Origin of the sequence: Herbaspirillum camelliae, assembly GCF_001929405.1 — a bacterium.
GTDB lineage: Bacteria > Pseudomonadota > Gammaproteobacteria > Burkholderiales > Burkholderiaceae_D > Herbaspirillum > Herbaspirillum seropedicae.
This window is the reverse complement of the sequence record NZ_KV880769.1, coordinates 5137628-5194441: the sequence shown is the minus strand read 5'-3', so window position 1 is coordinate 5194441 and position 56814 is coordinate 5137628. Positions and strand designations below refer to the sequence as shown.

The window sequence follows — 56814 nt, the reverse complement described above, 5'->3', positions numbered from 1 at the left end:
GTGCCGCTGTTCTTCCAGAAATCGACGACCGAGCCCATCGCTGGCCTGAAGCCCTATTCGGCCCTGCGCCTGGCTGGCCGCGACGTGTACATCCGCGAGGGCTGCTACAACTGCCACTCGCAGATGATCCGCCCGCTGCGCGCCGAGACCGAGCGCTATGGCCACTATTCCGTGGCCGGCGAGTCGGTCTATGACCACCCCTTCCAGTGGGGCTCCAAGCGCACCGGTCCTGACCTGGCCCGGGTGGGTACCCGCTACAGCGACGAATGGCATCGCGCCCACCTGCACAATCCGCGCGACGTGGTGCCCGAGTCCAACATGCCGGCCTACCCGTGGCTGGAGCAAGCCAAGCTGGACAACTACGACATCGTCTCGCGCATGAAGGCCTTGAAGCGCATCGGCGACCCGTACACCGAAGAAGACATCAAGAATGCCCCGGCCGAGCTGGTCGGCAAGACCGAGCAGGATGCGCTGATCGCCTACCTGCAAGGCCTGGGCGTGCTGATCAAGGCGGAGAGATAAGACCATGATTGAAATGATTACCGATCCACGCAGCCTGATCACGCTGATCAGCTTCATCACCTTTGCCGGCATCCTGTGGTGGACCTACATCGGCCACAAGCCCGCTGACTTCAAGCAAGCCGAGATGATTCCCTTCGCCGATGGCGACATCGGCCAGCCGGCCCAGGAAGGCGTTGACAAGGAGGTGCGCCATGGCTGATTTCACCAATGGTTTCTGGAATATCTGGATCATCGTGCTGACCGTGCTGGGTATCGCCGGCTGCACGCTGCTGCTGTGGCAGCAATCGAACTGGAAGGTCAAGAAGGGCGAGGAAAAGGCCGCTGGTTCCACCACCGGCCACGTCTGGGACGAAGACCTGAGCGAACTGAACAACCCACTGCCGCGCTGGTGGATGTGGCTGTTCTACCTGACCATCTTCTTCTCGATCGGCTACCTGGTGGCCTATCCGGGCCTGGGCAACCTGCCCGGCACCCTGGGCTGGCGCTCCACCGGCGAGCACGATGCCGACGTGAAGGCTGCTGAAGCCAAGTATGGTCCGCTGTTCAACCACTATCTCAAGCAAGACCTGAAGGTGGTGGCTGGTGATTCCCAGGCCCACGCCATCGGCGAACGCCTGTTCCTGACCTACTGCGCCCAGTGCCATGGTTCGGATGCCCGCGGCAACAAGGGCTTCCCCAACCTGACCGACAACGACTGGCTGCATGGCGGTACCCCTGAAATCATCAAGGAAACCATCATGAAGGGCCGCCACGGCGTCATGCCGCCGATGGCCGCAGCCGTGGGCACCGACAAGGATGTCGACAACGTCGCCAACTACGTGCTGAGCCTGTCCAATTCGACTCATGACCCGATCAAGGCGGAACTGGGCAAGTCCAAGTTCGCTGCCTGCATGGCCTGCCACGGGCCGGGCGGAGTGGGTAACCAGGCCCTGGGTGCGCCCAACCTGTCGGACAAGATCTGGCTGTATGGCGGCAGCATCGACACCATCAAGGAAACCATCAACAAGGGCCGCGACAACACCATGCCGGCGTTTGGCGAGTTCCTCGGTGAACCCAAGGTGCATGTGCTGGCCGCCTATGTGTGGAGTCTTTCCAACAAGCCCAGCAACGCCGCAGCCAAGTAAGACCTCATGCCGCGCATGAGGTGCTAGTTCCGCCGCCGGGGCCGACGCTGACACAGATCGGCGCGGTCCCGGCGCAGTAGGTAACGCGCTCCCTCGACAAGATCAGGAGCGCACAGAGAGTGAAGGCAGATCAGGCAAGACCATGGAAAAAGCCGTGATGAAACCCAGGCAGGACAAGGAAGGGGACCCGCCACCCGAAACCGGTGACAGCAAGACAGGCAAGGACGAATATGCCGTCATCCGCATGTATGCGGCGCGCGAGCAGATCTACCCGCGCGAGATCCAGGGACGTTTCGCCAGCCTGCGCTGGCTTTGTGTCTTTCTGACGCAGCTGGTGTTCTACGGACTGCCGTGGATCAACTGGAATGAGCGTCAGGCCGTGCTGTTCGACCTGGCTTCCCGCAAATTCTATCTGTTCGGCCTGGTGCTCTGGCCGCAGGACTTCATCTGGCTGGCGGCGCTGCTGATCATCTGCGCCTTCAGCCTGTTCTTGTTTACGGCCGTGGCTGGCCGCGTCTGGTGCGGCTATTCCTGTCCGCAGACGGTCTATACCGAAATCTTCATGTGGATAGAGCGCCGCATCGAAGGCAACCGCAGCGCCCGCATGCGCCTGGACCGCCAACCCTGGTCGTTCGACAAGCTCTGGCGCAAGTCGGCCAAGCACCTGGCCTGGGGGGCGCTGGCCTTGTGGACCGGCATCAGCTTCGTCGGCTATTTCTCGCCCATCCGCGACCTGCTGCCCGAGATCAGCGGCTTTGCGCTGGGTCCGTGGGAGAGCTTCTGGATTCTCTTCTACGGCTTTGCCACCTATGGCAATGCGGGCTGGATGCGCGAGCAGGTCTGCAAGTACATGTGTCCGTACGCCCGCTTCCAGAGCGCCATGTTCGACCGCGATTCGCTCATCATCACCTATGACGTGGCCCGTGGCGAACCCCGCATGCCCGCCGCCAAGGCGGCCAAGCTGGACACCGGCGCCCGCGCTGGCGATTGCATCGACTGCACGATGTGCGTGCAGGTCTGCCCCACCGGTATCGATATCCGTCAGGGCCTGCAATACATGTGCATCGGTTGCGCCGCCTGTGTGGACGCCTGCGACAGCGTGATGGACAAGATCAAGCGGCCGCGTGGCCTGATCCGCTACTCCACCGAGAATGCGGTCGAGCAGGGCTTCTCCACGGCGGAGATCCGGCGTCGTCTGGTGCGCCCCCGCATCCTGATCTACGGCGCCATCCTGGGGACGGTGATTGCCCTGTTCGCCGGTTCGCTGTGGGTGCGCACTCCGCTGAAGCTGGACGTGATCCGTGACCGTGGTTCGATGGGGCGCGAAGTCGAAGAGGGCATCATCGAAAACGTCTATCGCCTGCAGATCATCAACACCGATGAACGCGGCCACCGTTACCTCATTCGCGCCAAGGGCCTGGCCGGACTGAGTGTGGATCCGGCGGCTCCCATCGAGGTCGCGGCTACGCAGACGGTCTCGGTGCCGGTGCGCGTGCGCGCGCCGCACGGTGCGGGCGAAGTCGGCTCCAACAAGATCCGCATTGAACTGGAGGCTGAAGACCAGCCTGCGCTCAATGTCAGCGAAAAAGCGGTGTTCCTGGTGCCCCGGCGCTGATCGGACCCGATCTCACCTAAAGAGGAAATCATGCAGACCATGTCTCCCAAGTTCGCCAGCACTGCCAACGCCGTTCCCTGGTATCGTCATCGCTGGCCCTGGCTCTTAATGGCCGGTCCGGCCGTGGTGGTGGTGGCGGGCGTCTTCACCGCCTGGCTGGCCATCTCGCGCGCCGACGCGCTGGTGGCCGACGACTACTACAAGCAGGGCAAGGCCATCAACAAGGACTTGCGCCGCGATCACGAGGCCCAGCGGCTGGGCGCGGCCATCGGCATCGCCTATGACCCGGCGGCCGGCGTGCTGCGTGGTCGCCTGCAACTGCGCCAGCCGGCCCCGCAGGCGCAGGCCCAGCTTGCCGATCAGGCAAGCCGGACACTGATCCTGAACCTGGTGCACCCGACCCAGCCGTCCAAGGACCGTACGCTGCAGGTGCAGCCGGCTGCCGATGGCAGTTTCTCGGTCCCGCTGGTGGAAATGGAACAGGCCCGCTGGCGTCTGGTGGCCGAAGACGGCAGCCATGTGTGGCGCCTGCACGGCACCTGGGCGTGGCCGCAACAGCGCAGCATGGAAATGAACGCCGAGGCCTACGCACCGGCTGAATAATGCGCTAAGCTGAAGCAACTAGCCGACGCAAAGATCGGCAGTCTACGGAAGAAATAACTGAAGGAGACAGCCATGCGCAAACAGCAACGCAACATCGCCATCGTGATCTGGGTGGCTTTCCTGATGGCCATCGCGGCCGAGGGAGTATTCTTTTCCATCTTCAACCCGGACGACCTGGCCATGGCGGCCGGGCATGAGTGGGAGGCGCTGGGCGCCTACACGGTCGGGTTCTTCTGTTTCTGGGTGAGTTTTGCGGTCTGCGGCCTGCTGGCCGTCAGGCTGACGCAGACCTTGCCCAAGGAACGTCTGCGTCACTTCGCTTAGCGGCCAATAGCTGTTGACTGCTGGCCCGCTGATCCGCTGGCCGATGAGGCCGGCCCTCAGGTGGTGCTGCGGGTCGGCGTCGCGGCGCAGGCTTCCGCGCCTGCAGCCAGGCGTTTCAATGCGGCCAGGTCGACCACTTCTACATCACGTTGCTCCACGGCCAGCAAGCCCTGCTTGCGGAACTTGGAGATCAGCCGGCTGATGCTTTCAATGGTCAGGCCGAGGTAATTGCCCACGTCCTGACGCGTCATGCGCAGCTGGAAGCGCGTGGAGGAATAGCCGCGTGCGGCGTAGCGTGAAGACAGGTTCACCAGGAAGGCGGCAAAACGTTGTTCTGCGCGCATGTTCCCCAGCAGCATGATGACGTTCTGTTCGCTGGTGATCTCGTGGCTCATGATGCGATGGAAGTGGCGCAGCAGATGGGGAATCTGGCCGAACAACTGTTCCAGGCGGGCGAAGGGGATCTCGCAGACTTCGCTGTCCTGCAGGGCCACGGCGTCGCACTGGTGCTGCTCGGTGCTGATCGCATCCATGCCCAGCAGTTCGCCAGGCATCTGGAAGCCGGTGATCTGGCGGTCGCCGTCCAGGTTTTCCTGATAGGTCTTGAAGTGGCCTACGCGCACCGCATAGAGCGCCGTGAAGCGGTCGCCGATGCGATAGAGGAAATCGTCGCGGGCGACCTTGCGGCGACCGATGATCTTGTCCAGGCGCTTCATGTCGGACTCATCCAGACCCATGGGCAGGCACAGCTGGTGCATGCCGCAGGCAGTGCAGCTGCGCAGCGCCGAGCTGGCGGCAGCCTCACGGGCCGCGGTCAGCGACGAGCAGTGGGTCAGGGGGGTAGCGGCGTTAGCCGGCGTGGTGATCGGAGTGGAGTGGCAAGACTGGTTCATACGATGTTCCCGGCGGACATGTGGCAATCGAATGACTCGATTTTAAGTGCGCGGAACAATATAGGAAGCACAGTATTCCCGAATCAGACGGTATTTCTTGTCGCAGATCAAACATGTCGGAACTAAATGGCTGGCAACGACAATGAAGGCAGGGGGAACGCCAATTTGATGCGGGAAATCCCACACAAATTCGATGCAAGCGGGCAAAAGACGCGCGGTAATGAGGTAGGGGAAGCGGCCTTGATGGGGGAAAGTGGGCGGTATCGCGGGGTTACCGGGGACCCGCGATTGCCCTTCCATGCGACCGTCTTGTTATTGAAACTTCCGTGGCGGTAAAACTTCAGTGCTGAGGACGCTCGTCCTCAGCGGAGTCATGCTTCGGCCATGTTCTTGTTCATTTCCGGCAGCGGCAGGGGCTGGCTGGTGGGACGGCCACGGTAGTCAGTCCAGCACAGTCGCTTGAAGTCGTACAGCTTGCAGCGACGGGCGGTATCGAAATACCAGCGCCAGGAAAAACGCTGGATGACGATGCGACCGGGCAGCATGGTTTCCAGCTTCTTCTGCGCCTGCTTCAGGCGATACAGCGGCACGCTCATGTCAACGTGATGCGCGGTATGTTCCATGATGTGATGCAGCAGCGCACCCCAGAAACGGCCAAAGGTCAGGTGCACGGTGGTGGAGACGAAGGGCTGGGCAGCGGCCCAGGTGACCTTGTCGTCGTACCAGGCGACCGAGGTATGGGTGTGGTGGACATACACCACGAAGCCGATCATGGCCTTCCAGAACAGCAGGGGAATGACAAAGCCGGTCACCAGCAGGGTCCAGAACGATTGCCCGGTGGACTGCGCGGCCCAGGCCAGGCCGCCGACCCAGACAGCGGCCACGGCCGTCACCAGTGCGCCATCCCACATGAATTCGGCGCGGCGGGTGGGCATCTGCTTCTTCGAGGGGAAATACATGCGCTTCCACCACATGTCGATCATGTAGTACAGACCGGGACCGAAGCCGCTGCGATAGATGCGCTCCAGGCGCTGACGCCAGCGCGGCAGGGCGTTGAACTCTTCGAGCGAACGCGGTTGCCAGACGAAGTCGAAACCCTTCAGGTTGGTATAGCCGTGGTGCACCACGTTGTGACCGACGGCCCACAGGCTGTAAGGGGTCAGCGAAGGCATGAACAGCAGGCGGCCCAGCCAGGTGTTGAGCTTGCGGTTGGGTGTGAAGGCCTGGTGGCAGGCGTCGTGGCCGAGAATGAACAGGCGGCCGATGATGAAGCCATTGACCACGCCCAGCGCGATCTTGGCCAAGAGCCAGGGCGCCCAGACAATGGCGGCCAGGCTGGCGCCGAACAGCGCGAAATCGATGGCCGAGAGCAGCAGCGCGATGGCGGTGCTGCGCTTGCTCAGGGGGATCACCCAGGATCGGATCACCTTGCGGTGGGGCATCGGTGCACCCGGGGTGACCGGCAGGTTGTGGGATTGCGAAGTCGTCGACATCGTGGTTACCTCTTCGTACAGTGAAACGGTGGACAGGGGAGCATGCCGCATGAGACTGCTCCTGCTAACGCTGCAAATGGCGGATGGCGTTTGCAAGGATGGCCGGCTGTCGGCGTGTCGCCGATGGCGGACGTTAGCGTGCTTCCCAAAAAACAACGCGACCGGTCATCATGGATGACGGATCGCGCCGTTTGGGTGCGGCAAGAATACCTTAGAAACGGTAACCCACGCCAACGCCGATGAGCCACGGATCGATCTTCACGCTGGAGATCTTGGTGCCGGCGGCAGTCTTCACGTCGCTGGAGATCTGCACTTTCTTGATGTCGAAGTTGATCAGCCAGTTCTTGTTGATCTTGTAGTCCGCACCGATCTGCAGGGCGCCGCCGAAGCTGCTGTTGTCCAGTTGCAGACCGCCCGAGATGTTCACGCTGGAGATGCGGGTGTAGTTGATACCGGCGCCGACGTAGGGGCTGAAGGCCGAGTCAGGCATGAAGTGGTATTGCACCAGCAGGCTGGGCGGCAGGTGCTTGAAGGTACCGATCTTGGAACCGTTCAGGCGCACGTCCTGTTCTTGCGGATAGGTCAGCACCAGTTCAGCGGCGATGTTCTTGGTGAAGAAGTAGCTGATGTCGACTTCGGGAATGGTCTTCGAGTTGATCGTGATCAGATCCGAAGCGCCCTGGCCGTTGATAGGGTCGGACTTGTTTTCCGGGCTCAGGTTGACGGCGCGCACGCGCACCAGCCACGGGCTCTGGGCCTCCTGGGCGAAGACCGGGGCAGCGAAGGAGGAAGCGAAAGCCGCAGCGGCGGCAGCGATAGTGACGATTTTTTTCACGGTTTTTACCTGTCGAGTGAGGATGTGCGAAAGGTACGCGTGAACGGGCTGTCCGGCTTTGATGCCGATCAAGCGCGGCCATGGCTGCACCCTGATGAGGCAAAAGCTGAACGGCCCGGAGCTGCGATGGCAGGTCCGGGCCGTTGTGCTGCAGGGGCTGGCAGTTGTGCTGCGCAGTCGCGCTGGCCTTATTCCTTGTAGCGCGCTTCCCGTGCCAGCTTGGTCAGGTTCTCCGGATCTTCAAACGCCTTGTAGTAGGCGTTGAGCGCCGGTGCGCCGCCGAGGTGCGCATACAACACGCGCTGGCCCTTGAAGTGTCCCTTCTTGGCCATGTCGATCAGGCCGTCGATGGATTTTCCTTCATAGACCGGATCGGTCAGCATGGCTTCCATCTCGGCTGCGGTGCGGATGGCGGCGATGGTCTGCTCGCTGGGCAGGCCATAGGCCGGGCCGCTGTAGTCGGGGATGATCTCGATGTCGGCATCGCGCACGATGACGCGCTTGCCACCCTTGGCGGCGATCAGTTCGCTGGTGTCATTGGCGATCTTGGTGACGGCGCGGCGGGTCATGGCTTCGTCGTCGGCGGTGTCGATGCCGATGACGCGGCGACGTTTTTCCTGGGCGGCAAAGCCCACCACCATGCCGGCCTGGGTGGAACCGGTGCAGGTGGCCACGACGATGTTGTCGAAGAAGACGCCCAACTGCTCTTCCTGCATCGCCACTTCATCGGCGAAGTTGGCATAGCCCAGGCCGCCCAGCGGGTGGTCGGAAGCGCCAGCCGGGATCGCATAGGGCTTGCCGCCCTTGGCGCGCACTTCTTCCAGGGCGCGGGCCCAGGTGTCTTTTTCGGTGGTGGAATAACCATAGCCGCCCATGATGGGGTTGCCGCCCATGATGCGGGTCAGCAGGATGTTGCCGACCTTGTCGTAGACCGGGTCATCCCATTCCAGCCAGGTTTCCTGCACGGTATAGGACTTCATGCCCACGGCCGCGGCCGCGGCGCAGACCTGGCGCGTGTGGTTGGACTGGATGTTGCCGATCGAGACCAGGGTGTCGCAGCCCTTGGCCAGGGCGTCGGCCACCAGCCATTCCAGCTTGCGGATCTTGTTGCCGCCAAAGGCCAGGCCCGAGGACACGTCATCACGCTTGGCCCAGACTTCCACGCCCAGCATGGCGGAGAGACGTTCCAGCTTGTGGATGGGGGAGGGGAAGAAGCCCAGCGTCTTGCGCGGGAAGAGTTTATCGAGTGCCAGCATGGGTTGCTCCGGTTCAGGTGGATTCAGGTCAGGGTTGAAGTCCGATTCACATCGAATCGACGGGATCAACTTTACGCCTGAGCGACAAAATGGTGCTTCCGAATTTATGGCATTATCGGGTTCATAAAGTTGATGAAAAATGATTCGTCGAAATATTGATTCGATAAAATAATTTAAAACGGAATAATCATCATGTCACTAGATCGCATGGACAAGCGCATCCTCAAGGCGCTGCAGAAGGATGGCCGCATCGGCAATGCCGAGCTGGCCAAGAAGCTGGGCATGAGCGCCACGGCCTGCTGGAACCACACCAAGCGCCTCATGGAAGAGGGCTATGTGAAGGAAGTGCGCGCCATCCTTGATCCCGAAAAACTGGGGCTGCCGGTGCTGGTGACGGTGGGCGTGGTGCTGGACCGCTCCACGCCGGAGAGCTTTGCCGAATTCGAAAAAGCCGTGCGCGACATTGCCGCCGTCCAGGAGTGTCTGCTGCTGGCGGGGGAATTCGATTACTGGATCAAGCTGCGCGTGAAGGACCTGCAGGCCTTCAACCGGTTGCACGCCAATACGCTGCTGCGCCTGCCGGGCGTGCGCCAGTTGCGTTCCTTCTTCGTCCTCAATGAAGTGAAGAACAATCCGGAGCTGGTGGTGGAATAGAAATGAAATGAAGGAGATGCAGATGAGCAGGATGAGGAGAAAATGAAGAATCCTCAGCGACGCTCTATACTTTCCTCTTTGTCCGTCTCTTCAAGGATTTGCTGATGACCTCCACCGCTACCACGACTGCCGCCACAACGCTGCGTACCTTCTATCCTCCCATCGAGCCCTACGACCATGGCTTGCTGGACGTGGGCGAGGGCCATCGCGTCTACTGGGAAGTGTGCGGCAATCCCAAGGGCAAGCCGGTGGTGTTCCTGCATGGTGGTCCGGGAGGGGGCTGCGGTCCTTCGCATCGCCGCCTGTTCAATCCCGAGAAATACCGCATCGTGCTGTTTGACCAGCGTGGTTGCGGCCGCTCGCAGCCGCACGCGAATCTGGAAGCCAACACCACCTGGGACCTGGTGGCCGATATCGAACGCCTGCGCGAGATGCTGGGCATCGAACGCTGGCAGGTCTTCGGCGGTTCCTGGGGCAGCACGCTGGCGCTGGCCTATGCGCAGACGCATCCGCAGCGCGTCACCGAGCTGATCCTGCGCGGCATCTTCCTGTTGCGCCAGGCTGAGCTGGATTGGTACTACCAGGAAGGCGCATCCTGGATGGCGCCGGATCGCTGGGATGAATTCGTCGCCCCCATTCCCGTGGCCGAGCGCGGCAACCTGGTGCATGCCTATCGCCAGCGGCTGACCGGCGATGACGAGGCCGCCAAGCTGCAGGCCGCGCGCGCCTGGAGCCGCTGGGAAGCCAGCACCATCACATTGGTGGCCGATGAGCGGCTGATCGATTCCTTCAACGATGCACAATTCGCGCTGGCCTTTGCCCGCATCGAGAACCACTACTTCTTCCACAAAGGCTTCATGGAGGAGGGGCAATTGCTGGCCAACGCCTCGCGGCTGGAAGGCATTCCCGGCGTGATCGTGCAAGGCCGCTACGATCTGGCCACACCGGCCAAGTCGGCCTGGGATCTGCATCAGGCATGGCCGGGGTCGCAACTGCACCTCATCGACAGTGCGGGGCATGCCTACAACGAGCCGGGGATTCTGAACCAGTTGATTGCGGCAACGGATCGCTTTGCCGATCAATGACGGGCTTGCACTGATTGTGTCCTGACGCTCCCCTGGCGGGAGCGTTTTTTTCTGCCGTTTCAGCCTTTCTTGCGATCGCCTTTGGCCGGCGCCTCGTCCGTTGTAGCAAGCGTCGCAGACGGGGTCGAGGAGTACACCTCCTCCAGTTCCGCCAGCCTATGGTTGAGCTTGCCCAGGACGGTGGTGAGGGTGGCGATCTCTTCTGCGTTCAACGCTGCGAACAGTCCACCGATGAAGGTCTTCTTTACCGGCTCGGATGCCCGCAGCACTTCTCTGCCCGCCGCTGTCAAAGCGATGTACTTGACCCGGCGGTCGCTGGAGTCGCTACTGCGCTGGACCAGTCCATCACGTTCAAGCGCATCAACCGCTTCGGTGATGGTGCGCGGCGCAAAGCCGAAGGCCGTCGCCAGGTCGGCAGCGCGCACGGGGCTGTTGCGCTCGATGTGGCCAAGCATCTTGTTGCGCGCCAGCGAGGCGCCTTCGGCGGCCATGAGCTTGTCCAGCGTACGGTGCGAGCGCACGTAGAAGTCGCGCAACGCTTCTGCGGCAGTGCTGCCGTATTCGTTTGTAAAGTCTGTAGACATAATTTTTCCGGATACCATATCATATGGTACCTCATTAATTTCCCCGTTAGCTCGGGCGACGCCATGTACCAACCCGGTGTCGCCGCCGTATCGATCCAGTTTGACTCCGTTTGAAGCCCCCCGCGCCCCGATATTAGGATAAAAAAGATGACCGACGCCACACCCAGCAATGCAGAAGCCAATCCGCCGCCGGATTCCTCCCCCGCCGGCAACGACAAGAATGCCGCCCCTAAGAAACGCATGAGCCCGCGCGCCCGCTTCATCCTGCGCGCGCTGGGCTTGCTGGTGCTGGTCATCGTGGCGGCCTGGGTGCTGTACTACCAGTTCCGCGGCAAGTATCTGGAAAGCACCAACGATGCCTTCGTCCAGGCAGACAGCGTGACGGTTTCCTCCAAGGTCACCGGCTATGTCGACCAGGTGCTGGTGGCCGACAACCAGATCGTCAAGGCGGGCCAGCCGCTGGTACGCATCGATGCCCGCGATTATTCGGCGCAGGCCGCCCAGGCCAAGGCCCAGATCGACGCCGCCGCCGCCAGCGAAGAAGCCGCCAACGCCCAACTGGCCGAACAGCAGGCTGCCATTGCCCAGGCCAAGGCGCAACTGGCCGCTGCCGACGAGGATGCCCGCTTTGCCACGGCCGAGGTGGAGCGCTACGCGCCCCTGGCCGCCTCCGGCGCCGAGACCCGCGAACGCCTGACCACCCTGCGCAACCAGCAGGCCCAGGCGCGCAGCACGGTGGCCGCCCGCCGCGCCGCGCTTGACGCCGCCCAGCTGCGGGTGCGCTCGCTGCAGGCCCAGGTGCGCCAGGCGCAGGCCCAGGGTGAGACGGCCAAGGCCCAGTACGACGCTGCCAGCGTCAACCTCGGCTATACCGAGATCCGCGCCAGCGTCGATGGCCGCATCGGCGACAAGCAGGTGCGCGTCGGCCAGTTCGTCTCCCCCGGTACGCGCATGATGACCGTGGTGCCGACCCGCTTCTACGTCTCGGCCAACTTCAAGGAAACCCAGATCGGTATCATGCGCATCGGCCAGCCTGCCATCATCAAGGTCGATGCCTTGCCGGGCGTGGAATTTCACGGCCATGTGGAAAGTCTCTCGCCGGGTACCGGCGCGCAGTTCTCGCTGCTGCCGCCGCAGAACGCCACCGGCAACTTCACCAAGATCGTCCAGCGCGTGCCGGTGCGCGTGGCCATCGACGCCACCCCCGAGGAAACCCGCGCTTTCGTCGCCGGCTTGTCGGTGACGGTGGAGGTCAACACCATCGCCGCCAAGGACGAGTTGCGCGACCTGCGCGAGCGCAGCAGTGAGACCAACGCCACCCGCAAGGAGCCGCAGTGAGCAGCGCTCCCGCCAAGCCCTTGGCCGCTGCCGGGGCCAACGGCGAGAAAGCCGACGCCGCCGCCTGGCTGGCGGTAGCAGCCGGCACGCTGGGCGCATTGATGGCCACGCTGGACATCTCCATCGTCAATTCTTCGCTACCCACCATCCAGGGCGAGATCGGCGCCTCCGGCACCGAAGGCACCTGGATCGCCACCGCCTACCTGTTGGCCGAGATCGTCATCATCCCCATGTCGGCCTGGCTGGAGCGGCTGCTGGGCCTGCGCGTGCTGCTGCTGACCGCCGCCAGCCTGTTCACCTTGTTCTCGGTGCTGTGCGGCCTGTCGACCACGCTGCCGATGATGATCGTGGGCCGGGTCGGGCAGGGCTTTACCGGCGGTGCGCTGATCCCCACTGCCATGACCATCATCGCCACCCGCCTGCCGCGCTCCCAGCAGCCGGTCGGCAACGCCATGTTCGGCGCGACCGCCATTCTTGGCCCGGTGCTGGGGCCGGTGATGGGCGGCTGGCTGACCGAGAACGTCAGCTGGCATTACGCCTTCTTCATCAACCTGCCAGTGGGCGCGGCCCTTATCACCTTGCTGCTGGTGGCCATTCCCTATGAGCGGCCCAAGTTCGAGCAACTGGCCGAGGCCGACTGGTTCGGCATCGCCGGCCTGGCGCTGGGGCTGGGTGGACTGACGGTGGTGCTGGAAGAGGGCGAGCGCGAGCAGTGGTTCTCTTCGCCCGACATCCGCTGGCTGGCCGCCACGTCCGTGCTGGGATTCATCCTGCTGGCCATCGGCCAGGTGCGGGCGCGTCATCCGGTGATCCAGCTGCGCCTGTTGCGTGACCGCCAGTTCGGCTCGGTGGTGATGATGGCCATGATCGTCGGTGTGGCGCTGTATGGCACGGCCTACGTGATCCCGCAGTTCCTCTCCGGCATCGCCGGCTACAACTCGCTGCAATCGGGCTGGATCGTGCTGCTTTCCGGCGTGCCGATGATCTTGATGATGCCCTTCACGCCCTTGCTGATGCGGCTGGTGGACATCCGCATTGCCGTTGGTACCGGCTTCCTGCTGCTGGCCACCTCGGCCTTCCTCGAGACCGACCTGAGCCCGCTGTCCTATGGCGGCTCCTTCGTGGCCTCGCAGCTGATGCGCGGGGTGGGGACGGTGCTGGCCATGCTGTTCCTGAACCAGGCGGCGATCCGTTCGGTGCCGCCCTCGCAGGCGGGCGACGCCTCCGGCCTCTACAGCGCCGCGCGCAATCTCGGCGGCTCGCTGGCGCTGGCCGCCATCGCCGTGATCCAGGACCAGCGCCTGTGGCTGCACAGCCGCCGCCTGGAAGAAAGCCTCAACGCCAATTCCGACCTAGTGCAGTCCAGCATCGCCGCGCAAGGCCATCTGCTGGGCGGCCAGGATGTGGCCATCCAGCTCATGGGCGCGACCATCCAGTCGCAGGCGCTGACCATGACCTATGCCGACCTGTTCTGGATGCTGGGCGTGGCCATTCTCTGCGTGACTCCGCTGGTGCTGTTCCTGCGCCCCTTGCCGACCAATGCCGCACCGGTGGCTTCTCATTGATGATCAACATGGACAAGACCTCTTCTTCCTTCCCGGCCGCGCGCCTGATCGCCCTGGCGGCGGCCGCGCTGCTGGCTGGCTGCGCCCTCGGCCCCGACTACGCCGGCCCACCCGAGGCTGCGCCGCAAGCCGCGCACAGCGGCCAGTTCCTCCGTGGCGGCGACAGCGCCAATACCGCCGCGCCGATCAACCAATGGTGGCAAGGCCTGGGCGATGCCGAGCTGACCAGCCTCATCGAGCGCGCCTTGCAGGCCAATCCCAATCTGGGCATCGCCCGCGCCCGCCTGCAGCAATCGCGCGCCGGGCTGGCGCTGGAGCAGGCCAACGCCGCGCCCAGCGTGGGCGCCTCGGCGCTGGCCGGGCACGCGCGCCTGCCACCAGCCAACCTCGGTGCGCTGACTGGCGGCTCCAGCTCCGGCAATGGCTCGCCGACCAGCGTCAATCTCTACAGCGTGGGCTTTGACGCCAGCTGGGAGATCGATCTCTTCGGCGCCCGTCGCCGCGCCGTGCAGGCCGCCACGGCCACCGCCGATGCGGCGCAAGCCTCGCTAGCCGACGTGCAGGTGAGCCTGGCCGCTGAAGTCGCCAACGCCTACATCAGCCTGCGTGATCGCCAGCAGCGCCTGGCGCTGGGCCTGCAAGCGGTACAGGCGCAGGAGCAGATGCTGCAACTGACCGGCCAGCGCGTCGAACGCGGCACGGCGTCTTCGCTGGACCAGTTGCGCGTCCAGAACCAGCTCGACGCCAGCCGCGCCGACCTGGTGCCTTTGCAGGCCGAGCGCGATGCCTACCTCAACCAGCTAGCCACGCTGCTGGGGCAGGAGCCCGGCACGCTGGATGGCGAACTGGCTGCGACCGCCCCGGTACCGCTGCCGCCGCCGCAGGTCGCCGTCGGTGATCCGGTATCGTTGCTGCGCCGCCGTCCCGATGTGCGCGCCGCCGAACGCACGCTGGCCGCCGATACCGCCAAGATCGGGCAGGCCGAGGCCGCGCGCTATCCCAGCCTGAAGCTCTTTGGTGTGATTGGTTTGGGCGGGACGCATCCTTCGGACCTGACGCGCCTGGATGATTTTGCTGCGCTGGGCGCGCCCATGCTGAGCTGGAATTTCCTCGACTTCGGTCGCGCCAAGGCGCGTGTCACGCAAGCCGAACGGGTACGCGACGAGGCCGAGATGAAGTATCGCCAGTCCGTGCTGGAAGCCCTGCGCGACGCCGAGGATGCACTTTCGCGCTTCCGCTATGGCCGCGTGAGCGTGGCCACCATCGCCCGCACCAAGGTGTCCGCCGACCGCGCGCTGGCGCTGGCGCGGCAACGCTACCAGGCGGGTACCGGCACGCTGATCGAAGTGCTCGACACCACGCGCCAGCAGATCACCGCGCAGCAGAACCTGTTGCAGGCCGAGGCCAATCTGACCCGCAGCTTCGTGGGCATCCAGAAGGCGCTGGGACTGGGGTGGTCTGACGAGCAGGGCTGAGTCCGCCTTTGATGACTCTTACGCCGGCAGCGCCTTGGTGCGCTGCCGGCGTTTTTCATGCGCCTTCAGACAATTGAATTCGTCTCGTGGCTTTACCGCCATTCCGGCTTTTTCCTGTCGTCATTTCCTCCTTTCTTATTCTCATCACGACGTGACGTGGTGTAGAGAGCAGCACGTTACTGCGTGCAAATAGCACCAAAAGACAATGTACACAAAGGAGGGGGGCCTCCACACTGCGCGCTACAAAAAGTCGGTATCAACCGGCTCCTAGGGCAGCGAAATCAGGTACGTGGGACGGGAAGCATTCCCGATCTCCCGGTCCATTTCACACGCTCACCTAGGACGGGAATATGAAGACAAACAAGAAGTCGCCACTGAAAGCCGCGCCCCTGACGCCGGTCGTCTTCAAGAAACAAGCCTTATACGCCGCCGTATTGCTGACCCTGGGCCCGGCCCTGGTCACACCGGCCAGCGCCCAGAGCTACGTGAACTACGATGGCACCAGCACCGGCGATTCCACCGCCGCCCTGGGCACTTGGACGGGCAATACCGAGTTCAAGACCGACTGGGGCCTGGGCGCCATGAATGCCCAGTATGCCTACGTGGCGGGTTACACCGGCCAGGGAATCAAGCTGGGCTCGGTCGACTCGGGACTGCTGCTGACCCACAATGAATTCGCCAGCCGCAACGTCAAGGCGCTGGCCGTGACCGGCACCTATGCCAACGATGGATCTCAATACCAGAATGGCAGCCAGGCCTGGAAAGCCGGCGACGCCTTCAGCACCACCGGCGCCCTGAGCCCCCTCAACGACAAGCACGGCAGCCACGTTTCCGGCAGCATCGCGGCGGCCAAGAATGGCGATGGCATCATGGGGGTGGCGTTCGACAGCGACTACTACATCACCAACACCAACGGCACCGACAGTTCAGTCTATGGCGTGAACGTGGACTACAACTATTTCAAGGCGGCCTACGGCAACCTCGCCAGCGCGGGCGTGCGCGCCATCAACAGCAGCTGGGGCAGCCCGGATTCGCGCGACGACTACGGCAGCATCAGTGGTGTGGCGGCGGCCTACCAGCGCCTGCAGGGTGGCGGCAAGAAGACCTGGATGGACGCCGCCGCCGATGTGGCGCAAGCCTCCAATACACTGCTGGTGTGGGCTGCCGGCAATACCGGCAAGGTCAACGTCAACTTGCGTTCGGCGCTGCCATATTTCAGGCCGGAGCTGGAGCAGAACTGGATTGCGGTGGCCGCCGTCAATACCAACTCGATGCTGCCCAGCTTTTCCAACCAGTGCGGACTGGCCAAGTACTGGTGCCTGGCGGCGCCGGGCTCAGCCATCACCAGCCTGAACATCACCTCCGACACCGCCCTGGTCAACGCCTCCGGCACCTCGATGGCGGCTCCGCACGTCACCGGCGCGCTGGGCGTGCTGATGCAGCGCTATCCCGACCTGGATAACCAGGCCATCCGTACCATCTTGCTGAGCACCGCCAAGCACCTGGGAACGGGGCCGGACGATGTGCCCAACACCATGTTCGGCTGGGGTTTGCCGGATCTGAACAAGGCGCTCTACGGGCCCGGCCAGTTGCTGGGTGTGTTCAAGGCCAACATTGCCGCAGGCAGCGCCGACACCTGGAGCAATGACATCTCCGAGGCCGCCCTGATCCAGCGCAAGAGCGAAGACAAGGCGCAGTTGGCCGCCTGGCAGGCCTTGTCCGTAACCGCGTTGCAGGCTGCCGTCGACAGCGCTAGCGCGCAGGTCAAGGCGCAGGTCGACAACGGTTACGATGCGGCCCTGGCGCTGGTACAGACGCGCGCCCGGCTCAACGCCACCTACCAGGCCAGCAAGAAGAAGGCTGACAACACCGCCTTCCAGAACGCCGACAAGGCCGTGACCGCCAATGCCCTGGCGGCGGCCATTCTCAAGCAGTCCGGCAGCGGCGCCTTGCTGAGCAAGGACCAGCTCTTGTCCTATATGCTCACGGTCGATCCCGATATGGCTGCGGCCAACCTGGCCCTGGGCAACTACAACGGCCAGGCGGCCTATCTCGCTGCCGTTCAGAATAAGACCGATGCCGACTACGTCGGCAGCCTGGTCAAGACCGGAGATGGCAGCCTGACCCTGTCGGGCAACAACAGCTATACGGGCGGGACCCGGCTGGAGGGCGGCACCCTGGGCGTGGGGTCGGCCACTGCGCTTGGCACAGGGACCCTGGCCATGAGCGATGGCGCCACCTTGCGCGCCGCTGCGGACAACCTGGCCTTGAACAATGCGGTGAGCATCAGCGGCGCGGGCAGGATCGATACGCAGGCTTTCAATCTCACCCTCAACAACGGCATTGCCGATGGCAGCGTCCAGGGCAACCTGGTCAAGCAGGGCGAGGGTACATTACGGGTGCTCGGCACGGTGAGCTACAGCGGCAACACCACCATCGCAGCAGGTACCTTGAGCCTGCCGACCTATGTTCAGACGGTGGGCCAGATCTTGACGGTAGGAGTCGCCAGCACCACCCAGTACGGCAAACTGGCCGTGACCGGTGCGGCCAGCTTCGCCCCGGGCGCCGCGCTGGCCGTGGATGTGACCAAGGCTGCGACGCTGGGCAGCGGGCAGAAGCTGGTCGGCGTCATCACGGCCGGCAGCCTCAGCGCACCGCGCCTGGCCGTGTCCGACAATTCGGTGCTGTTCGATTTTCAGCCCGTGGTGGCGAGCAATGCCGTGGATCTGGATATCGTCAGCGCGGTCAGCATCAACAATGTGGTCCTCAATACGTTGGCGCCGGCTCCAGCGCCATCGAGTACGCCTGCGACCAGCACACCGACAGCCGGCGCACCAGCCTCCGGTATGCCAGTATCCAGTACAGCCGCTCCAAGCGCACCAGCACCAGCACCACCAGCGGCACCGGCGGCACCAGCACCACCGGCGGCACCAGCAGCACCAGCAGCACCAGCAATGGCGCCCGCAGTCAGAATGCCCGCCGTCGTCGCCGCCGCCACAGCGGCCGCTGCAGTGGCGCCGATACTGGACCGTCAGATCCAGCGACCGTCCAGCGCCGACATGGCCCAGGTCGTCACTGCGCTGGGCCGGTTGCCCGACGCGGCCAGCGTGCTGCGCGCGGCCAGCCAGACCCTGCCCAGGAACGTCAGCGACAACGCCATCCGTGGCGTCATGGCCTCGCTCAATCGCGTCATCGCCACCCGCGTCGACCTCGGCAACGTCGCTGGCAGTGGTCCGGGTGCAGGCAGCGGCCTGGGCTATGGCGAGGCCGGCGGTGATCGCCAGGTCTGGCTCATGCCCTTCGAATCGCGCACCAACCAGGGGGACCGCGATGGCGACTCCGGTTTCAGCGCCAGCACCTGGGGCATGGCCACGGGGGCCGAGATGGCCTTGGACAGCGGACGCGTCGGCCTTTCCTACGCCTACGCCAGCACCAGCGCCAGCGGCAATACCGCCATCACCGGTACCGGCAGCCGCAGCCGTATCGACTCCAATCTGCTGGCCCTGTATGGCAGCGCCCCGCTGGGCCAGCTGGCGCTGTCCTGGCAGGCTGATGTCGGCTGGAACAGCAACCGACTGGCGCGTGAGATGCAGTTCGGCGGCCTGCACCGCATTGCCAGCAGCCGTTATCACACCTGGAGCGCGCATCTGGGTGCAAACGTGTCACACACGCTGCCCTTGAGTGAAGCATTGAGCATCGTACCGGCCCTGCAGCTCGACTACACCCGCCTGCAAAGCCCATCCTATGCGGAGAGCGGGGCAGGTGACCTGAGCCTCTCAGTGCAGGGCAAGCGCAGCCAGGCCTTGCTGCTGGGCGTGGGGACGCGGTTCAATTACGCCCTCACGACGACTTCGCAGATCAGCACCCATGTCGGCGCCAGCTACGATGTCATCAACGACCGTGGCGATCTGGTGGCGACCTATGCCGGGACGCCGGGACAAGCGTTCACCGCACCCGGGGCGGCGCGCTCTGCGTGGCTGTTCAAGGCCGGCGTCAGCTATCGTTTCCAGCTGACGACCGAGGCTGATATCTCGCTGCGCCTGGACGCCGAGGGCCGCAGCGGATTCATCAACCAGTCGGCGGCGCTCAAGGCCAGCTGGCGCTTCTGATTCATGTGCGGCCGCCCTGGTGGCGGTCGCTAACGGTCGCCGGTCCTACTTCCTGCCGTGGGACCGGCCGGGCTGGCCGACGGAACCGATCTCAAGCGCGGCAGTCACAAGGGTTCCCCCGCCACCGTGACGGCTGCCGCCGTACTTGTCCAGCATGAAACTTGCCATCGACGCCGCCTTGAGTCACTCCCCTGTCCGGACCGGTATCCGGCCCCTGTGCGCCCTGTTGCCGCTGGTGCTGCTGCTGGCGGCGTGTTCTCCGCCTCGCACCGATGATGCCAGCGTGGCCTCCGATTACCAGGTGGTATCGTCCCCGGTCAAGGCCATTGTCAAGGAGGTATTGGTCAAGCCGGGGCAGCAGGTGGAAGAGGGCGCTCTGTTGCTCACCCTGAACCCTGAGATCGACCCGATGGCGCATGTGATGGAAGTCACCCGCACTGTCCTCGGCGATCCGGGCGCGCAGAAGCAGAACGACGGCAGGCCGGCGCGGCGTCCGACCATGGAAGACATGATGGCGGCAGTGCGCGCCGATCAGGAGAACGTGCGGGAAAAGTCCAATCGCTGGGCCGATTCTGCGGGGCAGGTGGTCGATCTGCTGGTCAAGCCGGATCAGGCCATCGCCCCTGAGCAGCCGCTCATGGCGATCTCCACCGGAGACATCATCGTCGTGGCCCGCTTCAAGGAGGACGAGGTCAAGCAACTGCACTTGGGCCAGCGCGCCCAGGTGCAACTGATGGAGCAGGTGACTGAGCCGGATCGCCAAGGTCGTCGGCGTGATACGGATCGTCCCATGGAGCAGATATTCTCCGGCAGCCTCAAGGCCTTTGGCGATGTGCCTGCCGACGGGAGTCCTGAGGCGACCATCGAGGCCGGCCCCAACGTCAAGGTGGTGTCGCGCGCCCCGGTCCAGATCGTGCTCGACGTTCCCGCTGCACAGCGCGGCCTGTTCCGCCGTGGCCGGGCGGCCCTGGTGACGATGCAGAAGGACTGAGTCGCCCAGGACGGCAACGTCCCTGATCCCGACAGTGGCGTCGATGGCACCGGCCGCAGGCTGCGCTACAGATCCTTGCTCAATTCCGCCACCAGATAATCAAGAAAGATTTCCACGCTGCGCGGCAACGTCCGTCCGGCCAGCGTCTGCACTTCTACAAAGCGACCATCTGCGGGACAGTCGCGGATCGGCCGCAGGGTCAGCTCGCCGGCGGCAATGCGGTAACGTACCGTGACCTCGCCGGTGATGGAGAGGGCGTCGTTGTCGAGCACATAGTTGTGCAGGGACTGGATGTAGTTGCTGGTCATGACCGGTTCGATCACCACCTGCTGGCGGCTACAAGCGATGTCGAAGAGCTGCCGCAGTGTCGTGGTGGGATCGGGCAGGGCCATGGGATAGGGCTTGAGCTGCCCCACCGAGATCTGGCGAAAGCGCGCCAGCGGATGATCCTTGCGCATGATCAGGGCAATCGGCCCCGGTTGCCGGTGCACTACCTTGATCTCCGGTTCAGGCAGCCGCGCAAAGGTCAGCCCGATATCGGCATTGCCTTCGCGCACCTGGCGCGACACCAGCGCGGGCGCACCCACGAAGAGCTGGAACACGAAGCCCGGATATTTCTTCTGGAAGGCATTGATCAGCCGGGGCAGGAAGTCGATGGCAAAACCTTCCGACGCCGACAGCCTGACGCGCCCGCTGCGCAGGCCCTTCAAGGCCTGCAGGTCAGCCACCACGCGGTCGGCTTCCAACGCCATCTTGCGCGCATGCGCGGCCAGCATCTCGCCGCCGGCCGAGAGCACCATGCCGCGCGGCCGCCGTTCGAACAGGACCGTATCCAAGATCTGCTCCAGACTGCTGATCTGCCGGCTGATGGCCGAGCTGGCCACGTTCAGGCGCTGTGATGCTTCGCTGATGGAGCCGCAACGGACCACTTCGAGGAAGTAGCGCAGGGCGGTATCTTGCAGTTGCTGCGATTTCATTCAGGCCTCGCCAGAGGAAAATGAACAGGATTATTTGGTGCGTGCTTCACGTCTTTGGTGCAGCGCCCTGCCACTTGGCACGCCCCCGGATGCTGCACCTGCTTCAACGGCCCCGGCCCAGCAGTGTTGCGGATTTCCGGGGGGTAGGTACATTGTGGTGCAGCATTTTTGCGTTCTTCTTTCGGCAACGCAGGCATAGAAATTTAATGATTGTGGCATCGGTAAATCGTAGCCTAGTATGCCCTTCGACGTCGCGGTTTTTTCACATTTCTCTTACTCGAACGAAGGGGCTGGAATGAACGCACTACACAAATCCCTCCTGGGCTGGTCACGATGTGCAGTGTTGGCGGCGGGGGCCATGACGGCGGTTGCGGCGCATGCTGGCAAGGCCAACGACACCCTGGTCTATGCCTCCGACAGCGAGGTCGAGAACATCAGCCAGTATCACAACAACCTGCGCGAAGGCGTGATCCTGGCGCACCTGATCTGGGACACGCTGATCTACCGCGACCCCAAGACCAACGAATACAAGCCGCAACTGGCCACCGCCTGGAAGTGGGAGTCGCCCACTGCGCTGGTGCTGGATCTGCGCCAGGGTGTGCAATTCCAGAACGGCGACAAGTTCAGCGCCGATGATGTGGTGTTCACCTTCAACTATGCGGTCTCGCCGGAATCGAAGGCGGTCACGCGCCAGAACACCGACTGGATCAAGAGCGTGGACAAGCTCGCCGACTACAAGGTGCGCATCAACCTGAAAGGCCCGTTCCCCGCCGCCCTGGAATACCTGGCCGGCCCCTTGCCGATCTACCCGGCAGCCTATTTCAAGAAGGTGGGCCTGGAAGGTTTTTCCAAGGCGCCCATCGGCACCGGCCCCTACAAGGTAACCAGCGTGACCCCGGGGCAGGGTGTGACCCTGGTCAAGAATCCTGGCTACTTCAAGGATAGCCCGCAAGGCCAGCCCACCATCGGCAATATCAAGTTCGTCGTCATCCCCGACCCGGAAACCCGCGCCGCCCAGCTCATGACCGGCGCCATCGACTGGATCTGGCGCGTGCCGCCAGACCAGGCCGATTCGCTCAAGACCAATCCCAAGCTGGCCGTGCAGAGCGGCGAGACCATGCGGATCGGTTTCATTACCCTGGATACGACCGGCACGTCGGCGCCCAATTCGCCCTTCAAGGATGTGCGCGTACGACAGGCGGTCAACCATGCGATCAATCGCAAGGGCTATGCCGACAACCTCATGCGCGGCGGCAGCCAGCCGGTCTATACCGCCTGCTTCCGCACCCAGTTCGGCTGCGACAGCAATGCCGCCATCAAGTATGACTACAACCCGGCCAAGGCCAAGGAGCTACTGGCAGCAGCCGGCTATCCCAACGGCTTCGACACCGACATCTACGCCTACCGCGAACGTGAGATCGCCGAAGCCATCATCGGCGACCTGCGCAAGGTCGGCATCCGCGCGCGCCTGCACTACATGAAGTTTGCCGCGTTGCAGACCGAGTATCGCAGCGGCAAGACGCCGATGAGCTTCTACTCCTGGGGCTCGTTCTCGATGAACGATACCTCGGCCTTTGCCGGGGTCTACTTCAAGGGGGGCGCGGATGACATCACCAAGGACCCGCAGCTGCAGCAGTATCTGCAGACGGCCGATACCTCGATCGATCCCGCCGTGCGCAAGGCCAACTACAGCAAGGCGCTGGAGCTGATCTCCAAGCAGGCCTACGTGGCGCCGATGTTCTCCTATTCGACCTACTACGCCTACAACGCCCAGCTCAATTTCCAGGGTTATCCGGATGAGCTGCCGCGCTTCTACGAGGCCAGCTGGAAGTAAGCCTGACGGTGCAACTGCCCTGAGCTTGACGAAGGGGCGCACCGTCCCAGCGCCTTCGATACGGCCCCTGTGGGGCCTACTCAGTCCGAACGGGCATCGATGGTTGTGGGAAGGGTGGGATGACCTCTGTAATTTTCTTCAAGGAAGGATCGCCATGCTGATCTACATCCTGCGCCGCCTGGCCATTGCCTTGTGCGTGGCCATCACGGTGTCTGTCGTCAGTTTCACCCTGCTGCACATGTCGGGCGACCTGGCCGTCTCCATCGCCGGGCCTGAAGCCACGGCCGCGCAGGTGGAATCGGTGCGCACCCAGTTCGGCCTGGACCGGCCCATGGCCACGCAATACCTGGACTGGCTGGGTCGCGCGGTACAGCTGGACTTCGGCAAGTCCTTCTACTTCCAGGGACCGGTGATGGAGATGATCGCCGAGCGCCTGCCCATCACCTTCAAGCTGGGGGGCAGCGCGTTATTGCTGGCAGTGCTGACGGCCATTCCGCTGGGCGTGCTGGCGGCCATCTACCGCGATACCTGGCTGGACCGCGCCGCGCTGCTCATCGCTGTGGTGGGACAGGCCATGCCCAGCTTCTGGTTCGGCCTGACGCTGATCCTCATCTTCGCCGTCACCCTGCACTGGTTGCCGGTGGCGGGCAACGAGAGCTGGCAGCACTTCATCCTGCCGGCGGTGGCGCTGGGCTATTACGCCATGCCGGCGATGATGCGGCTGACCCGCTCGGGCATGCTCGAAGTGCTGGGCTCGGACTATATCCGTACGGCGCGCGCCAAGGGGCTGTCCAAGTCGCGGGTGGTGTTCAAGCATGCACTGCGCAACGCCGTCATCCCGGTGGTGGCGCTGGCCGCAGTGGAGCTGGGTTTCATGCTGGGCGGCTCGGTGGTGATCGAGTCGGTCTATTCGATGCAGGGCCTGGGACAACTCGCCTGGGACGCCATCTCGCGCAATGATTACCCGGTGGTGCAGGCCGTGGTGCTGATCATCGCCATGTTCTACATCGGCCTGACCTTCCTGGCCGATGTCATCAATGCGCTGCTCGATCCGCGCATCCGTACCCGTTGATTGCCAGGGAGCCCCCCATGAGCGCGACCACCACCACCATGCCCCCCACTCCCTTGTTGCAGGGCGCGCTGCCGCCGCTGCCTGCCTGGCGCCGCAAGCTGCGCCGCCTGCTCGGCCATCGCGGCCTGATGATCGGCGCAGCCGTGCTGGCGGTGATCGTGCTGGCGGCCCTTTTTGCGCCCTTGCTGGCCCCGCATGATCCCTTCGACCAGGATGTGACGGCGCGTCTGATTCCGCCGGTCTGGCAGGCGCAAGGCAGTTGGGAGCATATTCTCGGCACCGACAAGCTGGGCCGCGACTATCTCTCGCGGCTGATCTATGGCGCGCGGGTGTCGCTGACCATCGGCATCGCCGCCGCCCTGATCTCGGGGCTGATCGGCACCACCCTGGGGGTGCTGGCCGGCTACTTTGGCGGACGTACCGATGCCGTCATCAGCTACCTCATCACCACGCGCCTGGCCATGCCGGTGGTGCTGGTGGCGCTGGCCATGGCCTCGCTGGTGGGCGGTTCGCTCAAGGTGGTGATCGTGTTGCTGGGGCTGTTGCTGTGGGACCGCTTCGCCGTGGTGACGCGCTCGGCCACGCAGCAGTTGCGGGACGCCGAATTCATCGCCGCCGCCAAGGCCATCGGCGCGTCCACGCCCTACATCCTGCTGCGCGAAATCCTGCCCAACATCATGGGGGCGCTGATCGTGGTGGTGACGCTGGAAATGGCCCACGCCATCCTGCTGGAGGCCACGCTGTCCTTCCTCGGGCTGGGCGTGCAGCCGCCCACGCCTTCCTGGGGCCTGATGGTCGCCGAGGGCAAGACCTACATGTTCTTCAAGCCCTGGGTGATCGTCATCCCGGGTGTGGCGCTGGCCCTGCTGGTGCTGGCGATCAACCTGGTCGGCGATGGCCTGCGCGATGTCAACGCGCCCGATGGCCGCAACTGAACCGCTTCGTAGGAGAGCACCATGAGCGTATTGCTGGACGTGAAGAACCTGAAGGTGGACCTGCCCACCGAAAACGGCATGCTGCACGCCGTGCGCGGCATCGATTTCCAGGTGCGCAGGGGCGAGATGCTGTGCCTGGTGGGCGAGTCGGGCTGCGGCAAGTCCATGACCTCGCTGGCCTTGATGGGGCTGCTGCCGCGCAAGGCGCAGTGCAGCGCCGACCACATCCTCTTCGATGGCGTCGATCTGCATGGCATGCGCGAGAAGCAGTTGATGCAACTGCGCGGCAAGCGCATGGCGATGATCTTCCAGGAACCGATGACCTCGCTCAATCCCTCCTATACGCTGGGCAACCAGCTGTGCGAGGCGATGCTGCAGCAACCCGGTGTGAGCCGTGCCGAAGCGCGCGAGCGGGCGCTGTACCTGTTGCATCGCACCGGCATCGGCAATGCCGAAGACCGCCTGCGCCAGTATCCGCACCAGCTCTCGGGCGGGCTGCGCCAGCGTGTGATGATCGCCATGTCGCTCATGTGCCATCCCGACCTGATCATCGCCGATGAACCGACCACCGCACTGGACGTGACCATCCAGGCGCAGATCCTGCGCATGATCCGCGAGCTGCAGCAGGAATTCGGCACCGCCGTCATCTTCATCACCCACGACCTCGGCGTGGTCTCGCGCATCGCTGACCGGGTGGCGGTGATGTATGCGGGGCAGGTGGTGGAAACCACCGACGTCGCGCAACTCTTCGCCCAGCCGCGCCATCCCTATACGCAGGGGCTGCTCAATTGCATCCCGGTGCGCGGCAAGACGCTGCCGGGCAGTCACCTGCAAGCCATTCCCGGCGTGGTGCCCAGCCTGGTGGGCCAGGTCAGCGGCTGCGCCTTCCGTAACCGCTGCGCCAAGGCCGACAGCGGCTGTGAACGTGACCCGCAGATGGTGCAGCAAGGCAGTGCGACTGCTGCGCACGAGGCGCGCTGCCTCAAACTGGATGCAGCGACGGATGCAGTTGATGCGATGGAGGTGGCAGCATGAGCAATTCCCATCAAGAGCCGGTACCGCTGGACGATATCGCCCTGGAGCTGTGTGCGCTGACCAAGGTCTATCCGCTCAAGCGTGGATTGTTCCAGCCCCCCGGGCGACTCAAGGCGGTCAATGACGTGTCGTTGCGCCTGTACCGTGGCGAGACGCTCGGGCTGGTGGGCGAATCCGGCTGTGGCAAGAGCACCCTGGCCAAGATGCTGCTGGGCCTGTTGCCGCCCACCTCGGGCAATGTGCTCATCAATGGCCAGGAAGTCGATCCCACCGAGCGTAAAGCGCATGCGCGCCACATCCAGCCCATCTTCCAGGACCCGTATTCCTCGCTCAATCCACGCAAGACCGTGGCCGAGATCGTCGGCCTGCCGTTGAAGCTCCATGGCGTCGGCAATGCCGCCCAACGCAGCCGCCAGGTCAAGGACATCCTCGATCTGGTGGGCATGCCCGAACGCACCCATGCCCAGTATCCCAACCAGCTCTCCGGCGGCCAGCGCCAGCGGGTGGCTATTGCCCGGGCGCTGATCCTGCGTCCCGACATCCTCATCTGCGACGAGCCGACCTCGGCGCTGGACGTGTCGGTGCAGGCGCAGATCCTGAACCTGCTGCTGGACCTGAAGGCCGAGTTCGGCCTGACCTATCTCTTCATCAGCCACGACCTGGGCGTGGTGGAACACCTGGTGGACCGCGTGGCCGTGATGAACCAGGGCAGCATCGTCGAGCTGCAGAGCCGCGCGCAGATCTTCAGCGAGCCCCAGCATCCCTATACGCGCATGTTGCTGGCTTCTGCCCTCACGCCCGATCCGGGACGGGGCATCCCGGCGCTGGCCGCCGCCTGAATCACTTACCCCCCATCAACCAGGAGCAGCAGCATGAGCAGAGCACAAGCCATCGCCGGTGTGGAAGCCTACTTCGACGACGGCCGTTTCATGGAGACCTTGAAGCGCCGTGTGGCCATCCGCACCGAAAGCCAGGAGCCGGCCAGCCGTCCCATCCTCTACGATTACCTGCACCAGGAAATCACGCCCTACCTGCAGGCACTGGGTTTCACCTGCGAGGTGGTCGACAATCCGCTGCCCGAGGGCAGCCCCTTCCTGATCGCCGAACGCATCGAAGCCGATGCCGCCTTCACCGTGCTCACCTACGGCCATGGCGACGTCGTGCGCGGCTATGACAAGCAATGGCGCGCCGGCCTGTCACCCTGGGAGATCGTGGTCGAAGGGGAGCGCTGGTACGGGCGCGGCATTGCCGACAACAAGGCCCAGCACACCATCAACTTCGCTGCGCTGGAAGAAGTGATGAAGGTGCGCGGCGGCCGCCTGGGCTACAACGTCAAGCTGATCCTGGAAATGGGCGAGGAGACCGGCTCACCCGGCCTGAACGCGGTCTGCCAGCAATACGCCGAGCGGCTCAAGGCCGATCTCTTCATCGCCTCCGACGGCCCGCGTGTGAATGCGCCCACGCCGACCATGTTCCTCGGCTCGCGCGGCGGCTGCAATTTCGACCTGAAGTGCCATCTGCGCGATGGCGGCCATCACTCCGGCAACTGGGGCGGCTTGCTGCGTAATCCCGGCGTGCGCCTGGCCAATGCCATCGCCTGCCTGGTCGATGAGCGCGGCGCGATCCGGGTGCCGGCGCTGCTGCCGTCCGCGCTGCCGCAGAGCGTGCGCAAGGCCTTGGCCAAGGTCAAGCTGGGCGGCGGCCCGACTGATCCTGAGATCGATGCGGATTGGGGCGAACCCGACCTCACCCCCGCCGAGCGCGTCTTCGCCTGGAATACGCTGGAAGTGCTGGCCTTCAAGACCGGCAATCCGGAAGCGCCCGTCAACGCCATCCCCGGCCAGGCCAGCGCGCATTGCCAGATCCGCTTCGTGGTGGGCAGCGATGATGCCCATTTCATCGAGCACATCCGCGCCCACCTGGACGAACATGGCTACGACGATATCGAAGTCAGCCTGTCCGGCGTGCAGTTCGCCGCCACCCGCCTCGATCCCGATGATGAATGGGTGCGCTGGGGCCTGGCCTCCATGCAGGAGACCAGCGGCAAGGAACCTACGCTCTTGCCCAACCTGGGCGGCTCGCTGCCCAACGATGTGTTCTCCGAGACGCTGGGCCTGCCCACCCTGTGGGTGCCGCATTCCTATCCGGCCTGCTCGCAGCACGCCCCCAATGAACACATCCTGGCCAGTGTCTCGCGCGAGTCGCTGCAAGTGATGGCCGGGCTGTTCTGGGACCTGGCCGAGCAGGGTGCTGCCGTACTGGCGCGCCGCCAAGCGCTGGCGGGGCAGGCATGAGTCACGCGCATCCAAGCCGCCTGTGCGAGGTCAGCGACCTGCACGACATCCAGGACGAGATCACCGGCATTCGTCGCCACTTGCACCAGCATCCCGAGCTCTCCTTCGAGGAAGTCGATACCGCCGCGCTGGTGGCGCAACGCCTGGAGCAATGGGGCTATGCCGTCACCCGTCACATCGGCGGCAATGGCCTGGTCGCGACGCTGCGCGCTGGCAGCAGTGCGCGCAGCATCGGCCTGCGCGCCGACATGGACGCCTTGCCGATCCAGGAAGAGACCGGCCTGGACTGGGCCAGCGTCAATCCCGGCGCCATGCATGCCTGCGGCCATGATGGCCATACCGCCATGTTGCTGGGGGCGGCCCGCCATCTGGCCCGGACCCGCCGCTTCGATGGCACGCTGAACCTGATCTTCCAGCCGGCCGAAGAAGCCGGCTTCGACAGCGGTGCGCAAAAGATGCTGGCCGATGGCTTGTTCGAACGCTTTCCCTGCGAGGCCGTGTTCGGCATCCACAATCATCCGGGCGTGGAAGCCGGCACCTTCATGTTCAGGAGCGGCCCCTTCATGGCGGCCTGCGATACCGTCAAGATCCGCATCACCGGACGCGGCAGCCACGCCGCCCGCCCGCACCTGTCGGTGGACCCGGTGGTGGTCGCCGCCAGCCTGGTGATGGCCTTGCAGACGGTGGTCTCGCGCAATATCGATCCGATGGACAGCGCCGTGGTCACCGTGGGTAGTCTCCATGCCGGCAAGGCCTCCAATGTGATTCCCGAATTCGCGACGATGGAACTGAGCGTGCGTTCCTTCAAGCCCGAGGTGCGTGAATTGCTGGAGCAGCGCATCCGTGCGCTGGTCAGCACGCATGCCCAGAGCTATGGCGCGCAGGCCGAGATCGATTACCTGCGTGGCTATCCGGTGCTGGTCAACAGCGATGCCGAGACCGACTTTGCCCGCAGCGTGGCCGAGGAACTGGTGGGGCCGGAGAAGGTGATCGCCCCCTTCGGTCCGATTGCCGGCAGCGAGGACTTTGCCTACTTCCTGCAGCAACGTCCGGGTTGCTTCCTGCGGGTCGGCAATGGCCAGGGCAAGCCCATGCTGCACAACGCCGGCTATGATTTCAATGACGCCAACATTCCCATCGGCGCGGCCTACTGGACGCGGCTGGTGGAGCGCTGGATGCCGTTGCAGGGAGAGTGAGGAGGGCGCATCGCCGTGGCCGTCCCGCTTATTCCGACTGCATATAAGCGAATGACGATTGCTTCCTTCACGAGGTAGGCAAGCCACGTTACAGTGGGAGCGTCTCCTCAGACTTCCCGGACTGGGAACGCTTCGAGCTTGAACCCGCCTTGCGCAAGCCTGGCGGGTTTCTTTTTTGTCTGTCGAGGCAGCGAAGTTACGTTCCATTCATGTGACTAACCATCCTCATGGTGAGGCACTACGGCAGAGCTGGCGTGGTGTTGCCAAACTTGGACGGCGTCGCCAGGATCAGGAATTCCCCGATGTTCGCGCGGCCCGCCACTGCCTAAGATGGGAACCATCGAAACACGGTCTGTGGCGTCGGAAGCCAGGTGGAAGGCAAATCCCGACATGCTCGCAAGACCCTCATGCTGATCTTGCCAGGAGTATTGCCATGCATTTCGTCACCGATTCCGTCCCGGGTGAAATCACCCTGATGTTCATCAGTTATCTGGTGTTCTGCACCGTGCTGATGTACCTCTTCGTACGCACCGACCGCGAGTGGGGCCAGATGGAAGTGTCGCTGGATGCGGTGGGCCCGCGCGATCAGCACGCTACCGCCAAGGCTGCAATGGTGTATGCCAGCGTCGAGGCCGAAAACCGCTCGCTGTTCGACAGCGGCCTGACCCGTCCGTCGCTGCAACATTGCGCACAGTATCACGATGTGGATTGCAACTGCTTCATGGAGAGCGTCCGCAAGCAGGATGACATGCCTGGGGGAAAGCTGGGTGGGGAGTAGTAGGGGAAGTGAAGTGGGAGTGGGGAAGTGGGGAGTTGCGAGTAGCAAGTTGCAAGTTGCAAGGAAGTAGGGGGTTGTACCGTAGCACGCAGCAGAAGTGGCAATGATGCAGTCGTGGTAGAAATTGTAGAAGTTGCAGTCGTGCAGTGAAGCAGTCTGTGCAGGAGAAGTGTGCAGTTGCAGGTGCAGTACCGTAGCAGAGCAGCAAGTGAAGTGGCAGTCGCAGTAAAAATCTCTTGAGGGTGGTGGAACGGCAAGTCGTGAGGCCGCTTTTGTTCCAAAGCGCGCGTCACGTGTCGGGAGCGGGCAGTCGACGCCCCCGTGAAGCGGCCAAGCGGCTTGCCCGTTCTTTTTCGTGAGAAAATTGCGCCATGCAAATCTCTCATTCCCCTGCGCAGAACCTGCGCCCCTTGATTCCCCTGGCCGATTACCAACGCATCTTCCGCGTCATCCATTCTGTGCTGCATAGCGTGGAAGCGGATATCCCGGCCGCCAGTTTCTTCTTTTCCGTCACCGCCGCGCAGATCCTCAAGAAGTTCTACAAGCGCAACGCCTTTCCGGTGGCTGGCGCGGCCTTCTATCTCATCCATCCCGACCGCGCCGGCGCCTTGTCCTTCGGCACGCTCGCCGAAGACGGCCAGAGCGTGGCCAGCGACAAGGACGCCTTCCATGCCTGGGTGCAGTGCGATGGCTATGCCATCGATTTCATGGCCCCCTTGTTCCAGGAATTGCTGAGCTCGGCGGGGCATCCCTTGCCAGTGCCGCGCCGCATGTTCCAGAAGGATCTGGGGCGCATGTGCTCGGGCGTGCAGGCCCTGAGCGTGCCGGGAGACTTCTACCTGGCTCCCGACCTTGCGCTCACGCGCGAACTGCTGCAGCAGTTCATGGCCAAGAAGGCCCTGACCAATCTGTCCCAGCTCTGCCAGGAATGGTTCCGCAAGCCGCCCAAGGCCATGCCGGATGACCTGGCCTTGCAGGGCGCGGACGGCGAGGTCTCGCGCATCAGCCTGCAGCCCACGGCCATTGACGGCGTCTGGTAAGGCGCGCTTGCAGCGGGAAATTTCATCTGGGGAAGGTGTGAGGCGAAGGCCTCCGAAGGGAGGGTGTGCTGGACGTATGTCCAACACACCGTACGATCATGCATATCGGTTGCATGTACCGCACTAGGATTCGGATCATAGTGCGCGGATATGACGATGTCATGACATGCGCCGCTCTGACGAGAGTTTCTCGAAATTTTCCGATGTCATCGGGAGGCGACAGTATGTGCGACGGAAGTTATGCAGACGATGACTCCTGGATGCAGTACCAACTGCTTTTTTTCATCGTATAGGACAACGACAATGACCGACCAAGGCAGGCATCTGCGCATCGACAACATCGAATTCAACGTGGCCGACATTGAGCGCAGCAAGGCGTTTTACGGCGCCGTGTTCGGCTGGCGCTTCGTGGACTACGGCCCGACCTATACCGAGTTCCAGGATGGTCGCCTGGCAGGCGGCTTCACCACTGGTGAGCCGGTCAGGCCGGGCGGTCCGCTGGTGATCCTGTATGCGGATGATCTGGAGGACGTCCAGCGCAAGCTCCTCGCCGCCGGTGCGCGCATCAGCCGTGCGACCTTCTCCTTCCCGGGCGGCAAGCGCTTTCATTTCATCGATCCCGACGGGTATGAGTTGGCGGTGTGGTGCGCCGATCCAGCGTGATGGCGGATCAGCCGCCCGGTGTGAGTAGTCGAGGAGGTACTGGCCTCGCTGATGTCACGTCGGCGTAACAAGTCGCCGTTAGACTTCATCCCGTCTCCTCTGTAACCTGTTGCAGATGTTTGGCCTGCGATGCGAGCGCGTCGCAGGCCTTTTTTCCCGGTTCTCTTCACGCCCACGCCGGCCAGTGGCGTTGTAACCCGGCAGTACGCACACGTAGTGGAAGCTGCGGTCCTCCCTTCCCGACTGGCGCAAGCCTGGTCGGTGCGCGGCGCGGGGTGCGTATGTCTCTCTCTTGCTGGCTGCTTGCGAGCGCTTCTCCTGGCGCTGCCCAGTCTGTGTCAGATTTCCAATTTCCTTTTCTATTCAAGCACTTGGCTGGCTTTTCCAGCGCTTTTCCACAGGCTTGCCACCAAAAGATGTGGATATCCGCCGCAGAGCGGACCTGGGCGCTTCCAGGGCCGGCTCGCCATGTTTGCCTGCCCGCTAAAGTGTCGCAAGGGTAAACGCCCGTGAAATCAAGGGCTTATCTCCCTTGTCCAGCGCTTGTCCACAGCCTTGCCACCAAAACATGTGGATAGTGGCCAGCAGGCCGTTGTCGCGGTGGCATTTGCGCCATTCCCGTAGCGGCGGCACATGCTTGGCAGGGTGTTGCCCATGGTCGAAGCGGAAATGAAAAGTTGTTTGGAATCAATGCCTTGATGAGCTTGTCAAGACGTTCTCCACAGGCTTGCCACCAGAAAATGTGGATAGTTCGTCAGCCCTTGTCAGGAGGGGCCGTGGTGGTTCCTGCCTGTTTTTTGCCCGTCCGAGGTGCGGAAATGGAATTTCCTTTTGAATCAATGCCTTGGCCTGCTTACCCAGCGTTTCTCCACAGGCTTGCTACCAAAAAATGTGGATATCCTGACCATGATCTGGGATAAGTGCCGTGATCATGGCGGCGGCGGTGCGGCTGCCGAGCACTTGCGCGCCCCTGTGGCGGTTTGGGAAAAGACTTTGAAATCAACGGCTTGGCTGGCTTGTCAAGCCGTTGTCCACAAGCTTGCCCCCGAAAAATGTGGATAAGGGCAGGGTTCGCGCCCGCCCGCGCGAGGGCGGGGCAAAAGTGGGGATAAACCGGTTCAGCCGTTGTCGGGGGCGGTATAGGGTTCCACGCTGACGGCCTTCATGCTGTAGCTGGAAGCCCCCATGGAAGAGTCGGAGCGCTCCACCTTCAACACCCCGCTGATCCACACCGCATCCATGGTGCGCACGTTCTTGACGGCCTTGGCGCTGCGCACGTGGATGATCTGGTTGGCCGGCGGCGGCGGCACGTGGATGCAAGCGCCGAAATAGGGCACCAGCAGGAATTCCTTGAGCGCCTCGCCCTCGCGGTCCAGCGAGACGACGAAGCCCGGCAGGCGCACCGGCTTGCCTTCCATGCTGGCGTCTACCGGCGCATCCTTCCAGTATTTCTTGGCCTTCCACAGGGCGGCGTCGGCGCGGGGATCGTCGTCGGTCAACTGGTCCAGCTTGAGTCCCTTGAAGGGCGCCATCGGGTCCCAGTCCTTGGGGATCAGCGCTTCCCAGGCGATTTCCTGGTAGCCGTTGACCATCTTGCCGGAGGCCTGGTAGGGCTTGTCCGTCACTGCCGGGCTTTGCTTGAGCTGGTCGCCCACCTGGTACTGGCCATTGGTGGCCGCCGCCACGCCCGGCACGGTGCTGCCAGCGTCGGCGCGGGCGGTGACCGCCGGTACCGCGCCGGCCAGTGGTGCGCCGGGGGCTGCGGCGTGCGGAGCCGGCGCGGCGGCAGCCGGTGCGGCCTGGGCATCGGAATGGGCCAGCAGGCGCACACCGCTGCCCACCAGCAGGCCGGCGGCGGCGATGCCGCCGATCCAGTAAAGAGTCTTCATAGCATTACTTCCACGTCAAATTCTCGGCGTCAGCCCATCCGACAGGCTCAGGCGGTAGGCCCGCAACGCTGGCAGCAGGCTGGCCACCAGCCCGGCCAGTATGGTCCAGAGCAGCAATTGTAATTCGCCTGCGGCTGGCCAGGCAGGCTGCAGGGCGATGCCGAACTGCTCGGCCAGCAGCGGCCCCAGCGTCCACACCAGCAGGCTCAACAGGAGCAGGCCACTGGCCACGCCGGCCAGCATTACGCCCAGGCCTTCGATACAGAGCAGCAGCAGCACATCCAGCGGACGCGCACCCACCGAGCGCAGGATCGCCAGTTCGCGCCGCCGCTCGCCCAGGCTGGCCAGAATGGCCGCCACCAGTCCTGCCAGACCGACCACCACCACCATGCCCGATACCACCAGCAGCGCATTTTCGCCGATGCCCACCACGTCCCACAGCTGGTCCAGCGCCACGCCCGGCAGCACGGCCATCAGCGGTTCCTTGTAGCCCTGGCCGTCGGCGATCTCGCGCTGCAGGGCAAACACCCGTGCGCGGCTCTTGAGGCCCACCAGCACAGCAGTGATGCTGGTGGGGGTGAGGTTGAACTTCTTCACGAATTCGGCCGGGATATGCACGCCCGGCAGGGGTGCCCCGCCTTCCCAGTCGAGGTGGATGGCCTGCATGCCGTCCAGCCCGATGTGTACCGTGCGGTCCACGGGCGTGCCGGTGCGCGCCAGGATGCCGACCACCCGGAAAGGCTTGTCGGCATGCTGGGTCAGGCTCATCCCGCCCATGCCATGCGAGAGGATGATGATGTCGCCCAGGCGGTAGTGCAGCTTGTCGGCCACGTCGGCACCCAGCACGGCGTCGAAGACGCCGGCCATGGGATGGCCCTGGGCCAGCCGCAGTGGCTGGTTGCTGCCGTAGCGGAAGTGGGTGAAGTAGTCGCCATTGGTGGCCAGCACCGGGAAGCCCCGGTGCGAGTCGCCCAGCGAGATCGGGATGGTCCAGGCCACGGCGGGGTTGCGCGCCAGCGCCTGGGCGCTGTCCCAGCCCATGTTGTTGGTGGCCCCGCCGATGCGGAAGATGGCGTACAGCATCAGCTGGATAGGGCTAGTGCGCGCGCCCACCACCAGGTCGGTGCCGGACACCGATTGTGAAAAGCCGGCGCGCACCTCATGGCGCACCCGTTCTATGCCCAGCAGCATGGTGGTGGACAGGGCGATGGCCACCAGCATCAGGCCCAGGGTGAAGCGGCGGTTCCAGGCGCTTCGCGCGGCCAGGCGCAGCAGGATCTTCATGCGGCCTCCCCGGCGCGGGCGGCTTCGTTGATCTGTTCCAGCGCCACGCGGCGGTCGAAACGCTCTGCCAGGCGCAGGTCGTGGCTGACGAAGACCAGCGCCGCGCCGCTCTGGGCGCATTCCTGTTGCAGCAGGTCGAGGAAGCCTTGCTGGCGGTCGCTGTCCAGCGCCGAGGTCGGCTCATCGGCCACGATGATCTCGGGTCGCCCGATCAGCGCTCGCGCTGCCGCCACCCGTTGCTGCTGGCCGATGGAGAGCTGCGTGACCGGGCGTTGCCACAGCGCTGGCGCCAGGTCCAGCGCCGCCAGCAGGGCCTGGGCGGCGGCGGTGAGGCTCGCGCCTTGCTGGAGCGCGCGCTGCTTGCGATAGGCCGAGAACTGGCAGGGCAGCAAGACGTTGTCGAGGATGGACAGATAGGGCAACAGGTTGAACTGCTGGAAGATGAAGCCGAGATGGTCCACCCGGAAGCGGTCACGCTGCCGCGACGGCATGGCGTGCAGGGGCTGGCCCAGTACCTCGACGCTGCCGCGCTGGGGCAGGATGATGCCGCCGATGGCCGCCAGCAGCGTGCTCTTGCCGCTGCCGCTGGGTCCGCTGATGAAGACATGTTCGCCAGCGCCAATGCGCAGGCTGCTCAAGCTCAGGGCGGGATGGGGCTGGCTGGGCCAGGTGAACTGCAGGTCACGCAGATCGATGGCGGCAGGGGGCGAGGAATTCATGAGGGCAAGCGAGGCGATGGGGAAGCTGTGGGCGTCTGATGATAGCCGGGCAGGCTGTCGGCGGCCTGACGCGGGTCAGGCCGGCCTGGGCAGGTGTGCGATCAGTTCAGGGGGATCTGCGCATTGCCGGGTGTGAGCTGCAGCGCGCCTTGCTTCTTGGGTGTGGCCAGTTGCACATCGATGCGCTGGAAGCCGGGGAAGGCGCTGAACAGGCCGTTGAGATCCAGCGTGGTCAGCGCGCCCGGGCTGGCGCAGACCAGGGTGAAGTCGCCGTCGAGGTCGGCATGGCCGTCCTGGGGGGCGTCCTGCACGCTGGCGGGTGTTTTTTCGCCCAGCAGGGCCGGCGGCAGCACAGCCGATTCCAGCTGGATCTCGGCCGACTTGCACTGGGCGGCGGCGTCGGTGGCAAAGATGCGGTTGACTTCACGCAGCGTACGGGCGGCGGCGCGCACGGTGTCCTTGTCCTTGCCGCTGCTGGCGGCATGCTCGAAACCGACCACATTGACCAGCGGCGTGTCCAGGTGCAGGGTCAGGGTATTGCCTTCCAGCGCCACGTCCAGCTTGCCCACGCCGTGGACATGGGCGGGATGGTTGCCGTGGTGGTCATGGGCGTCGTCGGCAGCCAGTGCGGGCAGGCTGGCCAGGGAGAGAAGCAGCAGGGGCAGGGCGGACAAACGGGGCATGGTCGGCTTTCTTATGCTTGTGGATGACGGAAAGGGCAGATATCTCAGCGGCATTGTGAACCCGCTGGCGACAAAAAATCAGTCTTGTTACATTCTGCAACAGCGTTGCATTATAATGCCCACTTTCCCCGTTTCTGCAACAGGGTTGCGTAAGCCTTGGGTGTCCGCCAGGCGCTGCGCCGGTTGCGCCAGATGACGGGGCGGCCATGTTGGCCTTGTGTCTATCTCATGTCCCATTCTTTCAGGTTTCCCGCCGTGTCGGTTCTTTCTCGTTTTCTGTTGAAGCAGGGCGTGCTCGCCAGCCCATGGTGGCAGCGCGTACTGGTGGTCTTGCCGGTGGTGCTGGTGTTGTGGCTGGGCGTGGCCTGGGCGCTGGGGGAGGGGGCATGAACGCGGCCATTTCCCTGGAGAATCTCACCGTCAGCTACCGTCGCCATCCGGCCCTGCACCACGTCAACGGCGCTTTCGAGCGCGGTTCGCTGACCGCCGTCGTCGGGCCCAATGGCGCCGGCAAGAGCACCCTGCTCAAGAGCATGCTCGGGCTGGTCCGCTGCAATGACGGGCGGGTGCTGACGCATGTGGATGCGCGCCGCATCGCCTACCTGCCACAGCAGGCCGAGATCGATCGCAGCTTCCCCATCTCGGTGCTGGATTGCGTGCTGCTGGGCTATTGGCAGGCCAAGGGCAATTGGGGCGGCATCGACGCCGCCATGTGCGCGCGCGCACGCCAGGCCCTGGCCGCGGTGGGGCTGGACGGTTTTTCCGGGCGTCCGGTGGCCAGCCTGTCGGTGGGCCAGTTCCAGCGCGTGCTGTTTGCTCGCATCCTGTTGCAGGATGCCGAGGTGATCCTGCTGGATGAACCCTTCAATGCCATCGATTCCCGCACCACCGGCGACCTGCTGCGCATCATCTCGGCCTGGCACGCCGAGCGCCGCACCGTCATCGCTGTGCTGCACGACCATGACCAGGTGCGCCGCGCCTTCCCCCAGACCCTGCTGCTGGCGCGCCACGTGGTGGCGTGGGGCCAGACCGCCGAGGTGATGTGCGAGGAAAACCTGCAGCGCGCCCGCGCCATGGCCGAGGCCGTGGACGAGCAGGCCGGTGTGTGCGAGGTCAGCGAAGCCGATGTGCTGGCGCTGTCGCAGCCGCATGAGCACGTCCATGCTCATCTCCCAGCCCATGAGCACGCTCAGGTTGGCAAGGGAGGCCTGCAATGAGCCTGTTGTCGTTGATGCACCAGCTTGCGGTCGAACCCTTCCAGGAATTTTCCTTCATGCGGCGCGCCCTGGTGGCTGCCTTCGCCCTGGCGCTGGGCAGTGCGCCGCTGGGCGTGCTGCTGACGCTGCGCCGCATGAGCCTGTTCGGCGAGGCGCTGAGCCATGCGGTCTTGCCCGGGGTGGCGGTGGGCTTCATCTTCTTCGGTCTGTCGCTGCCGGCGCTGTCCATTGGCGGGTTTGCCGCCGGGGTGCTGGTGGTGGCGGTGGCTGGCTGGATCAGCCGCCATACCGAACTCAAGGAAGACGCCAGCCTGGCCGCCATCTATGTGGTGGCGCTGGCGCTGGGCGTGATCCTGATCTCGCGGCACGGCACCCAGCTGGACCTCTTGCACATCCTTTTTGGCAACGTGCTGGGCGTGGACAGCGAGGGGCTGGTGCTCATCGCCGGTGTGGCCAGCGCCAGCGTGCTGGGCATTGCGGCCCTGTACCGCGGCCTGCTGCTGGAGAGCTTCGACCCTTCCTACATGGCCGTGGGCGGCGGGCGCAGCGGCGGGGCGATCTACCAGCAGGTGTTCCTGATGCTGGTGGTGATGAACCTGGTGGCGTCCTTCCAGACCCTGGGCACGCTCATGGCCGTAGGGCTGATGATGCTGCCGGCCGTGTCGGCGCGCCTGTGGCATGACAGCCTGCCGGCGCAACTGTGCAACAGCGTGGTCCAGGCTGCGCTGGCGGGGTATGCCGGGCTGCTGGTCTCCTATTACGCCTCGGTGCCGTCGGGCCCGGTGATCATCGTCTGCGCCGGTGTGCTGTACGTGCTCTCGCTGCTGTTCGCCCCGCGCGGCTGGTTGCCGCGCCTGTTGCGCCGGCCGCACCTGCAGGCCTGAATTTCCTTGCTTCCTTCCCCGGAGTTCCCATGAAATTGTTCCGTCCTCTTTCCATGCTGCTGGCCGCACTGGCCCTGGCAGTGAACGTATCGGCCTCGGCTGCCGAACGCATCCCCGTGCTGGCCAGCTTCAGCATCCTGGGCGACGTGGTCGCCAATGTCGGCGGTGACCGCATTGCCGTGTCCACCCTGGTCGGCCCCGATGAGGATGCGCACGTCTTCCAGCCGGCCCCGGACGACATCAAGGCGGTCTCGCGCGCCCGTCTGGTGGTGGTCAACGGCCTGGGATTCGAAGGCTGGATGGAACGGCTGGCGCAGTCGGCCAACTATCGCGGTCCCATCGTGGTGGCCTCGGCCGGCATCAAGGCGCGCGAGCGCGTGGGTGAGGATGAGGACGAGCATGGCCATGACCACGCCGGCGCCCATGAGCATCATGGCAAGGATGATCCGCATGCCTGGCAGAATCCGCAGAACGTGATCGTCTACACCCGCAACATCGTGACCGCCCTGGCCAAGCTGGACCCGGCCGGCGCCGCGGTCTATCGCAAGAACGGTGACGCCTACATCGCCAAGCTGCAGGACCTGGACGCCTGGGCGGCCCGCCAGTTTGCCCAGATTCCCGACGCCAAGCGCAAGGTGATCACCTCGCATGACGCCTTCGAATACTTCGGCGCGCGCTATCAGGTCCGCTTCCTGGCTGCGCAGGGCGTCTCGACCGACAGCGAACCCAGCGCCCGCGAGATCGCCGCGCTGATCCGCCAGATCCGCACTGAAAAGATCAAGGCCCTGTTCTTCGAGAACATGAGCAACCCCAAGCTGCTGCAACAGATCGCCCGCGAAGCCGGCACGGCGCCGGGCGGCAAGCTCTACGCCGATGCCTTGTCCAAGGCTGATGGCCCGGCCCCGGACTACCTGAGCCTGATGCGCTACAACATCACGCAGTTGCTGGAAAAGATCCGCCTGAACTGAGTGCGGTCAAATCGCGTATGCTTGTGGCCCGCGCCGCCGCCCCGGCGGTGCTGACCCAACATAGGAGAAGACCCGCATGAGCACCATCACCGTCGTCGCCATCATCACCGCCAAGCCCGGCAAGCGTGAAGAATTGCTGGCGATCGCCCGCGCCAACCTGGCCGCCGTGCGCGCCGAAGCTGGCTGCATCGAATACGGCCTGGTCGTGGATGTCGATGGTTTCGGTCCCAACCAGGCGCCCATGGGGCCGGATACCTTTGCCTTCGTCGAGAAGTGGAAGGACGAAGAAGCGCTGCGCCTGCACTTCACCCTGCCGCACATGACCGACTACCGCGAGAAGTCCAAGGACCTGATCGCTGACCGCAAGGTAGGCATGATGTAAGAAAAACTTATATTGGTGTCGGAAAATGTTGCTTTGCAAAAGGCTGGGCCGCCCTTATTCTTCAATCACCGAAACGTCAAACAGAAAGAAGTGATCATGAACTCCGTGAGTATATTGGTAAAAGATGCCGGTTTTTCTAACAATTTGCGCTCGCTGGTCGAGCTGGTGAAGTTTGCCGTGCAGCAAGTCATCGCCGCCCACGCCTTGAAGCCGGTGCGCAACGACGCGACCGACCTGCAAGACGCCGCCTATTTCGCCGATGTGACCGATCACGTCGAGATGGAAAACCGTCTGCGCCAGCTGGAAAACAGCCACTTGCACGCCGTCTGGAAGCTGCAGTCGCAGATCTGAAGCGAGCCTCATTGGCAAGCCGATTGGCGAGCCTATTGGCGAGCCTGATTGCAGGTCCAGGCCCGATGTGCCTGATGGAAAACAATGACGAGACCGGTTCCGTATCGTCGGAACCGCAGGCGGCAAGAAGCCGCAGCCAATCGCATCATCTGCATCATCTGCTTCACCAGCGTCCCTGGCAGCGCCAGTCGTAGCTGTCGTCCCTGTAGTACCAGTAGCACCCGCCGACAGCGCGCCGTCGATCCTCTTGACGATCCGGCGCCAGATTCCCGGCTCCCCATCCCCGCCCTTGCGGGGATTTGTCGTTTACGGCCCGCTTTCCATCGCGTTGCACGACTTTCCTGCTGTCCGATAAAAATGACATTCTGGCGACATCTGACGCTGTTATATTGTTCTTCGGGGAAGTATTCATGGGGTCGGCCGTTCAGGCCAGCATCTAGATCTAGCATCTACCAAGGGGAGTTCATCATGTTGTCATCACTGCGCGCGCGCCTGATTTTCATTTGCGTCCTGATCGTGGCCCTGGCCATGATCATCCTTAGCGCGGCCAATATCTTCACGGTCCGCAGCGATACGCTGGAAGCCATCTCCAGCCAGACCCAGCAACTCACCGAAAGTCACGCTGCCAACATCAGCGAATGGGTGCGCAGCAAGCGCGTCGTCACGGGCGCCATGAAGCAGGCCCTCAAGCAGAGCGATGTGCTGCCCATCGTGGCCGCCGCCCAGGAGGCTGGCTCCTTCGATGACGCCTACATCGGCTATCCGGACAAGCGCATGCTGGCCCTGCACCCCATGCCAGCCGGCTACGATCCCACCGTCCGGCCCTGGTACAAGCAGGCCGTCGAGGCGGGCAAGCCGGTGCTGACCGCACCCTACGTGGATGCGACCACCGGCAAGCTGGTGGTCACCTTTGCCGAACCGGTGGGCGACAAGTCCAACCTGCAGGCCGTGCTGGGCTCGGACGTGCAGCTCGACAACGTGGTGCGCACCGTGGCCGGCATTAAGCCCACGCCATCGAGCTTTGCCTTCATCGTGGGCAAGGATGGCATCATCATCACCCACCCCAACAAGGAACTGGCCTTGAAGCCGGTCTCTTCGCTCGACCAGACCCTGTCGGCGCAATCCCTGGCGGGCATGAAGCAGGGCGGTAGCGCCACCATCGGCGGCGTACGCTACCTGCTCTTCACCCAGCCCATCGCCAACACGGACTGGTCGCTGGTGGTGGCGCTGGATTACCGCGAAGCCACCCACGCCATCGGCGCGCTGATGACCCTCTCGACGGTCCTGGCGGTGCTGGCCATCGTCGCCTCGGCCATCCTGCTGAGCTATACCATCACCCGTCTGCTGCGCCGCCTGGGCGTGGTGCGCAATGCCATGGAAGAGATCGCCTCGGGCGATGGCGACCTCACGCGCCGCCTCGATACCAGCGGCAAGGATGAGCTGGCGCAGATTTCGCGCGCCTTCAATCATTTTGCCGACAAGATTTCGCGCACCCTGCTGGATATCCGCCGCGCTTCCGAATCGGTGAAGGTGTCCTCCAGCGAGATCGCCAGCGGCAACATGGACCTCTCGGCCCGTACCGAGCAGCAGGCCGGCTCGCTCGAAGAAACCGCCTCGGCCATGGAAGAACTGACCTCGACCGTGAAGCAGAATGCCGACAATGCCCGCCAGGCCAACCAGTTGGCGGTGTCGGCCTCTGACGTGGCCGTGCATGGCGGCCAGGTGGTGGGGCAGGTGGTGCAGACGATGAGCTCCATCAATGAATCCTCGCGCAAGATCGTGGACATCATCAGCGTCATCGACGGTATTGCCTTCCAGACCAATATCCTGGCCTTGAATGCGGCGGTGGAAGCGGCCCGTGCCGGCGAGCAGGGCCGCGGATTCGCCGTGGTGGCCTCGGAAGTGCGCTCGCTGGCCCAGCGTTCGGCCACCGCCGCCAAGGAGATCAAGGGTCTCATCGACGACTCGGTGCAGAAGGTCGAGACGGGTAGCCAACTGGTGGCCCAGGCCGGATCGACCATGGATGAGGTGGTCTCCAGCGTGCGCCGGGTGACCGACATCGTCGGCGAGATCAGCGCAGCGAGCCAGGAACAGAGTTCCGGTATCACCGAGGTCGGCAATGCGGTGAACCTCATGGACGAAGCCACGCAGCAGAATGCCGCGCTGGTGGAACAGGCGGCGGCAGCGGCCAAGTCCCTGCAGGAGCAGGCAGCGCATCTGGCTGCGGTAGTGGCAGGATTCAAGCTCGACGAGAGCGGTGCGGCGCGCCCCATGACCCCGCCACCGGCCCCGCCGGCAGCCGCTGCAGCGCCGTCGGCGCGCAGCGCGGCGGTCAATGTCACGCCCAAGCCGCCTGCCCTGAAGGCCAAGCCAGCCGCCAAGCCGGCCCTGGCGGCGCAGGCCGCTGCGACCCCGGCGCCTGCATCCGCCCCGGCGCTGGCCGCCAAACCGGCCGCAGCACCCAAGGCGCCGGCCAAGGCTGCCCCCAAGAGCAGCGGCGGTGACGACTGGGAAGAGTTCTAAACGTCCTGTAGCGTCAGTGGCGCTTGTCCAGCAGATGCATGGCGCCGAACAGCGCCTGCATCCCGCTGTGCTCGATGAAGCTCAGGTTGTAGGGATGCTCGGCCACCGCGCGCGGGAAGGCCTGTACCAGCGGGAGACTGTCTAGCTGCTCGGCGATCTTGCCCCACAGGACTAGCGTGGGCAGGGTCTTGCCCTGGCTGGCGCCATGCTCGGCCAATGCCCGCAGCACGGTCTCGAAGAAGGGCTTCCAGGCCTTGGCGTCCTTGACCGGGGCGACATGGGTACGGAACACCAGGCTGGCGTTGAGCAGCAGGAAGCCTTGCGCCGTCAGGTTGTCCTGCAGGTCGGCCAGGGTCTGGATGGTGCCGGCCACATCGGCCTGCGCCTGGGCGGCAATGCCCGCCAGTGCATCGCCGCTGGTCTGTCCAGCCTGCACGCGGCCATCGGCCACCAGCAGCATCTTCATGAAATTGCGCAGCGAGGTGGCGCGATTGACCTGCTTGGACAGTCCCTTTTCCGACCATAGCGAGCCGACCGCCCCATCCATGAAGCACACCCCGGTGGCGCTGGCCGCGCGCGGGTAGGGGCCTTCGCCCACCAGCACATAACGCACGCGGTCCATGGGTTGCTGGAAGGCGGCGAAGAGGCGGCCTTCGGTGGGCAGGTAATTGTCCCCGGCAAGCACGTCCAGGTAGACGGGATCAGCCTGGGCGATGGCTTGCAGCCCGGCACGCAGGGCGGCGTGCCAGGAGGGGTGGGCGGTCTGGATCAGGTCCGCCAGCGCGGCGGGCAGGGAGGCAGAAGGGGCGGGCATGGGTGGAAAGGCAAGCGCTCAGGTCAATGAAGTGGCGGCATTGTATACCGCTCCCGCACCCTCGCGCTCCCGCCTTTCCGTTTGCATCAGGCCACGGCGGTATCGCTGCCGGGAGCGCCGAACAATTGCTGCTTGAGCAGATGCAACTGGTCGCGGGCGGCCGCGGCCTTTTCGAACTCCAGGTTCTTGGCGTGTTCCTGCATCTGCTTTTCCAGGCGCTTGATCTCCTTGCTGATCTGCTTCTCACTCATGGATTCGTAGTTCTTCTTCTCTTCGGCCACCAGCAATTCGGTGCGCGCCTGGGCCGGGTTGAAGACGCCGTCGATCAGTTCGCGGATTTCCTTCTTGATGCCGGTCGGCACGATGCCATTGGCTTCGTTGAAGGCCATCTGCTTGGCCCGCCGGCGCTCGGTTTCGCCGATGGCCTTGTGCATGGAATCGGTCACCACGTCGCCATAGAGGATGGCCATGCCGTTGAGGTTGCGGGCGGCGCGACCGATGGTCTGGATCAGGCTGCGTTCGGAACGCAGGAAGCCTTCCTTGTCCGCATCCAGGATCGCCACCAGCGAGACTTCCGGGATGTCCAGGCCTTCGCGCAACAGGTTGATGCCGACCAGCACGTCGAAGGTACCCAGGCGCAGGTCGCGGATGATTTCCACGCGCTCTACCGTATCGATATCACTGTGCAGGTAGCGCACCTTGATGCCGTTGTCGGAGAGAAACTCGGTCAACTGCTCGGCCATGCGCTTGGTCAGTGTGGTCACCAGCACGCGCTCGTCCTTGGCGATGCGGTCGTTGATCTCCTGCATCAGATCGTCCACCTGGGTGGTGGCCGGGCGCACCGCAATGATGGGGTCCACCAGGCCGGTCGGACGCACCACCTGTTCCACCACCTGGTCGGCATGGGTATTTTCATAGTCGGCCGGCGTGGCCGAGACGAAGATGGTCTGGCGCATCTTCTTCTCGAACTCGTCGAACTTCAGGGGCCGGTTGTCCAGCGCCGAGGGCAGGCGGAAACCGTAGTCCACCAGGTTCACCTTGCGCGCGCGGTCGCCGTTGTACATGCCGTTCAACTGGCCGATCAGGACGTGCGATTCATCCAGGAACATCACCGCATCCTTGGGCAGGTAGTCCACCAGCGTGGGAGGCGGATCGCCCGGCTTGGCGCCGGAGAGGTGGCGCGAGTAGTTCTCGATGCCCTTGGTGAAGCCGATCTCGGTCATCATCTCGATGTCGAAGCGGGTGCGCTGTTCCAGCCGCTGTTCTTCGATGAGCTTGTTTTCCTTGCGGAAGAATTCGAGGCGCTCGGCCAGCTCTTGCTTGATGGTTTCGATGGCGCGCAGCACGGTGGAGCGCGGCGTGACGTAGTGCGAACCGGGATAGATGGTGAAGCGCGGGATCTTCTGGCGCACGCGGCCGGTCAGCGGATCGAACAGCTGCAGGCTGTCGATCTCGTCGTCGAAGGTCTCGATGCGCACGGCCAGCTCGGCGTGTTCGGCCGGGAACACGTCGATGGTGTCGCCGCGCACGCGGAAGGTGCCGCGCCCGAAGTCCACTTCGTTGCGGGTGTACTGCATCTGGATCAGGCGGGCGATGACGTCGCGCTGCGAGACCTTGTCCTTGGCGCGCAGGGTCAGGATCATCTGGTGGTATTCGTTCGGGTTACCGATACCGTAGATGGCCGAGACGGTCGCCACGATCACCACGTCGCGCCGCTCCATCAGCGACTTGGTGCAGGACAGGCGCATCTGCTCGATGTGCTCGTTGATCGAGGAATCCTTCTCGATGAACAGGTCGCGCTGCGGGACGTAGGCTTCGGGCTGGTAGTAATCGTAGTAGCTGACGAAGTACTCCACCGCATTGTGCGGGAAGAACTCGCGGAACTCGCTGTAGAGCTGCGCCGCCAGCGTCTTGTTGGGGGCGAACACGATGGCCGGGCGGCCCAGGCGGGCAATCGTGTTGGCCATGGTGTAGGTCTTGCCCGAGCCGGTTACGCCCAGCAGGGTTTGATAGAACAGGCCGTCGTTGACGCCCTCGACCAGCTTGTCGATGGCCGCCGGCTGGTCGCCCGCCGGCGGGAAGACCTGGTAGAGCTTGAAGGGCGAGTCGGGGAAGGTGACGAACTTGCTCTCGTCCAGCTCGGTATTGATGGGGGTCAGTTCTGCCATGGTCTGGATTGCCTTAGTCGCGATTTGCCGGGTGGGCCGCCACGGTGCATGGGACAGCGGCAATGTCCGGAAGCAGGGCATTGCACGCAGGCAAGGTGGTGGCGTGAATATTCATCAAATGCTGCCTCGATGTGGAAGTTCAAGACGCAATCGACGGGCCAGCGCATTGTAAAACGGGACGCCAACCAGCGTCAGCGGCCAGCTCATCCAGAGGGGATGGCGGGCTGGCGCGGGGCGGGTTATGTCGATTGGACATGGTCCCATGCAGATTCGGCAGGCAAATGGGCCTGTCTGTCTCTGTGATTGGCCGTCCACATTTGTTAGAATGCAGTGTTGCAAAAAGGTGCATGGCCGGCCATGTGGACCTGCATCCAATTCCTTCTGCAGCGCTTTGTTGCAGCTAACTTTTCATGTTATCACGATGAACGCACCTGTCTCCGCCTCCCTGTTTTCCGCCATCGAAATGGCGCCGCGCGACCCTATCCTGGGCGTGACCGAAGCCTATAACGCCGACCAGAACCCGGCCAAGACCAATCTGGGCGTGGGCGTGTACTACGACGACAACGGCAAGGTCCCCCTGCTGGAATGCGTGAAGAAAGCCGAGGCGGAACTGGCGGCCAAGCTGGCCCCGCGTACCTATCTGCCCATCGACGGCCTGGCCACCTATGACCGCGCCGTGCAGGAGCTGGTGTTCGGCGCCGGCAGCGCCGTGGTGACCGAAAAGCGCGCCATCACCGTGCAAGCCCTGGGCGGCACGGGCGCCCTGAAGCTGGGTGCTGACTTCCTGAAGCACTTCTCGCCGGCTGGCACCGAAGTCTGGATCAGCGATCCGAGCTGGGAAAACCACCGCGCCCTGTTCGAAATGGCCGGCTTCAAGGTCAACGCCTACCCCTACTATGATCCCGCTACCCGCGGCGTGAACTTCGCCGGCATGCTCGATGCCCTGAAGACCATGAAGGCCGGCTCCGTCGTGCTGCTGCACGCCTGCTGCCACAACCCGACCGGCGCGGACCTGACCGACGACCAGTGGACCCAGGTCATCGAGGTGGTGACCTCGCGCGGCCTGGTGCCCTTCCTCGACATGGCCTACCAGGGCTTTGGCGACGGTATCGCCGAAGACGGCCAGGTGGTGCGTCGCTTCGCTGAAGCCGGCGGCCCGCTGTTCGTGTCGAACTCCTTCTCCAAGTCGTTCTCACTGTATGGCGAGCGCGTGGGCGCGCTGTCCATCGCTGCGGCCAGCGCCGAAGAGGCTGCCCGCGTGCTGTCGCAATTGAAGCGCGTGGTCCGCACCAATTACTCCAACCCGCCGATCCACGGTGGCCAGGTGGTCGCCACCGCCCTGGCCTCGCCCGAACTGCGCAAGCTGTGGGAAGACGAATTGGCCGAGATGCGCGTGCGCATCCGCGAAATGCGCCAGCTGCTGGTGGCCAAGCTGAAGGAAAAGGCCCCCGGCCATGACTTCGACTTCGTCATCAAGCAACGCGGCATGTTCTCCTATTCCGGCCTGACCAAGGCCCAGGTGGACCGCCTGCGCAACGAGTTCTCGATCTACGCCGTCGATACCGGCCGCATCTGCGTGGCTGCGCTCAACACCAAGAACATCGACGTGGTGGTCGACGCTATTGCCAAGGTGCTGTAAGGGCTGTGGAGGGGATTTTCTCCTATGAGAAAAGTCCCTTTCCCTGAAAAAAGTTTTGACATGAAATAAAAACCGCGTCATAATCTTTTTCTCAGCTGTTCCCTGATAGCTCAGTCGGTAGAGCGACGGACTGTTAATCCGCAGGTCCCTGGTTCGAGTCCAGGTCGGGGAGCCAAAGAATGCGAAGGCCTCGCAAGCAATTGCGGGGCCTTTTCAATTAGTGTGAGGCAGGTTGTTTCGGTCTCGCGCAAGGGCGGCAGGGCTATGCCGCCATGATGCAGAACGATGTAAAAAATTTTCGTTTTCCTCTCTGGTAATTCTGAAAAAAATCGTTCATAATCGCGCCCTCAATTGATCCCTGATAGCTCAGTCGGTAGAGCGACGGACTGTTAATCCGCAGGTCCCTGGTTCGAGTCCAGGTCGGGGAGCCAGAATTCGAAAGCCTCGCAAGTTTCTTGCGGGGCTTTTTTGTTGTTGCGTCATGCCATGTCAATACTGAGCATCGACTCCCGTTCGTCCTGAGTAGCGGCGCAGCCGCGTATCGAAGGTTCACCGGCGTCACGCCCCTTCGGCAGGCTCAGGATAGGCCCTTCGACAGGCTCAGGGCAGGCTTCGATACTGCCCTGAAAGGGCCTGCTCAGGTTGGACGGTGTACCGGGTCTTCTAGCGAAAAGCAGACAAAAACGCTGCTAGAATCGGCATCCCCCGATCAGCCAGGATTTTTCCATGAGCGACTCCATTAGCGCCCCCATTCGCCTGACCCAGTACAGCCATGGCGCCGGTTGCGGCTGCAAGATCTCGCCCCAGGTGCTGGAGGTGATCCTCGCTGGCAGCGGCGCCCAGCATCTCGATCCCAAGCTGTGGGTCGGCAATGCCTCCCGCGACGACGCTGCCGTCTATGCCATCGATGAGGAACGCGGCGTGGTCTCGACCACCGATTTCTTCATGCCCATCGTCGATGATCCCTTCGACTTCGGCCGCATCGCAGCCACCAATGCCATCAGCGATATCTACGCCATGGGTGGCGATCCGCTCATGGCGATCGCCATCCTGGGCTGGCCAGTCAACGTGCTGCCGCCGGAGGTGGCGCGCGAAGTCGTGCGCGGTGGCCGCGCAGCCTGCGATGCGGCCGGTATCCCGCTGGCCGGCGGCCATTCTATCGACGCCCCTGAACCGATCTTCGGCCTGGCCGTGACCGGCGTGGTCGAGAAGCGCCATATGAAGCGCAACGACACGGCCACCGCCGGTTCTCTGCTCTACCTGACCAAGCCGCTGGGCATCGGCATCCTCACCACCGCCGAGAAGAAGGGCAAGCTGCGCCCTGAAGATGTGGGCGTAGCGCGGGATTGGATGTGCAAACTCAATCAGCCGGGCAGCCGCTTCGGCAAGCTGGCAGGCGTCACGGCCATGACCGATGTGACCGGCTTCGGCCTGCTGGGCCACCTGGTGGAGATGTGCGAAGGCAGCGGCGTGAGCGCACGCATCCAGCACGCGCTGGTGCCTAGCCTGCCGGGTGTGCCCTATTACCTGGCCGAGGGTTGCGTGCCGGGCGGCACCGGGCGCAATTTCGAGAGCTACGGCAGCAAGATCAGCCCCTTGAGCGAAGGCCAGAAGCACCTGCTCTGCGATCCCCAGACCAGTGGCGGCCTGCTGGTCGCGGTACGGCCCGACGCCAATCCCGAATTCCTCGCCACCGCCGCCGCGCTGGGGCTGGAACTGGCCCCCATCGGCGAACTGGTCGAACGACAGCGTTACGCCGTCGAGGTGCTTTGATGGCCGATCTGCAGCCCAGCCGCGACCTGTTCCTCGCTGATACGCCCATGCTGGATGCGCGGGCGCCGGTGGAGTTCGGTAAGGGAGCGTTTCCCACGGCGGTCAACCTGCCTCTGATGAGTGACAGCGAACGGCATCAGGTCGGCTTGCGCTACAAGGAAGAGGGCCAGCAGTCCGCCATCGAGCTGGGCCACCAGCTGGTCAGCGGCGCCGTGAAGGAGGCGCGGATTGCGGCCTGGGCGGACTTTGCCCGGACGCATCCGGACGGTTGCCTGTATTGTTTCCGTGGCGGTCTGCGCTCGCAGATCACCCAGCAGTGGTTGAAGAGCGAAGCCGGCATCGCCTATCCCCGCGTGGCCGGTGGCTACAAGGCGCTGCGCCACTTCCTGATGGAGGCCATCGAGCAGGCCTTGGCCGAGTGCGCCTTCGTGGTGGTGGGCGGGATGACCGGCAGCGGCAAGACCGATGTGCTGCTGCAATTGGATAACGCGCTGGACCTGGAGGGCTACGCCAACCATCGCGGTTCCAGCTTCGGCAAACGCGCCAGCCCGCAGCCATCGCCCATCGATTTCGAGCATCGCCTGGCGATCGCCCTCATCAAGCTGCGGGCGCAGGGGCATCATTGGTTTGCGCTGGAAGACGAGAGTCGCCTGATCGGCGCCTGCGCCTTGCCGCTGGCCTTGCACCAGCGCATGCAGAGTTTGCCGATGGTGTGGCTGGAAGACAGCCGGGAAGGGCGCGTAGAGCGCATCCTGCGGGATTATGTCAGCGGTCTGTGCAATGAATATGTCGCACTGGATCCGCGCCACGGGTTTGAACGCTATCGCGCCCATCTGCTGGCAGCGCTGGGCAAGCTGGTCAAGCGCCTGGGCGACCAGCGCTATCGGCAGCTCTTGCAACTGATGGAAACCGCGCTGGCGCGCCAAGAGAAGGATGGCGTAGTCGACTTGCACCGCGCCTGGATCGATGCCTTGCTGGCGCAATACTACGATCCTGTCTATGCATTCCAGCGGGAGGCCAAGCGCTCCCGCCTGCTGTTCGCAGGCCAGCAGGCCGAGGTGGTCGGCTTCCTGCGGCAGTATCGGCCCTAGGCCCTGCTCACAGCAAGGCCACGGCCACCAGCCCGCTGACCGCGCCGATGAGCATGGTCAAGAGCGTCACCGTCATCAGCACCCGCGACGTGAAGGATTGCCGCAGCATCAGCAGCGAGGGCAGGCTGATGCTGGGCAGCGTCATCAGCAGCGCCACCGCCGGACCCACGCCCATGCCCAGGGACAGCATGGACTGCACGATGGGAATCTCGGCTGCCGTGGGGATCACGAACAGCGTTCCCACCACGGCCAGTGCCACGATCCACAGCAAGCTGTTGCCCATGGCCACATCCACCTGCGGGAACAGCCACACCCGTGCCGCGCCCAGCGCCAGCACCGCCACGATATAGACCGGCGCCGTGGTCCAGAACAATTGCCACAGCTTGCTGCCCCAGCGCACCAGGAAGTGGCGCCCATCCTCCATCGGCTCGTACTCGGCGGCGGCCAGTGCATCCATCGCTGCCTGCGGCAGGGTTTCGGACTGCGCCACCCGTTGCGCGATCAGCGCCACGCCCAGCACCAGCAGGATGCCCGCCACCAGGCGCAGGGCGGCGAAATGCCAGCCCAGCACGAAGCCCATGAACATCAGCGTGGCGGGGTTGAGCACCGGGTTGGCGATCCAGAAGGCCAGCGCGGCGCCCACGGAGACTTGCTGGCGGCGCATGCCGGCCACGACCGGGGCGGCACAGCAACTGCACATCATCCCCGGCAGGGCGAACAGGCCGCCGCGAAGAGTGGAGCCGAGGCCGGCGCGGCCGAACATGCGCAGCAGCCAGTCGCGCGGGATCAGCACCTGCACCAGCGAGCCCAGCACGATGCCCAGCACGGCCGCTTTCCAGATGGCCAGGAAGTAGACTTCCGCATACTCCAGTGCAGCCGACCAGGGCGCTGCCGGGGCGTTGGCCAGGATGGAGGCGCCGATGCTGTGCTTGTCAGCGGCCACGAAGGATTTGGCGTAGTAGGGCGACCATTTCACGTAGTACAGACCCACCGCCGCGACCAGCACGAACAGCAGGGGCTTGAGCCAGGCGGAGGTCTTGTTTGTAGCAGTAGGGGAGGAGAATGAGCTCATGGCAGATCAAGTTGCATACAGGAAATGCGCGCATCATACCCAAGGATGGGCATTTTTGCCTCCTTCCAGGTTCATGTTCTGTAAATTAGCCCTGCGGCGCGCGCTCAGGGCGAGCGTATCTTGCCTGCTTTTCTGCATATTGGGGCAGGGCAGCAGGTCGAGTGGAGCATCGCAGATGACGCTTGCCAATGCAACCTGTCCTGTTATACTGCCCATCGTTGTATGACGTCTTATAACAACCCAATTTCAAACAAATAACAATACGTCAAGAGACACCCATTCCCAGCCGTATCATCTCGCGCCTGTCCAGTCGCTGTCAGCGGTGTGCAAGGCGCAGTTCGGCGTGGCGTTGCGGGAGCTCGACGGCGACACGAGACCTGGAGAAAACAATTGGCGCAAAGCAAGCAAAGCGGGCTGGCTAGTGAGGCAGCAAAGCCCACACATGTCCGTTATCTGATCCTCTTCCTGCTGTTCGTGGTCACCACGGTCAATTACGCCGACCGCGCCACCCTCTCCATCGCCGGTTCGGCGATGAAGACCGAGCTTGCGCTCGATCCGGTGATGATGGGCTATATCTTTTCGGCTTTCAGCTGGGCCTATGTCCTGGCCCAATTGCCGGGCGGCTGGCTGCTGGACCGCTTCGGTTCCAAGAAGATCTACATGTGGAGTATCGCCCTGTGGTCGGTCTTCACTTTCCTGCAAGCCGGCGTGACCTGGATGAGCACCGCCGCCGCCGTGGCCTCGCTGTTCCTGCTGCGCTTCATGGTGGGCCTGGCCGAAGCGCCATCCTTCCCGGCCAATGGCCGCATCGTGGCGGCCTGGTTCCCGACCAAGGAGCGTGGCACCGCCTCGGCCATCTTCAACTCGGCGCAGTATTTCGCCGCCGTGCTGTTCACCCCGCTGATGGCCTGGATCGTTCACACCTACAGCTGGCACCATGTCTTCACCGTCATGGGCGTGGTGGGTATCGCGCTGGCCCTGATCTGGGGCCGCATCATCTACAGCCCCAAGGACCACCCGCGCATCAACCAGGCTGAACTGGCGCACATCGAATCCGGCGGTGGCCTGGTGGACATGGATAACCGCAAGGTCGCCGCGCCTTCCACCAAGGGCAAGGGCTACATCCGCCAGCTGCTGTCGAACCGCATGCTGCTGGGCGTGTATATCGGCCAGTACTGCATCAACGTGATCACCTATTTCTTCCTGACCTGGTTCCCGGTGTACCTGGTGCAGGAGCGCGGCATGTCCATCCTCAAGGCCGGTTTCGTGGCCTCGATCCCGGCGGTGTGCGGCTTCATCGGCGGCGTGGTCGGCGGCCTGATCTCGGACCGCCTGATCAAGCGCGGCCTGTCGGTCACCTGGGCGCGCAAGATTCCCATCGTCGGCGGCATGCTGCTGTCGATGACCATGATCCTGTGCAACTACGTCGAGGCGCAGTGGATGGTGGTGGGCATCATGGCTCTGGCCTTCTTCGGCAAGGGCGTCGGTGCGCTGGGCTGGGCCGTGGTGGCCGATACGGCGCCCAAGCAGATCGTCGGTCTGTCGGGCGGGTTGTTCAACATGTTCGGCAATGTCGCCGGTATCACCACGCCTATCGTGATCGGCTACATCGTCAAGGAAACCGGCTCCTTCTCCGGGGCGCTGGTGTTCGTGGGCATCAATGCACTGGTCACCGTGATCAGTTATCTTGTCATCGTCAAGGAAATCAAACGCGTCGAACTCAAGGACGCCTGAATCCTGCCACGGCGGCGACCGCATCGGCGGCGCCGCCATTTCGTTTTTTGAGCATCCAGCCGTATGGGAACCAGCATGAGCACTGATACTTCCGCCAGCCAGGCATCCGCCCCGCGCTACATCATGATGAACGACACCGACAATGTCGCCATTGTCGTCAACGACGGCGGCCTGCCGGCCGGCACCGTCTTCCCGGACGGGCTGACGCTGGTCGACCGCGTCCCGCAAGGTCACAAGATCGCCCTGCGCGATCTCAAGCAGGGTGAAGCCATCGTGCGCTACGACGTGGCCATCGGCTACGCCGTGCGCGACATCCCCAAGGGCAGCTGGATCGAGGAATCGCTGGTGCAGATGCCGCCGGCGCGCGAGCTCGACAACCTCCCCATCGCGACCAGGAAGCCAGCTCCACAGCCGCCGCTGGAAGGCTATACCTTCGAAGGCTATCGCAATGCCGATGGTTCGGTTGGCACCCGCAATCTGCTGGCCATCACCACCACCGTGCAGTGCGTGGCCGGCGTGGTGGAACATGCGGTCAAGCGCATCCGTGCCGAGCTGCTGCCCAAGTATCCGAACGTGGAAGACGTGGTGGCGCTGGAGCACACCTATGGTTGTGGCGTGGCCATCGATGCGCCCAATGCCGGCATCCCTATCCGCACCTTGCGCAACATCAGCCTGAACCCCAACTTCGGTGGCCAGGCCATGGTGGTCAGCCTGGGATGCGAAAAGCTGCAGCCCAATCGCCTGCTGCCGGAAAACATGATCCCCATCCACAAGCAAGGCGAGCCCTATGTGGTCTGCCTGCAGGATGCGGAACACGTCGGCTTCAACTCCATGATCGATTCCATCATGAACATGGCCGAGGCGCGCCTGACCGAACTGAACAAGCGCCGCCGCGAAACCTGCCCGGCCTCCGACCTGGTGGTGGGCGTGCAGTGCGGCGGCAGCGATGCCTTCTCGGGCGTGACCGCCAACCCGGCGGTGGGCTTCGCCACCGACCTGCTGGTGCGCGCCGGTGCCTCGGTGATGTTCTCGGAAGTGACCGAAGTGCGCGACGGCATCGACCAGCTGACCTCGCGCGCAGTCAACGAGGAAGTGGCCCAGGCCATGATCCGCGAGATGGACTGGTACGACAACTACCTGAAGCAAGGCGGGGTGGACCGCAGTGCCAACACCACTCCCGGCAACAAGAAGGGCGGTCTGGCCAACATCGTCGAGAAGGCCATGGGCTCCATCGTCAAGTCGGGTTCCAGCCCCATCTCGGGTGTGCTCTCGCCGGGCGACAAGCTGCAGCAGAAGGGCCTGATCTACGCGGCCACGCCGGCCTCCGACTTCATCTGTGGCACCCTGCAACTGGCCGCCGGCATGAATCTTCACATCTTCACCACGGGCCGGGGCACGCCTTATGGCCTGGCTGCGGTGCCGGTCATCAAGGTGGCCACCCGCAATGATCTGGCGCGTCGCTGGCATGACCTGATGGATGTCAACGCCGGCCGCATCGCCAGCGGCGAGGCCAGCATCGAAGATGTCGGCTGGGAGCTGTTCCAGCTGATGCTGGACGTGGCCAGCGGCAAGAAGCGCACCTGGGCCGAGCAATGGAAACTGCACAATGCGCTGACCCTGTTCAACCCGGCGCCGGTGACCTGATCCTCTCTTGGGGCCCGCTTGCGGGTCCTTTTTTGTTCTTCTTCACTTGTCACTTGTTTCATCCGTACGCCCACAACAATATGGTTCGCCAGGAGACAGCATGAGCAGCAGCCTTTCCGCCCCTTCTTCCCGCCTCGCCACCTTGATTGCCACCTCCGCCCTCAGCCTGGCCGCCACCCACGCAGGTGCGGCCACCATTGCCTACGTTTCCAATGCCGACAGCCAGGACATCTACGTCCTGCGACTCAACAACGATGGCAGCGTCAACCTGATCGACAAGGTCGATACCGGCAGTACCGTGATGCCGCTGGCCATCAGCCCCGACCGCAAATACCTCTATGCGTCCCTGCGTAGCGAGCCGTATGCGGTGACCAGCTATGCCATCGATCCCGCCAGCGGCAAGCTCAAGGCGCTGTCCAGGGCGCCGCTGGCCGACAACATGGCCAATATTGCCACCGACCGCACGGGCCGCTACCTGCTGGCGGCGTCCTACTTCGGCAACAAGATCTCGGTCAATGCCATCGGCAGCGACGGCGCCGTGCAGACGCCGCCGCTGGCGGTGATCCCCACCGGCAAGAACGCACACTCGGTGCAGGTCGATCCCGCCAATGCCTTCGTCTTTGCCAGCAACCTGGGCAGCGACGTGATCCTGCAATACCGCTTCGATCCTGCTTCTGGCGCCGTCACACCCAATACGCCGCCCTCGGTGGCGACCAAGGCCGGGGCCGGTCCACGCCACTTCGTGTTCTCGCCCGACCAGCGTTTCCTCTATTGCGCCAACGAACTCGACGCCACCGTCAGCACCTATGCCTACGACCGCGAGGCGGGCACGCTGACCCTGCTGGGCAGTGACTCGGCCTTGCCGGAAGGCTTCCAGAGCAGCGAGCAACTGGCCGCTGCCGACCTGCACCTGACCCCGGATGGCCGCTTCCTCTATGCCACCGAGCGCACCTCCAATACCCTCACCGGCTACCGAGTGGACCGCGCCAGCGGCAAGCTGACCCGCATCTTCAACATCCCCACCGAAACCCAGCCACGGGCTTTCAACATCGATCCGCAAGGGCGCTACCTGCTCGCCGTTGGGCAAAAGGCTGGCCTGACCAGTTATGCCATCGATGCCGCCAGCGGGGCGCTGACCCCCTTGTTCCGCTATACCCTGGGCCGCAATCCGAACTGGGTCGAGATCATCGACCTGCCCTGATCGCCTCCGGGCCGGAGTTGCCTGTCCGCCATGTTCCGGCCCTGAGCGAGGAAAGGGGCTTGCCTTTCCGATAAGACTGTTTTTGCGCAATCTTTCATATGCTTGATCCAAAACAGGCAGGTCACTTCCTGACCGCTGCACAATGGCGCAAGGTCAGGCGCTGACCGCCCTATCCGGGAAATAGGGGTGGTTTTGGTCAGTTTGCCGTCTTATGGGAGAGACGGGGGCTGATGTATCGTCGAGGCAATAATTCATTTCTTGTGTTGTAAAAAAACTAAGCGGAGAGAGGGAATGCGGAATCTGACGGTTCGCTTCAGCCTGATGAGCGCGCTTGCGCTGTTTTCATGCATGATCGTGGTAGGCGCTGCGGTAGGTATCTTTGCCCTTGGCCGGGCCAACCACGCCACGGAATATGTCCATGAGATCACCGAGCGCGCCTTGCTGATCAACGATGCGTACAAGGACACCACTCGCACGCGTGCAGCGCA

51 protein-coding genes and 2 tRNA genes (2 of these 53 only partly in view) are annotated in these 56814 nt (G+C 63.8%); 39 read left to right on the top strand and 14 right to left on the bottom strand.

The window, feature by feature from the left end; all coding sequences use genetic code 11:
• The 6 genes from ccoO to BGK68_RS23200 all read left to right on the top strand — a co-directional run.
• A protein-coding gene (gene ccoO / locus BGK68_RS23225) for a cytochrome-c oxidase, cbb3-type subunit II (RefSeq protein ID WP_013235148.1) crosses the window boundary here: on the top strand, positions 1-522 show its 3' portion. The gene continues 93 nt to the left of window position 1, outside the view; only the last 522 of its 615 coding nucleotides appear in the window; the start codon falls outside the window, past its left edge; its stop codon occupies positions 520-522.
• Positions 523-526: 4 nt separating this feature from the next.
• Positions 527-721, top strand: coding sequence for a cbb3-type cytochrome oxidase subunit 3 (locus tag BGK68_RS23220; protein WP_041310998.1), 195 nt, complete (start codon positions 527-529; stop codon positions 719-721).
• Positions 714-1646, top strand: a complete 933-nt coding sequence (gene ccoP, locus BGK68_RS23215) for a cytochrome-c oxidase, cbb3-type subunit III (protein ID WP_075259009.1) — start codon at positions 714-716, stop codon at positions 1644-1646. The genes BGK68_RS23220 and ccoP overlap by 8 nt, the downstream gene beginning before the upstream one ends.
• A gap of 142 nt (positions 1647-1788) precedes the next feature.
• Positions 1789-3261, top strand: coding sequence for a cytochrome c oxidase accessory protein CcoG (gene ccoG / locus BGK68_RS23210; RefSeq protein WP_075259008.1), 1473 nt, complete (start codon positions 1789-1791; stop codon positions 3259-3261).
• 30 nt (positions 3262-3291) lie between these two features.
• Positions 3292-3864 carry a FixH family protein gene (locus BGK68_RS23205; RefSeq protein ID WP_075259007.1) on the top strand — a complete coding sequence of 191 codons (573 nt, stop codon included), beginning with the start codon at positions 3292-3294 and terminating at the stop codon, positions 3862-3864.
• Positions 3865-3936: 72 nt separating this feature from the next.
• Positions 3937-4188 (top strand): hypothetical protein, encoded by a 252-nt coding sequence (locus tag BGK68_RS23200; RefSeq protein ID WP_075259006.1) that lies wholly within the window; start codon positions 3937-3939, stop codon positions 4186-4188.
• Between the two features lie 56 nt (positions 4189-4244).
• Here the strand turns inward: BGK68_RS23200 and fnr are convergent, their stop codons facing one another.
• The 4 genes from fnr to BGK68_RS23175 form a co-directional block, all read right to left on the bottom strand.
• Positions 4245-5081 (bottom strand): fumarate/nitrate reduction transcriptional regulator Fnr, encoded by an 837-nt coding sequence (gene fnr, locus BGK68_RS23195; RefSeq protein ID WP_075259005.1) that lies wholly within the window; start codon positions 5079-5081, stop codon positions 4245-4247.
• Positions 5082-5452: 371 nt separating this feature from the next.
• The gene (locus BGK68_RS23185; protein ID WP_075259966.1) at positions 5453-6523 is read right to left on the bottom strand and encodes a fatty acid desaturase; all 1071 of its coding nucleotides are present in this window, start codon (positions 6521-6523) and stop codon (positions 5453-5455) included.
• Positions 6524-6785: 262 nt separating this feature from the next.
• On the bottom strand, positions 6786-7409 hold the full coding sequence (locus BGK68_RS23180; protein ID WP_075259003.1) for an OmpW/AlkL family protein: 624 nt from the start codon (positions 7407-7409) through the stop codon (positions 6786-6788).
• A gap of 188 nt (positions 7410-7597) precedes the next feature.
• The gene (locus tag BGK68_RS23175; protein WP_075259002.1) at positions 7598-8665 is read right to left on the bottom strand and encodes a 1-aminocyclopropane-1-carboxylate deaminase; all 1068 of its coding nucleotides are present in this window, start codon (positions 8663-8665) and stop codon (positions 7598-7600) included.
• Positions 8666-8857: 192 nt separating this feature from the next.
• Between BGK68_RS23175 and BGK68_RS23170 the strand changes: the two genes are divergently transcribed.
• Both BGK68_RS23170 and pip read left to right on the top strand, forming a co-directional pair.
• Positions 8858-9319, top strand: coding sequence for an Lrp/AsnC family transcriptional regulator (locus BGK68_RS23170; protein WP_013235138.1), 462 nt, complete (start codon positions 8858-8860; stop codon positions 9317-9319).
• 104 nt (positions 9320-9423) lie between these two features.
• Positions 9424-10404, top strand: coding sequence for a prolyl aminopeptidase (pip, locus tag BGK68_RS23165; protein WP_075259001.1), 981 nt, complete (start codon positions 9424-9426; stop codon positions 10402-10404).
• Positions 10405-10463: 59 nt separating this feature from the next.
• Here the strand turns inward: pip and BGK68_RS23160 are convergent, their stop codons facing one another.
• Positions 10464-10988, bottom strand: coding sequence for a MarR family winged helix-turn-helix transcriptional regulator (locus BGK68_RS23160; RefSeq protein ID WP_075259000.1), 525 nt, complete (start codon positions 10986-10988; stop codon positions 10464-10466).
• 147 nt (positions 10989-11135) lie between these two features.
• On the opposite strand from BGK68_RS23160, the gene BGK68_RS23155 reads away from it, so the two are divergent.
• From BGK68_RS23155 to BGK68_RS23135, 5 genes are all read left to right on the top strand, one after another.
• The gene (locus tag BGK68_RS23155; RefSeq protein WP_075258999.1) at positions 11136-12326 is read left to right on the top strand and encodes an HlyD family secretion protein; all 1191 of its coding nucleotides are present in this window, start codon (positions 11136-11138) and stop codon (positions 12324-12326) included.
• Complete coding sequence (locus BGK68_RS23150; RefSeq protein ID WP_075258998.1) at positions 12323-13891, top strand: MDR family MFS transporter; 1569 nt, start codon at positions 12323-12325, stop codon at positions 13889-13891. Before BGK68_RS23155 ends, BGK68_RS23150 begins: the two co-directional genes overlap by 4 nt.
• The gene (locus BGK68_RS23145) at positions 13891-15366 is read left to right on the top strand and encodes an efflux transporter outer membrane subunit (RefSeq protein WP_075258997.1); all 1476 of its coding nucleotides are present in this window, start codon (positions 13891-13893) and stop codon (positions 15364-15366) included. The genes BGK68_RS23150 and BGK68_RS23145 overlap by 1 nt, the downstream gene beginning before the upstream one ends.
• A 350-nt stretch (positions 15367-15716) precedes the next feature.
• Positions 15717-19475, top strand: coding sequence for a S8 family peptidase (locus BGK68_RS23140; protein ID WP_075258996.1), 3759 nt, complete (start codon positions 15717-15719; stop codon positions 19473-19475).
• Positions 19476-19629: 154 nt separating this feature from the next.
• Entirely contained in the window at positions 19630-20466 is an 837-nt protein-coding gene (locus BGK68_RS23135) for an HlyD family secretion protein (protein WP_143433143.1), read from the top strand.
• A gap of 65 nt (positions 20467-20531) precedes the next feature.
• On the opposite strand, the gene BGK68_RS23130 is transcribed toward BGK68_RS23135, so the two are convergent.
• A complete protein-coding gene (locus tag BGK68_RS23130) occupies positions 20532-21443 on the bottom strand; it encodes a LysR family transcriptional regulator (RefSeq protein ID WP_075258994.1) in 912 nt (303 codons plus the stop codon).
• A gap of 295 nt (positions 21444-21738) precedes the next feature.
• Between BGK68_RS23130 and BGK68_RS23125 the strand changes: the two genes are divergently transcribed.
• From BGK68_RS23125 to BGK68_RS23080, 10 genes are all read left to right on the top strand, one after another.
• Positions 21739-23277 carry an ABC transporter substrate-binding protein gene (locus tag BGK68_RS23125; RefSeq protein ID WP_075258993.1) on the top strand — a complete coding sequence of 513 codons (1539 nt, stop codon included), beginning with the start codon at positions 21739-21741 and terminating at the stop codon, positions 23275-23277.
• Between the two features lie 154 nt (positions 23278-23431).
• Positions 23432-24349, top strand: coding sequence for an ABC transporter permease (locus BGK68_RS23120; RefSeq protein WP_075258992.1), 918 nt, complete (start codon positions 23432-23434; stop codon positions 24347-24349).
• A 17-nt stretch (positions 24350-24366) separates the two neighbouring features.
• Positions 24367-25284: an ABC transporter permease gene (locus BGK68_RS23115; RefSeq protein ID WP_075258991.1), complete on the top strand. Its 918-nt coding sequence runs from the start codon at positions 24367-24369 to the stop codon at positions 25282-25284.
• Between the two features lie 21 nt (positions 25285-25305).
• A complete protein-coding gene (locus BGK68_RS23110) occupies positions 25306-26319 on the top strand; it encodes an ABC transporter ATP-binding protein (RefSeq protein ID WP_075258990.1) in 1014 nt (337 codons plus the stop codon).
• Entirely contained in the window at positions 26316-27158 is an 843-nt protein-coding gene (locus tag BGK68_RS23105) for an ATP-binding cassette domain-containing protein (RefSeq protein WP_075258989.1), read from the top strand. The genes BGK68_RS23110 and BGK68_RS23105 overlap by 4 nt, the downstream gene beginning before the upstream one ends.
• Before the next feature lie 33 nt (positions 27159-27191).
• Positions 27192-28613 (top strand): M20 family metallopeptidase, encoded by a 1422-nt coding sequence (locus BGK68_RS23100; protein WP_075258988.1) that lies wholly within the window; start codon positions 27192-27194, stop codon positions 28611-28613.
• Entirely contained in the window at positions 28610-29809 is a 1200-nt protein-coding gene (locus tag BGK68_RS23095) for a M20 aminoacylase family protein (RefSeq protein ID WP_075258987.1), read from the top strand. Before BGK68_RS23100 ends, BGK68_RS23095 begins: the two co-directional genes overlap by 4 nt.
• 433 nt (positions 29810-30242) lie before the next feature.
• Complete coding sequence (locus tag BGK68_RS23090; RefSeq protein WP_075258986.1) at positions 30243-30587, top strand: hypothetical protein; 345 nt, start codon at positions 30243-30245, stop codon at positions 30585-30587.
• 371 nt (positions 30588-30958) lie between these two features.
• Positions 30959-31627, top strand: coding sequence for a DUF2026 family protein (locus tag BGK68_RS23085; protein ID WP_075258985.1), 669 nt, complete (start codon positions 30959-30961; stop codon positions 31625-31627).
• A gap of 303 nt (positions 31628-31930) precedes the next feature.
• On the top strand, positions 31931-32290 hold the full coding sequence (locus BGK68_RS23080) for a VOC family protein (RefSeq protein WP_075258984.1): 360 nt from the start codon (positions 31931-31933) through the stop codon (positions 32288-32290).
• A 1118-nt stretch (positions 32291-33408) separates the two neighbouring features.
• Here BGK68_RS23080 and BGK68_RS23075 read toward each other — a convergent pair.
• The 4 genes from BGK68_RS23075 to BGK68_RS23060 form a co-directional block, all read right to left on the bottom strand.
• Positions 33409-34179: a DUF3299 domain-containing protein gene (locus BGK68_RS23075; RefSeq protein WP_075258983.1), complete on the bottom strand. Its 771-nt coding sequence runs from the start codon at positions 34177-34179 to the stop codon at positions 33409-33411.
• 15 nt (positions 34180-34194) lie between these two features.
• Positions 34195-35463 (bottom strand): ABC transporter permease, encoded by a 1269-nt coding sequence (locus BGK68_RS23070; protein ID WP_075258982.1) that lies wholly within the window; start codon positions 35461-35463, stop codon positions 34195-34197.
• Positions 35460-36182, bottom strand: a complete 723-nt coding sequence (locus BGK68_RS23065; RefSeq protein WP_075258981.1) for an ABC transporter ATP-binding protein — start codon at positions 36180-36182, stop codon at positions 35460-35462. Before BGK68_RS23065 ends, BGK68_RS23070 begins: the two co-directional genes overlap by 4 nt.
• Before the next feature lie 101 nt (positions 36183-36283).
• Entirely contained in the window at positions 36284-36865 is a 582-nt protein-coding gene (locus tag BGK68_RS23060) for a DUF2796 domain-containing protein (protein ID WP_075258980.1), read from the bottom strand.
• Positions 36866-37120: 255 nt separating this feature from the next.
• Here BGK68_RS23060 and BGK68_RS28560 point away from each other — a divergent pair, with 255 nt between their 5' ends.
• The 7 genes from BGK68_RS28560 (at position 37121) to BGK68_RS23030 (ending at position 43190) form a co-directional block, all read left to right on the top strand.
• A complete protein-coding gene (locus tag BGK68_RS28560; protein ID WP_257785537.1) occupies positions 37121-37255 on the top strand; it encodes a hypothetical protein in 135 nt (44 codons plus the stop codon).
• Entirely contained in the window at positions 37252-38082 is an 831-nt protein-coding gene (locus tag BGK68_RS23055) for a metal ABC transporter ATP-binding protein (protein ID WP_075258979.1), read from the top strand. The genes BGK68_RS28560 and BGK68_RS23055 overlap by 4 nt, the downstream gene beginning before the upstream one ends.
• Positions 38079-38966: a metal ABC transporter permease gene (locus tag BGK68_RS23050; protein ID WP_075258978.1), complete on the top strand. Its 888-nt coding sequence runs from the start codon at positions 38079-38081 to the stop codon at positions 38964-38966. Before BGK68_RS23055 ends, BGK68_RS23050 begins: the two co-directional genes overlap by 4 nt.
• Before the next feature lie 29 nt (positions 38967-38995).
• Positions 38996-39934 carry a metal ABC transporter substrate-binding protein gene (locus tag BGK68_RS23045; protein WP_075258977.1) on the top strand — a complete coding sequence of 313 codons (939 nt, stop codon included), beginning with the start codon at positions 38996-38998 and terminating at the stop codon, positions 39932-39934.
• A gap of 76 nt (positions 39935-40010) precedes the next feature.
• A complete protein-coding gene (locus BGK68_RS23040) occupies positions 40011-40316 on the top strand; it encodes a putative quinol monooxygenase (protein ID WP_075258976.1) in 306 nt (101 codons plus the stop codon).
• Positions 40317-40412: 96 nt separating this feature from the next.
• Positions 40413-40667 (top strand): hypothetical protein, encoded by a 255-nt coding sequence (locus tag BGK68_RS23035; RefSeq protein WP_216665938.1) that lies wholly within the window; start codon positions 40413-40415, stop codon positions 40665-40667.
• A 468-nt stretch (positions 40668-41135) separates the two neighbouring features.
• Positions 41136-43190: a methyl-accepting chemotaxis protein gene (locus tag BGK68_RS23030; protein WP_075258975.1), complete on the top strand. Its 2055-nt coding sequence runs from the start codon at positions 41136-41138 to the stop codon at positions 43188-43190.
• Between the two features lie 13 nt (positions 43191-43203).
• On the opposite strand, the gene BGK68_RS23025 is transcribed toward BGK68_RS23030, so the two are convergent.
• Positions 43204-44004 carry a uracil-DNA glycosylase family protein gene (locus BGK68_RS23025; RefSeq protein WP_075258974.1) on the bottom strand — a complete coding sequence of 267 codons (801 nt, stop codon included), beginning with the start codon at positions 44002-44004 and terminating at the stop codon, positions 43204-43206.
• 86 nt (positions 44005-44090) lie between these two features.
• The gene (uvrB, locus tag BGK68_RS23020; protein ID WP_075258973.1) at positions 44091-46172 is read right to left on the bottom strand and encodes an excinuclease ABC subunit UvrB; all 2082 of its coding nucleotides are present in this window, start codon (positions 46170-46172) and stop codon (positions 44091-44093) included.
• Positions 46173-46593: 421 nt separating this feature from the next.
• Between uvrB and BGK68_RS23015 the strand changes: the two genes are divergently transcribed.
• The 5 genes from BGK68_RS23015 to mnmH all read left to right on the top strand — a co-directional run bounded on the left by BGK68_RS23015 (position 46594) and on the right by mnmH (position 50675).
• Complete coding sequence (locus tag BGK68_RS23015; protein ID WP_075258972.1) at positions 46594-47811, top strand: amino acid aminotransferase; 1218 nt, start codon at positions 46594-46596, stop codon at positions 47809-47811.
• 99 nt (positions 47812-47910) lie between these two features.
• Positions 47911-47986: transfer RNA gene (locus tag BGK68_RS23010), tRNA-Asn, on the top strand.
• Positions 47987-48166: 180 nt separating this feature from the next.
• Positions 48167-48242, top strand: a tRNA-Asn gene (locus tag BGK68_RS23005).
• 295 nt (positions 48243-48537) lie between these two features.
• A complete protein-coding gene (selD, locus tag BGK68_RS23000) occupies positions 48538-49584 on the top strand; it encodes a selenide, water dikinase SelD (RefSeq protein WP_407645717.1) in 1047 nt (348 codons plus the stop codon).
• On the top strand, positions 49584-50675 hold the full coding sequence (gene mnmH / locus BGK68_RS22995) for a tRNA 2-selenouridine(34) synthase MnmH (RefSeq protein WP_075258971.1): 1092 nt from the start codon (positions 49584-49586) through the stop codon (positions 50673-50675). The genes selD and mnmH overlap by 1 nt, the downstream gene beginning before the upstream one ends.
• A 7-nt stretch (positions 50676-50682) precedes the next feature.
• On the opposite strand, the gene BGK68_RS22990 is transcribed toward mnmH, so the two are convergent.
• Together BGK68_RS22990 and BGK68_RS27910 are read right to left on the bottom strand one after the other, a co-directional pair.
• Entirely contained in the window at positions 50683-51747 is a 1065-nt protein-coding gene (locus tag BGK68_RS22990) for a permease (RefSeq protein WP_075258970.1), read from the bottom strand.
• A gap of 33 nt (positions 51748-51780) precedes the next feature.
• Positions 51781-51936, bottom strand: a complete 156-nt coding sequence (locus BGK68_RS27910; protein WP_158035504.1) for a hypothetical protein — start codon at positions 51934-51936, stop codon at positions 51781-51783.
• Between the two features lie 201 nt (positions 51937-52137).
• Here BGK68_RS27910 and BGK68_RS22985 point away from each other — a divergent pair, with 201 nt between their 5' ends.
• The 4 genes from BGK68_RS22985 to BGK68_RS22970 form a co-directional block, all read left to right on the top strand.
• On the top strand, positions 52138-53481 hold the full coding sequence (locus BGK68_RS22985; RefSeq protein WP_075258969.1) for an MFS transporter: 1344 nt from the start codon (positions 52138-52140) through the stop codon (positions 53479-53481).
• Between the two features lie 75 nt (positions 53482-53556).
• On the top strand, positions 53557-55125 hold the full coding sequence (gene garD / locus BGK68_RS22980; protein ID WP_075258968.1) for a galactarate dehydratase: 1569 nt from the start codon (positions 53557-53559) through the stop codon (positions 55123-55125).
• A gap of 100 nt (positions 55126-55225) precedes the next feature.
• On the top strand, positions 55226-56326 hold the full coding sequence (locus BGK68_RS22975) for a lactonase family protein (RefSeq protein WP_198937245.1): 1101 nt from the start codon (positions 55226-55228) through the stop codon (positions 56324-56326).
• 291 nt (positions 56327-56617) lie between these two features.
• Positions 56618-56814, top strand: the 5' end (the start) of a protein-coding gene (locus BGK68_RS22970) for a methyl-accepting chemotaxis protein (protein WP_075258967.1). Its footprint extends 1576 nt past the window's final position; 197 of the gene's 1773 nt are visible here — the first part of the coding sequence; its start codon is at positions 56618-56620; its stop codon lies beyond the right edge, outside the window.

Bases quoted from the DNA above. Each gene is read 5' to 3' on its own strand.
- BGK68_RS23220 (WP_041310998.1), top strand. From the start codon at position 527: ATGATTGAAATGATTACCGATCCACGCAGCCTGATCACGCTGATCAGC.
- ccoP (WP_075259009.1), top strand. From the start codon at position 714: ATGGCTGATTTCACCAATGGTTTCTGGAATATCTGGATCATCGTGCTG.
- ccoG (WP_075259008.1), top strand. From the start codon at position 1,789: ATGGAAAAAGCCGTGATGAAACCCAGGCAGGACAAGGAAGGGGACCCG.
- BGK68_RS23205 (WP_075259007.1), top strand. From the start codon at position 3,292: ATGCAGACCATGTCTCCCAAGTTCGCCAGCACTGCCAACGCCGTTCCC.
- BGK68_RS23200 (WP_075259006.1), top strand. From the start codon at position 3,937: ATGCGCAAACAGCAACGCAACATCGCCATCGTGATCTGGGTGGCTTTC.
- fnr (WP_075259005.1), bottom strand. From the start codon at position 5,081: ATGAACCAGTCTTGCCACTCCACTCCGATCACCACGCCGGCTAACGCC.
- BGK68_RS23185 (WP_075259966.1), bottom strand. From the start codon at position 6,523: ATGCCCCACCGCAAGGTGATCCGATCCTGGGTGATCCCCCTGAGCAAG.
- BGK68_RS23175 (WP_075259002.1), bottom strand. From the start codon at position 8,665: ATGCTGGCACTCGATAAACTCTTCCCGCGCAAGACGCTGGGCTTCTTC.
- BGK68_RS23170 (WP_013235138.1), top strand. From the start codon at position 8,858: ATGTCACTAGATCGCATGGACAAGCGCATCCTCAAGGCGCTGCAGAAG.
- pip (WP_075259001.1), top strand. From the start codon at position 9,424: ATGACCTCCACCGCTACCACGACTGCCGCCACAACGCTGCGTACCTTC.
- BGK68_RS23160 (WP_075259000.1), bottom strand. From the start codon at position 10,988: ATGTCTACAGACTTTACAAACGAATACGGCAGCACTGCCGCAGAAGCG.
- BGK68_RS23155 (WP_075258999.1), top strand. From the start codon at position 11,136: ATGACCGACGCCACACCCAGCAATGCAGAAGCCAATCCGCCGCCGGAT.
- BGK68_RS23145 (WP_075258997.1), top strand. From the start codon at position 13,891: ATGATCAACATGGACAAGACCTCTTCTTCCTTCCCGGCCGCGCGCCTG.
- BGK68_RS23140 (WP_075258996.1), top strand. From the start codon at position 15,717: ATGAAGACAAACAAGAAGTCGCCACTGAAAGCCGCGCCCCTGACGCCG.
- BGK68_RS23135 (WP_143433143.1), top strand. From the start codon at position 19,630: ATGAAACTTGCCATCGACGCCGCCTTGAGTCACTCCCCTGTCCGGACC.
- BGK68_RS23130 (WP_075258994.1), bottom strand. From the start codon at position 21,443: ATGAAATCGCAGCAACTGCAAGATACCGCCCTGCGCTACTTCCTCGAA.
- BGK68_RS23125 (WP_075258993.1), top strand. From the start codon at position 21,739: ATGAACGCACTACACAAATCCCTCCTGGGCTGGTCACGATGTGCAGTG.
- BGK68_RS23120 (WP_075258992.1), top strand. From the start codon at position 23,432: ATGCTGATCTACATCCTGCGCCGCCTGGCCATTGCCTTGTGCGTGGCC.
- BGK68_RS23115 (WP_075258991.1), top strand. From the start codon at position 24,367: ATGAGCGCGACCACCACCACCATGCCCCCCACTCCCTTGTTGCAGGGC.
- BGK68_RS23110 (WP_075258990.1), top strand. From the start codon at position 25,306: ATGAGCGTATTGCTGGACGTGAAGAACCTGAAGGTGGACCTGCCCACC.
- BGK68_RS23105 (WP_075258989.1), top strand. From the start codon at position 26,316: ATGAGCAATTCCCATCAAGAGCCGGTACCGCTGGACGATATCGCCCTG.
- BGK68_RS23100 (WP_075258988.1), top strand. From the start codon at position 27,192: ATGAGCAGAGCACAAGCCATCGCCGGTGTGGAAGCCTACTTCGACGAC.
- BGK68_RS23095 (WP_075258987.1), top strand. From the start codon at position 28,610: ATGAGTCACGCGCATCCAAGCCGCCTGTGCGAGGTCAGCGACCTGCAC.
- BGK68_RS23090 (WP_075258986.1), top strand. From the start codon at position 30,243: ATGCATTTCGTCACCGATTCCGTCCCGGGTGAAATCACCCTGATGTTC.
- BGK68_RS23085 (WP_075258985.1), top strand. From the start codon at position 30,959: ATGCAAATCTCTCATTCCCCTGCGCAGAACCTGCGCCCCTTGATTCCC.
- BGK68_RS23080 (WP_075258984.1), top strand. From the start codon at position 31,931: ATGACCGACCAAGGCAGGCATCTGCGCATCGACAACATCGAATTCAAC.
- BGK68_RS23075 (WP_075258983.1), bottom strand. From the start codon at position 34,179: ATGAAGACTCTTTACTGGATCGGCGGCATCGCCGCCGCCGGCCTGCTG.
- BGK68_RS23070 (WP_075258982.1), bottom strand. From the start codon at position 35,463: ATGAAGATCCTGCTGCGCCTGGCCGCGCGAAGCGCCTGGAACCGCCGC.
- BGK68_RS23065 (WP_075258981.1), bottom strand. From the start codon at position 36,182: ATGAATTCCTCGCCCCCTGCCGCCATCGATCTGCGTGACCTGCAGTTC.
- BGK68_RS23060 (WP_075258980.1), bottom strand. From the start codon at position 36,865: ATGCCCCGTTTGTCCGCCCTGCCCCTGCTGCTTCTCTCCCTGGCCAGC.
- BGK68_RS23055 (WP_075258979.1), top strand. From the start codon at position 37,252: ATGAACGCGGCCATTTCCCTGGAGAATCTCACCGTCAGCTACCGTCGC.
- BGK68_RS23050 (WP_075258978.1), top strand. From the start codon at position 38,079: ATGAGCCTGTTGTCGTTGATGCACCAGCTTGCGGTCGAACCCTTCCAG.
- BGK68_RS23045 (WP_075258977.1), top strand. From the start codon at position 38,996: ATGAAATTGTTCCGTCCTCTTTCCATGCTGCTGGCCGCACTGGCCCTG.
- BGK68_RS23040 (WP_075258976.1), top strand. From the start codon at position 40,011: ATGAGCACCATCACCGTCGTCGCCATCATCACCGCCAAGCCCGGCAAG.
- BGK68_RS23035 (WP_216665938.1), top strand. From the start codon at position 40,413: ATGAACTCCGTGAGTATATTGGTAAAAGATGCCGGTTTTTCTAACAAT.
- BGK68_RS23030 (WP_075258975.1), top strand. From the start codon at position 41,136: ATGTTGTCATCACTGCGCGCGCGCCTGATTTTCATTTGCGTCCTGATC.
- BGK68_RS23025 (WP_075258974.1), bottom strand. From the start codon at position 44,004: ATGCCCGCCCCTTCTGCCTCCCTGCCCGCCGCGCTGGCGGACCTGATC.
- uvrB (WP_075258973.1), bottom strand. From the start codon at position 46,172: ATGGCAGAACTGACCCCCATCAATACCGAGCTGGACGAGAGCAAGTTC.
- BGK68_RS23015 (WP_075258972.1), top strand. From the start codon at position 46,594: ATGAACGCACCTGTCTCCGCCTCCCTGTTTTCCGCCATCGAAATGGCG.
- selD (WP_407645717.1), top strand. From the start codon at position 48,538: ATGAGCGACTCCATTAGCGCCCCCATTCGCCTGACCCAGTACAGCCAT.
- mnmH (WP_075258971.1), top strand. From the start codon at position 49,584: ATGGCCGATCTGCAGCCCAGCCGCGACCTGTTCCTCGCTGATACGCCC.
- BGK68_RS22990 (WP_075258970.1), bottom strand. From the start codon at position 51,747: ATGAGCTCATTCTCCTCCCCTACTGCTACAAACAAGACCTCCGCCTGG.
- garD (WP_075258968.1), top strand. From the start codon at position 53,557: ATGAGCACTGATACTTCCGCCAGCCAGGCATCCGCCCCGCGCTACATC.
- BGK68_RS22975 (WP_198937245.1), top strand. From the start codon at position 55,226: ATGAGCAGCAGCCTTTCCGCCCCTTCTTCCCGCCTCGCCACCTTGATT.